The following is a 57,671-nucleotide window of genomic DNA, read 5'->3' as shown; positions in this document are numbered from 1 at the left end:
ATGGCGCTGCCAAACTGCACTTTAAACGGTGGAGTCGTGGATTGCTGTACCTGCTGTTGCTGAGAGGATGCAGGTTTATTAGCCTGCTGGCTACCCACGCCATTAATACCGTTCTGAAGGAGGCTCCTGGAAACGTTAATCGTACCGGGTTTGCAGGATACGGTGCTGGTTTCCTGCCCGAGTGAATTCATGGCCGTGTAATAAGCATCGCCTGTACCATCATATTCCGAATAATTGACAGCAACAGCGCCTTCGATATCGGCACTTTCTCCGCGCAGCGTGAAAGAAGCGGTTCCCGCCTCTGATTTAGCGATGACAGTTTGCTTCGCCTCACCGGAAGGAATGTCCAGTTTAATAACTGAACCTCCCTCTTCGGAATCACCACCGGGCTTTTCAAAACTGATATAAACAGTATGACTGGCATGACTGAGCGTCATTTGCTCGCCGTTTTCAAGCATGCATTGCAAGTCGTAGCCTCCGCCTGCATAAGCCGACTGGGCAGCAAATAACGATATAAACAATGCAGGAATAATCAGTGGTTTCATTAAATACTTCCTTATCCAAAAAAATGGTCCCAGGCGTTACCCACCCACGCAAGAACCTTATCTTTCCCCTTACGGGCAAGTTCTTTTACGGGACCAGGTAACGGGACAGAATTAATCACGTCGTCAAGTAGTTCGGAGATCACGCTGGCGAAGCCGCCTTTCGCTTCCGTCTTTACGTCATCGGTTTTGAATTCGTCCTTTAGCTGTGAAGTTGCGCCGCTTTTAGCCCGATCAGGTAAAGCACGGATCATCGTTTCTACCAGACGAAGAATGTTGTAGCCCTCATCGGCGGAGATAGGGATTACCGGATATCGCGTAAAGCCAAAACGTTCAGTAATGTAAGATTCTTTCTTTTCGATGTTGATGCGCTGTGCTGGGGACGGCTGATGCAGGTATGTATCCCACTCACGAAAGGGCTCGATTTTATCCACCTGGTTGAGGACGAACAAAACGCGCTCTCCCCCACCTGCAGGGAGCAGGACATTATTGTAGAAATGCTCATCGGCAGAAAAAGCTCGATCATCGCCTTTTATCACCCAAAGGATGAGATCCAGTGAGGGAAGCAAAGTACGGTAAAGATCTTCGTACTCTTTATCCCGTAAAGCATTCTCACCGACGCCGGGGATATCAATGATCTTCAGCGAACGTTTACCAAATCGTATGCGCAGTTCCTGGGCCTCACGCGTACAGGCTTCAACGTCACTGACCTCACACACTTCGCCCTGGAATAGCGCATTACACACACTTGATTTACCTGCGCCGGTCTTTCCCATAACACCAATAACAGGTTCATAGTCGATAGCTTCACTGATTTTGTTCACCAGGTTTTCCCGCAGCGACTGAGGGAAAACATCGAGAATATCCCTGATGTCAGGGATAAGCGACGGGCTGTCGGTTTTTATCCCATTGCTATCATTAAACATATTGCCCCATATTCCTGAAATCCCCCCTTCTCTTCTGGTGATGCCATTGGCATCAGTAATCATCCGGCCTTCGCCCTTTACCGGGTCATCCATAAAGGTCTCCTTGCTTATGTTGAAATGAAAGTTGCCAGCTACTCTCTGAAGGTCTGAATAACGTCACTGATGAAACGAAAGTGTGGAAGAGCCGAAATAAACTCCTCACTGGCGGTGAGTGCATCAAGTTCAGGCTTTCTGCGAAAAGAGGTGTCAAGAACAGTCACAGCGTTAACGTCTTCCATCCGAAACACCTGTAGCTTTCTCGCTCGAGTAGCCACAAGAAACCAGTTTCTGGACTGGAAGATTAGGCGACGAGGAGCCACTGCGTCGTAGCTCTTACCATTGATTAATAGCGTGACGACCCGATAGTCACGGATAGCTTCGGCCAGCTCCAGAAAGCAGGTAGTCTGGGTGATTGGCGATGGCAGCCCTCCATGCCCGATAAGACATGGAGAGCCGCCAGAACTGCTGGTAATCAGCCGGATTAGTCTGCGGTTCTGGGCCGGAATGATCCCCGAAATGCCAGAGTTAAGAATAAACGCAAAGGTATTAGGTAAGTGCTCTCGACCCGTTCGCCGCATAAGTCGATAGCAGCCACTGGAATGTTCAAGATCCAAATGGATTAAACGCTGCTGAAAATCCCGCTGTAGAGTACGCTCTGAAACACCAAACTCATTTGCCAGCGCTTTCAACTCCAAGGATTGACCAGCCAATAATCGGCTGATAATGACCGATAACCTGACGGACAGGCGGTCATAATGATCATGTTGTGTTTTCATGGTGAGAACAGTCCTGAACTCCCAAAATAACCAGATATTGATATGGGAGATTATGGCGTACTGGTTCGACACGTTATGTCGTACCAAAAGAAGGTGGATTGAAAAAATGGCGGGGGTAAAAGAAGCCATCTAATGCATTGAAATATATGATAATTAATTACCCCCAAGGAGGATGAGCTTCAAAAAAACGACACAACCTGTCGCATTCCGCATTGTCAGAAAGAGAATATCTGCTGCTCACGAAAATGATTTAGTGCTTAAAAAAGCTATAAACCAATATGAGTCCGTGCATTGATTACGTTACTGTAGGTGGGATATGGTGAGGTTTCTTTTGATTGGCTAAACGCATGAGAAAGTGCAGTGATTTTAGGCAGGAATAAAAAAGTTCAAGACCGAAGTAATCTGACAGCTACCCGTATGAATAACCGATAATTGTCAGATCTGGTCTGAGCTAAGACAATCAATTAATACTCCCACGCCTCAAACGCCAGTGGCATCTTATTGAGCAAATTTCGCCGCTCGCGCCAGTTAGGGATCAAGCGGTCCATATGTAGACGGAAACGCTCGTTGTGATGACGCTCCAGTAGATGAACCAGTTCATGCACCAGAATATACTCCAGACACTCAGGTGGTTTCTTAACCAGTTCCAGATTGAGCCAGACTCGCTTTGTGGTGGTATTACAGGTGCCCCAAAAGGTTTTCATCTTTTTTATGCCCCAGAACGTCGGGGAAACGCCGGTTCTGTCCTGCCATTCGGGCAGTAATTTAGCGACCTGCCGTTTCAGCTCATGCCGATAAAAATCGTTTAATACCAGCAGCTTATTTTCATTGCTGGTTCCCGGCTGAACATAAAGCTGGAGTTTATTATTTCCCGCAATTTTCACCTCATGACGTCCCTGACGCTCGATCACAAACAAGCGATATTTACGACCCCAAAGATAGTGGCATTCTCCGCTGACCATCTCCCGCTCGGACTGGCGTGGCTGTCTGGCGAAATCCTGCTGTTGTTTTCGGATCCAGCGAAAGCGGGAAGCGACCGCCATTTGTATCGCCGTTTCTGTCATGTGTTCCGGGGCTGAAACGCGGACTTTGCCGTCAGGCGGCAGGACGCTGATATGCAAGTTCTTAATCGCTTTACGATTGATCTGTAAGCGCAGCGTACCTATCTGCATGATCGGCATCAGTGGTATTCCTTTTGCTTGCGGGCAAGCTCAAGAACGTCATCAATATTGACGTTATAACTGGCGGTTTCTTCGCGCAGTGCACGGGCAAGCTCTCGTTCCTTAAAACGATCGCCAATCCACTCCGCTTTTTTGGTATAGCGGATTGTCGTATCAATACGGGTTGCCAGCACCTCATCATGACCGAAGTTATCATAAAACGCGCGCTTTGCCTGCGTATCCATTGTTTCAGGATAGGATGCTCCGTTGGTTTGTTCTGGGCGTATGACCTGCTTGCTCAAATCCCGGATACGCTCCAGATACTGCTGATAATCAAGCGCATTCTGGCGGCGAAGGGTAATCAGTTCATCCAGCAAAAGCGACATGCGCCCGTAGTATTTTGGGTTCACCGGGTTTTCATCCACGATGGTTTTACGCACGTTGTTTTCGATGGTTTCCGCCATCGCATCCTGATTGTTGCGGATCTCGTCCGGCAGAGCAGCGGTTGCTGCTGCTCCTTTTTCAACAATCAGCTCAATCAGGCTTAACTCTTCGAAATCCATAAGCACTTCGCTACCGTCGGCGCGAACGTACATATCTAGCAGGTGGCGCATGGCGGGCTCAAAGCGTTTCATGTCCAGCAGATCGCCGCTGGTCAGTTTAATGTCGTAGCGCAGTCTCTCGAATTTAGCCACTTCGGCGCGAATGCTTTCCACTTCCTCATCGGTATAGCCCGCTTCCTGCATTTCATTCGCCAGGCTGGCGTAAGCGCGCAGCAGGCGGGCGACATTCTGATAGAACGAAAGGCGCAGCGCCTCTTTTTCGCCTAATATCGTCTGGTTTTCCCCCGACTGACCACAGAAATAGTGCTGATAATCCTGCAATTCGCGCGGAGCCTTGACAGGTTCACATAGGCTGCGAACTACCTCTAGCGCGCTGTCGAGATCCAGCTTTGCCTGCTCCAGACGATTTTTTAACAGTCCATCAACATCATCGCGATCGTAATCGTCAAACGCGCCCGTGGTGTAATCGGTTATAGCTTTATCCAGAGAGCGGAACAGATCTTTATAATCGATAATATAGCCGTATTCTTTATCTTCCCCATCCAGCCGGTTTACCCGACAAATCGCCTGAAACAGCGTATGGTCTGTCATGGTTTTATCAATATAAAGATAGGTCGCAGACGGTGCATCAAAGCCGGTTAGCAGCTTATCCACCACGATAAGCAGACGCATTTGCCCCGGTTCATTTATAAAGCGTTGCTTAACGTCTCGCTCGAATTCGGCGATACGACCAGCAATCTTCTCTTCGCTTTGTTCAAAATAGTCAGCCAGCATTTTGCGATAGGTCGAGAATTTGTAAAGTTTCTCGGTCAGGCCCGCGCCGGTTTCTTCACCTTTGATACTGGCAGCATCGGGACGGAAGCTGGTTACAATAGCCACTTTTCCAGCCAGATCTGTCTGGCTAAACATCTCGTAAACCTTACAAGCCTGATACACACTACTGCATACCAGCATGGCGTTGCCGCGCCCGTCCATCAGCCGCGGGCGGGTATCCATATCCAACAGAATATCATTAACGATCTGCTCCAGCCGTGACTTGCTGGAAAGCAGTTTCTGCATTGAGCCCCACTTCTGTTTAAGCTGGGTTTTGGCTAAGTTCGACAGGCCACGCGTTTTGGCTTCAAACCAGTCATCGACCTTTTTCTCAGACGTCAGATACTGGTCAATATCGCGGGCCTCATAGCGCAGATCCAGCACCACCCCATCGGCCACAGCCTCATCAAACTTGTAGGTGTGGATATAAGGGCCGAACACCTCCACTGATTTCTTTTTATCTTTCTTCATCAGTGGCGTACCGGTAAAACCGATGAACAAAGCTTCCGGAAGAATGGCGGTCATCGCGTTATGCAACTTGCCGGACTGCGTGCGGTGGCACTCATCCACGAAGACAAACAAATCGCCTTTGGCCCGGAACGTTTTCGTCAGAGATTGTTGCAACTCGGTGATGAAGTCGTCAGTTGCGGCAGCGTCTTCCGCCTCGCTACGACGACCAAACTTATGCACCAGAGAGCAGATGAGCCACGGGTTCGGATGGTTAAGCGTCGCAATAAGGTCGTTGCCACTAGAGGTGCGATAAATCTCTTCATCCACACCCATAAACACGCTTTCGATCTGTTCATCCAGCTCGGTGCGGTCGGTCACAATCAGCACGCGTGAATTCGGCACATTTTCGCGGATCCACTTCGCCAGCCAGACCATCGTCAGGCTTTTACCCGATCCCTGCGTGTGCCAGATAATCCCGCCTTCACGACGAACAATATGCTGTTTAGCCGCCTCGACGCCGAAGAACTGATTATGGCGACAGAGTTTTTTCACTCCAACGTCAAAGGCTATGTAGTTATGGACGATATCTAGCAGCCTTGACTTGTTGCAAAGACGGCTTAAATGAAAGTCGAGTTTATGCGTATATGCATCGGTATGCTCTTCTTTCCATTCCAGATAATATTTTTCCGGCGTTTCGATGGTGCCGTAACGCAGCCCCTGCGTATCGTTACCCGCCATCACCAGTTGCATGGTGGTAAAGAAATTGCGGATAAAGGTTTTCTTCTGATTATCGAGATTCTGTCGGATGCCTTCGCTGACGTGAACTGACGAGCGTTTAAGTTCAATCACGCCCAGCGCGATGCCGTTAACATACAGTACCAGATCCGGGCGCTTGCTGTATTCGCCTTTGACCGTCACCTCGTCGGCGATGGCGAAATCATTGGCTTCAGGATGTGCCCAGTCAATCAGCCACACGGTCTGATTCTGCTCGCCCGCGCCTTCCTTTTCCTTCACGCCGTAACGCAGCAGGCGATAGACCTCTTTATTGGCGTAATACAGTTTTTTGCCTTCGCCCAGCGAGGCGGCGGAATCCAGTTGCCGAAGCACGCGGGTAATCAGCGTATCGCTGACCCCGCGCCGCTTCAACCATGCGCTCAGTATGTCCGTGTCGATATTGCTGTCCCCGGCATATCCTGCGCTGCGGCCCAGATAGCGGTATCCTAAATCCTTAACAAAAAACTGGATCAAACGCTGCTGTGTGGCGCGTTCGCGCTGGCCGATAGTGCTCAAAGGGTGCTCTCCCTAAATGTTCAGCAATGGAACTCCATCACGCGGTTTATGGCGAATTGCAGGTTCTTATCATCAAATAGCTTCGTCTTACGGCTGGCCCAGCGTTCACCCGCAGGCCACTGGTGCAGCCCCTCTTTCACGGAATCCAGCGTGGGCTGGCACTCTCCCCGGGCCAGCAGCCAGTCAACGGTCGCCAGCAGTTCCAGACCAAACGGCGATTCAAAGCCGTCAATCAACTGACTGACCTGCTCAAGCGCCGGTAGCCACTCTTTGGCCTCGTTATTCAGCCAGAGGTTGACGTGTTCTTTTTCCCGATCGTTAAACCAGATCACGTCCAGCGGCTGGCTGTCCGGGATGCGTTTCTCGGCTTTCAGGTAAGTACCGTCCAGCGCGTTAAGCAGATGGTTCAGATTGGGGGCATAGGGGCCGTAATAGTGCGCCTCAAAACGCAGTTTTAGCACATCTTCCTGCTGGTGCTGTTCAATGGCGCGTTGTAACAGCCATGCCAGCTTCTGGATTTCCAGCAGGCTGCACTCCATCCCCAATACCCAGTAGCGGCGCACCAGTTCAGCAATCATCGCTCTGGCGGGCGTGAGCTTTTTTACGCCGGTGCTCTTGGCGACGTTCTGGTATTTTTCGGTGGGCTCATAAATCAGGATTTCCGTGTCCTGAAGGTCGCCCAGCGCAGATTCAATCCGCGCCCGGACGTCCGGCCAGTTCAGTCCGCCGTTGCCCGCGCCCAGCGGGGGAATGGCGATGGACTGCACTTTCTCTTCGATCAAAAAGCGGCGCAGGTCCTGCAAGCCATTTTCAATCCACTCCATGCGGGAGTCGGCGCGCCAGTGCTGCTTGGTAGGGAAGTTGACGATCCAGCGCGGCCCCATCAGCTCGCCGGTTTCGGTAATAAACATCTTGCCGGTCATGACCTGCTTTTGTTTGCAGGCGAGGGCATAGGCTTTCATGTTGTCGGGGAAGCGCTCTTTGAACATCAGCGCTATGCCTTTACCCATGACACCTACGGTATTAACCGTATTCACTAGTGCTTCTACGGGCGCATCCAGTAAATTGCCTTGTGTAAATGTAATCATGAGAAGTACCACCCAGCCCGCGCGTGAACGGGCATTGACAGATTGCGTTGAGACAACCACTGCTCTAATTGTAACCTGACGCCATCGTTGTAACAAATCATCCCGGCCAGCAGTGATATTGGGCAGTGCTTCCAGATTAACGCCTCAGCCTGATAGCGTTCAAACTTGCCAAGATCGTCCTGATCGCGACGGAAATCCCGTGCTTGTAAGATTGGCCAGTCGATCCGGTGCAGATTGTTTAGATCGGTATAGTAATTCGCCAGATTATAGTAGGCATGGCTGTCGGTAAACACGAAGGGGGCGTTCTGCGCCGCCACGTGTCGCAGGCTACTGACCAGAATGACGATTTCCTCATTGTGGCGCGGCTTAATGCCGCCACGCCCGCTGCGAATATTCATCAGCATCGGCGAGAAAGGAGTAAAGTAAAACGGCACATAGTCATGCAGCGTCCCTCCTGTTCCGGTAGGCACCAGATGTCCGGCACGTTTGTCGATAAGCTCCGGGTTGCCGATATTAATCCAGTTTTCCGCCTGCACCGGACTGTTGCCACAGTGCAGACCGTTGTCCAGTATCCACGGGATATTGTCCCGATGGACAATGCGCCAGATCAGGGCTTTTTCCGGGTTGAGGCTAGTGCTGTAGTCATAGGCCACGGTCAGGCTCCGGGGAACATATGTGGGCTGTTATTGACGTACATATTTAGCCCAAAAGTTCTTTTTAGATTGTTAACGGTTTCTTCTGTTTCTGCATCAGGAACAAAAATACTATTAAAATCGCTTGCAGAAACTGTTGTTGGTGAGAGACATTCCGCCATACAGATACACTTACAATTGTCATCTCTATAATCACGGCGGTTCATTGTTTCCCAGTCAATGGCAGCCATACCCGCTTCATAATTAAGCAACGTAATTGCCGCACCAGATAATGGATGTCTGGGAATGACTGGCCAGCTATTCGTCTGTGCATGACTTCGACGAACGGTAATAAGAACGAACGTCTTATCTGGATTATTACGGTGGACCCTGCCATCAAAGGGGTTTCGGGCAAAAAAATGGAAAGGAACATATTCTTCTAAACGCAAGGCACAGCGTGAGGCTATGATCTCAGGATCGGCCACATCTGAAAAACCACGCAAGAGGCTTCGAGATTTTAGCCCTCCAGAGAAAATGTCTTCCAGATTGTTAAGATCCGTTAAGTGATAAAGAAACTGCTGTGTGCGAATATCTGGCATAGGTCTAGTTCCTTTCTATAAGTCGAATTTTTCCTGTTAACAGTTCCTGCATCATCCCTTGTTTAAGCTGGCGGGTTTTGTCCAGACGTTGTTGCAGGATCTGAATTTCATTATCCATATCAGAGAGGATGGCAGCGATGGCGATTTGTTCTTCTTTTGGTGGAAGTACAATATGTACTTTTCTGATGATAGTAAGATTCAACCCACCACGTCCCCCATCGCCAGTAGATAAACTTCTCAGTTCCTCATAACGATTGTCGAGGTTGTAGAACAAAAATTCTGTGGAATGATGTTCGCTGGGAAAAATCGCGGCAATAGACTGATTAGTACATAATTCAATGCGATTAATTGCTACAGTCCCGCGAGTCTTTCCTTGTCCTGCCAATCCGACTAAAACTGATTTTTTAGGTACATACTTTGTACTGGAGTTAGCAAGCCCTTCATCTGTTATATAGTCAGCTACTGTATAGACTTGTTTTAAGTGCAATTCACCTGAACTCATCCAAGGGTGAGTGCCCCCCCAATACGCTGAAATTTTAGTACTTGGAGTCCCGCCAGCACAGCAGTTAGTAAATTGACCAATGTTTGTGAGTACCCAGTCCTCAGGAATATCCCCAAACTCACTCTTTTTATATCCCTTAACAGCCCCATCGTCGCGTAACGCAAACTGCTGCAAACGGGTTTTACCCGTAAGTAGTTGCTGCATGGTGGCTGTTTTGATGGCCTGTTTTTTAGCGATAAGCTTTTCGGAGGCTATAATAAAGTCATCAATATCTAATAATGTATCAGCTATAGCGCTTTGTTCTTGCTTGTTTTTTGGGCATGGAATTAAAAATGCTTTTATAGCAACTAGTGGTACGCGACGGTGTCCTGCACTTCCCACCATTTCTGATTCCAGCGAGGCCCTAAACTTTTTATCAGTTGTCCAAAAATAGATGAAGCGAGAATCGGAGTCCTCATTTTCTCTTAATACATGAAATTCTGTACTGCCAAAACCTGCGTCAGTAGGTAACTCAGCGGTATGGCATCCCTTTCCATTTTCAAAACATGGGGTTATTTTAGCTAATAAAACATCCCCTTTTTCAAAGTAAGTGAAACCTCTTTTAACTTCTTTAAAAGGAAGCTGAATACTATTTTTTAATTGTGCATCCTCACTAACGTCCTGCATCCCAATAAATGAAACCAGCTCATGATCGCTGAAGTTTTTTTTCTTTGTGCTCGTTTTAAACAAGTTGCCAAATGGTACGCACTCCCAATCCTCAGGGATAACCCCCACCTCGGTCAACTTAAACCCAGCGGGTACGCCTTTCCCCGCCGTCCCCGTCTGCAGCTCATTCACCATTAAATCCACCATCACACCACACCAGCCCCATCGCCCGTAAATGCCCGGCCACCTTGTCACTCAACGCTTCAGCAGACGCTTCAAGCGCGGGTAACGGTTCGGCATAACGCTCTTCCAGCTCCTTCACGCGTTCCGCCAGTTGCTGGGTAATGCGCTCAATCTCCGCCTTGATCCTGGTCTGTAACGTTGCCAGCCATTTATCCTGCACCACCAGCACTTTGATCGCCGCTTCATCCAGCATGGGATAATGTTTAAACACCGCGCGATCCAGCGTTTCCTGTGCGGCTTTCAGCACTTTTTTCGCATTTGCCTCTGCTTTAATCAGCGCCAGGCAGCGGGTTAGCGCCGCCAGCTCATCCGTGTCGGCGGTGGTTTTCTTCAATTTTGTCAGACGGGCATTGACCAGCTCTTTCGTCACCTTATCTTTGTCGTTCTTCGCCTCGGCCAGCAGATCGTCTTCCCCGGCCTGCTCTTCGACAAACTCGGCTAACTGACGGCTGGCTTCTTCACTACGTTCCTGTGCGCGGTTCAGCGCATCCAGCAGTTCCGGGAAACAGTGAATTTCCACCAGTGAACGGGGCAGCACATCGGCCTTGTAGCGCCGCTTGTCAAACTCAAAATCATGCGCTTCTTTCCAGACATTTTTTCCTTTCTTGTCTTTCACTGGCTGGAGTTCACGAATTTGCGCGGCGGCTTGCCAGCCGTCCTGCATAATCACGTAGACATCGTCCTGCATCGTGTCGGCCCAGTAGTCCATCAGGATCTGGTACACGCTGTATTTATTCAGCAGCTCGCTGTTAGCATATTGCACCAGCAGCATCTCGCCGATATCGTGGATCAGTTCCTTCGGTTTATCGCCTTTGCCAATATCTGCCAGCGCCGCCTCTTTCACCCACGCCTTAAATGGCAGCAGGCTGCGGGTGGCAAAATCCTTAAATTCCTGATGCGCCAGAATGGTTGGCTTAACCTGCTGCGCTTCAACCTGCGCCCGACAGTAGCCGGGGCGATCGTCGACAAACAGCACGTCGCGCAGGGCAGGGAATACCCGCCAGTAGTCCTCCAAAGCATCCACATCGCGAGCCGGAATACCACCCTGTAAGTGCGCGGTCAGATCGTGCAGATCCTCCGGCTCACAACTGTCGATATAGCGGGGGATATTCAGATTGTAATTATTTTGTTCACTGGCAATTTCACTTAACGGTACCATCCGACTATAGCCGGGCACCGTGCGCTGGTAGTTAAACACATCCACGATGCGGTGAATATCCCGGCTGCGCAGGCGGTTTTTGTTGCCGTCCTTGATAAAGCCCCGGCTGGCGTCGATCATAAAAATGCCTTTACGGCTGTGGGCATGCTCTTTGTCAATCACGATAATGCACGCTGGGATGCCGGTGCCGTAAAACAGATTGGCCGGTAAGCCGATAATGCCTTTGATATAGCCCTGTTTAATAAGGTTTTCGCGGATATTCGCCTCGGCGTTGCCGCGGAATAACACGCCGTGCGGTAGGATCACCGCTCCTTTGCCAGTGCTTTTCAGGCTTTTGATAATGTGCAGCAGGAAGGCGTAATCGCCATTCTTCTCCGGTGGGATGCCCCAGACGAAACGTTCAAACGGATCTTTTTTCGGATCCAGTCCGCTGGTCCAGTTTTTATTGGAAAATGGCGGGTTCGCTACGGCGAAATCGAAGGTTTTTAGCCTGCCGTTGGCCTCTTTCCACTGCGGATCGCTCAGCGTATTGCCCTGCCAGATAGTGGTTGCGGCAGTAGCATTGTTGTGCAGGATCATATTCATCCGTGCTAGCGCGCAGGTGGCGTTGTCCATTTCCTGCCCATAGATCGACAGCCCGCGTCGAGCTTCATCGCTAACTTTGAGCAGCAGCGAACCGGAACCGCAGGTGGGGTCGTACACCGTGGCGTCCTGCGGCGTTTCGGGGGTAATGCCGATCACCTTCGCCAGAATACGCGACACCTCCGCAGGCGTGTAAAACTGGCCCTTGCTTTTACCGGATTCGGTGGCGAAATGACGCATTAGATACTCATAGGCATCACCCAGCAGATCGTCTCCTTCGGCCCGATTGCCCGACAGATCCAGCCCCTCGAAGATGCCGACCAGTTTTGTCAGGCGGTCAACCATCTCCTTGCCTTTACCTAGCTTGTCTTCATCGTTGAAATCTGCGTCGATGACGCCTTTCAAACCGTTCTCTTCAGCCAGCGCTTGGATGATTTTATTAATTTTATCGCCGATTTCTTTATCGTTCTTCAGCGCGACCATATCGTCAAAGCTGGCCCCTTTTGGGATAAGGATAATGCCATCGGGGTCGCCTTTATATTTATCGGACACGTACTTCATAAACAACAGGGTCAGCACATAGTCTTTGTACTGGCTAGCGTCCATCCCACCACGTAGTTCGTCGCAGCTTGCCCACAAAGAGGAATAGAGTTCGGTTTTTTTGATAGCCATGAAATATCTCGTTTCGCGCGATGAGGTGCCGTAAGCGGGTTACAGCAGATCGGTGTTTAGACCGGCGGCTTTCAGCCGACGGGTTAAGTTACGCATTTTGCTGAATTCAGTACCGAGGCTCTGGCCCAGACCTGTGCCTTCGCAAAAGGCTTTTGCTGTAATGTGTTCCAACTCGTCGGCATACTTGATCATTTGCAGATGCAACTCGACGGTGTACTGGTTACGTGGTGCTCCGGATAGCGCTTGCTGGATACGATGGTATATTTCGTTTTCATTCATAAAGGCTAGTATCCATGGACATGCTAGATAATTTAGCTAAATTAGCTAAAATTGACGTTGGGTTCAATGAGTAAGACGTTCAGCGGCTCTGAGTGCACGGTTTCCGAACAAAGAAAATATCTTTGCGCAAATCAACCATCTAGATTTTCTCATTAGTGTCTACGAAATTAGATTTCTGGGTCAGTTTCCTAGAGATATCGCTTATTTGTGACTATTATACATTTACATTTTTTATGCTTGGCCCAGCTATCATGGCTGGATAGCTGGGTCAGGCATCGCAAGACGTGACTGTGGCCTTAAAGCCGATTAAATCAACTCGATCCTACTATTGCTATCAGCTTTCTTGCACAGTTATTTATTGTGGCTTAATGGGTTATTGATTTTTGCATAATCAAAAGGAGAAAAGATTTTTTCTCGATTTGCATCCAGATAATCAGCCCACCACTGCAGCATCAACCTACGCTCTCCCAGATGTTCCGCCTTATGAATGTAAGCCGCACGCACAGAGCTACGCTCCTGATGGCTCATCTGCCGCTCCACCGCATCCCTCGACCACAATCCCGACTCAATCAAAGAACTACACGCCATCGTCCTGAAACCATGTCCACAAACTTCCGTTTTCGTGTCATAGCCCATCACTCGCAGAGCCTTATTCACCGTGTTCTCACTCATTGGCTTACGTGGATCGTGATCGCCCACAAAAATCAGCTCACGATTTCCACTCATGCTTTTGATCTTTTCCAAAATGGCGAGAGCTTGACGCGATAAAGGAACAAGATGTGGAGTCTTCATCTTGGATCCACGCTGAGAGTGTTTAACGCCTTCTAGCGGTTCACGCTCACCCGGAATCGTCCACATGGCCGTTTCAAAGTCTACTTCTGACCAACGGGCAAAACGCAGCTCGCTTGAACGGATAAAAACCAACAACGTGAGTTCAACCGCCAGTCGAGTTAACGGCCTGCCAGAATAGTGATCGATGCGGTGAAGCAATTCAGGAATGCGATTAAGTTCCAGGGCAGCACGATGCTGTCTTTTCGCCGTAGCAACCGCACCGGCAATTTCTTGTGCAGGATTATAGTCGATTAAACCGCTCTGCACAGCAAAGCGCATAATCGCGGTAGTACGCTGCTGTAAACGGGCGGCAACTTCGAGCCGCCCGGATGACTCGACGGCTTTGATGGGTACAAGCAGATCCCGTGTCTTCAATTCAGCAATATTCCGATTACCGATGGCAGCAAAGAGATTATCTTCAAGGCTTTTCAAAACACGGGCACTGTGCGATGTAGACCACTTCTGATTGCTGGCGTGCCACTCTCTGGCGACCACTTCAAACGTTATTGCCTCTTGCTCCTGCTCTACCTTAACGGCTTTCTTGTTCTCATTGGGATCGACGCCATTCGCTAATAGCTTACGGGCTTCATCCCGGCGTGCCCGGGCATCCGCCAACGACACTTCAGGGTATTTCCCCAGCGCCAGCATCTTCTCTTTACCACCGAAGCGATAACGTAGCCGCCAGTATTTGGAACCGTTAGGGTGAACCAGCAAAACCATGCCTTCACCGTCAGTTAGTTTATAGGCTTTTGCTTCAGGCTTAGCCGAACGAACCTTCACATCACTCAGAGCCATGATGAGTATCCTTTAAAGGGTTCTGTGTGGGTACAAACATTATCGAACCGGGATATACCCGCAGTTGTACCCGCATCAGTAAGTTGATGTAGATTGAATCAGGTTGACTTAGGTTGAGTGAAAAAGCGAGGAAAGCCTTGCGGATACTGGATTTCAGGCACAAAAAAAGACGTCCGTTGACGTCTATTGATGTTCCGATGGTGCGAAGGCCGGACTCAAAGCATGACTTAAGCATATATTAATAAAGGATTTAATACTCTAATCAACCAGTTATGCCCCCTTTTGTGCCCCCTCATTTTTTTCTGCAGTTTTTGCAATGTATCTTTATTTTGATAGGTTCGAGACACGATGAAAATTTAATCCCTCCCCTGGTTAGGTTCCGTGTAACGGATCCTAACCGGAACGCATTAGCTGCCAAATTAACTTTTTCTTGTGATAACCATGCACACTGTTCACACATCAACTTTAGAATTTAACATCATGATGTTAGAGGTGAATCATTGAGTGAAGAGTGAACAGTTAACTCTACATTGATGACATTCATTTATAAAAAAGCCCGGCGTTAGCCGGGCTGGGTGTTAGTAGATTCACGGTGTATCAATCACATTTAGGCAACCAGTCTGCATTACTTTCCTCTCTGAGCGTGAGGTTAGTCTGCATTCCCTGATTGGTACGCCGTTTCTCATACTGCAGCCCATACTCTTTCAGCATTAACGGTAACCCCTTGCCAAACATGGTCAGACTGAGCGTATTTTTATAGCCATTGGCCTCCATGTAGACCAGATATGCATGATAAAGGTACGTACGAGGCTGACGTGGAATAATATTAGCGTTTCCCATAAACATGCCCGTGGTGTCAGGCAAGACTTCAAGGTAGCCGCAAAAATCAAACGCAGAATCGGCATCACGTTTGATGGTGAGCGCTTCATCGGAATTTTGCTGCGACTGAAGTAATGCTCTTGCACTCATTGGATCGCTGAAACGTTGCATAAGCTGGCGAACAATTACCGCCAGCTCGCTGGCAATTTTCTCTTTGAGCTGGGTATCACGTTCCTCCGGGGCTATCTGGTCGGGGAAATGCAGGATCACCCTTCGGCGTGAAACTCCACCACTACGATCAGTAAAACGCATCGGATTATTGTTCACAGCCAGGATGACCGCCGGAATGTGGGTCGAATAGGCGTTCTGATATTTGGGATCAACGGATACCGCATCGCCGCCAGTGATGGCTTTTAGTCCGGCCCCGTCACCGCTCCACTTCTCCTGATCCGGAAGGCGAATCAGTGAAAAACCTATTAATGCGGCTCGTTCTCTCGGTGATTCAAGCATTTCTATGGTTGCCGAAGTGGCATTATCCTCACCTGCCAACATGGTTGCGATTTCAGCCAGGATACTCTTGCCGCTTCCACCGGGGCCTGTGACCTCCAGAAACAACTGCCAGTCGTAGCGGTTAGCCAGAACCATAAACAATGCTGCCAGAATAATGTCTCGCTTTTCAGGTTTGAAACCTGCGGCACGATCCAGCCAGCGCCAGAATGCCGGGGCATGGGTTTCCAGTGCTTCACCATCAACGGGCTGTGTGTAATCCACCTCGCACAGCGTACGTAACCAGTGCTTCTTATCGTGCAGGCTAAACAATCCCGTTCGGGTATCGAGCACACCGTTGCGAAACCCGATCAGCTGCCGCGCCGGATTCTGCTGTTGCGGAACGATCAGTTTGAGGGTTTCCACGAGAGAGGCAATTTTCCCGGATGAAAAAGGTGCGCCCAGGCGCTGAAACAGCGCAGCCACATCGCGGGCAAAATCGGCGTAAGAGATAACTTTCCAGGCACCTGCTTCATAGCGCGAAAGGAGTTGTCCGTTAGGGTCTACTGCCAGCGAATTTTTGTAGTGATCCACTACCCTCTGCGCTTTTTCGCTGACGCTCAACGCGGTGAATTCGGCTTCGCTCATTGTGTCGAAGGGGCTGGCAGTAGCTGGTTTTATTACTTCATAAATTGCCTGCCGGGTGGCTTCTTCGCCATTCTGCGTGAATGCATCGTTCCAGTCACCAAACACAGGTGGAAGTACCATTGCGCAATTACTTGCCTTCGAAGCAGCTACGCCTCTTGTTTGACCTGCACCGTTGAGATCACGGTCAGCAGCAATAATTATCTGATTCGTTGGGTACTGGCTGCAGGCAACGCTCGCCAGAGAAAGGAAATTGACGGACGAAAAGGCCACCATGACAGCATCGCCAGTCAGATGGTTGATAGTAATTGCAGTGGCATAGCCTTCCGCTATCCAGAGTCGTTTGGCTGCTTTGGCAGTACCTTCAACCAGGTAAAAGGCATTCTTAACCTGACCGCCTTTAAGGAAGCATTTGCCCCCATCAGCATTGATTAACTGCAGATTTACCAGCTCTCCCTCTGCATACAATGGAACGATAAGATCTCCCGCACGGAACGTCGTACCACCGACTTTATGCATGGCGGTTAATTCCCGGCAAGGCAGTGCAGAAAACCCTTTACCCGTCAGATAAGCATTGCCTGTGGTCTGACGGGATTTCTCCAACAAACGGGCAGCCAGCGCGGCTGCAGCTTTTTTCCCGTCATCTTTTTCAGGAGAACCAGATTCAAGCATTCCCTGAGATACTGGCGGCAGATTCCCGGTAATGACGTTTATTCTGTCTGCTGCTTCACTGATGCCTACATCCAGTACTTTACTTACAAGCGCCAGGCCATCACCTGCCCCGCACTGGTTACAGAACCATGTTCCCCGCCCTTCCTGGTCATCAAATCGAAAGCGGTCTTTCCCGGCACAGACCGGACAGGGCTGGTGTCGATTTTTCAATACGTTTACACCCAGCGCGGGTAAAATTCTTGACCAGTGACCACGAGCTGCTTTCTCAGCCTGGCTAACTTTCATTCCTGACATTGTGCGGCCCTCCTTAGTGCAGCGCTGGTTTATTGAGGTGACGGGAGCAAAGTTCATCCATTACCGTCATTCCGAGTAATGAGAGAACCGGACAAGCCTTAAGCGGGCCCGACTCCATCAGATCCGAAAGCAACGCGCAGGCAATTTCCATCCCTCTTTGCTGCCCATGCTGGCGCAGATAAAAACCTTCCAGTTCACGCGCTATTGCATCTTCCAGCTCATCCAGCGTCAGGCGGGGATAGCGTTCCTGCTGGCTACAGAGCGTCAGCCATGCACATGCAACTGCGCGGCGATACAGTGCTGCACGAAGCGCCAGAGTAGGAGTGTATGGTTTCATCACATCACCTCCGCATTCATCAGATCATCATGGCAGCGCTGCACCACGCCATCCAGCTGTTCTGTCATCAGGTAAATCAGGGAGGTAAGCTGCTCGCATTGAATGCCTGTCGGTTTTTCATAGCAGTCCTGCAGGGCAGCCATGCCAGTGACAAATTCACCCACATTTCGCAAATGTTTTAGGCGTACAACATCGTCATAGGAAATTTCGAGCTGGCTCATAGCATCACCTCCACGACAGGCAACCGCGCGGAAAGTGAAAGAACATAATCACGGACTAAGGACAGCCGTGCGGAGCGCTCATCGCAGGCGACGGTGCGGAGCATAAAAATTCGGGGCTTGCGGTCTGCGCGACGGATTGCGGCGAACACAAAGATAAACTGCGGGTATGATTGGATGAGGGTCGTAGCCATAAAGGCAACCTCCTTGAAGTAGCGGTTATCGCCACCACCGGAGCTGCAAATCTCATAGGTGGTAGCCCGAACGGGGTTTGCAGTACCGGCCTTCAAGGAAACCGGCCAGCCCGAAGGCTGCCCCGCCCGGACCACCATTATCTGACAGGAACCATAGTGTAAGCACCACAGCCCGAATAATAGATGTGTCTGAGCAACGACATAAAAAAACACGCTCGGCGCGTGTTGTGTCGCCTTGAAGTTACACGGGCTGCAAATCCCGACTGCCGATTTTGCGGCAGTGGCAAAACTATACCTGGAAACAGCAACAGGAAGCAAGCCAGAAAAATGGTGGTTGTGTTGAGCTGGCATGATCATGCATCGCATCCCTGACCACGAGCGCTGATGCGGTCAGCCATCCATGCCTGGACTTCTGACTGTACCCAGGCAACATTTTTACCGCCCAGAGACACCTGCTGCGGAAAAGCATCACGGCTGATGAGGTCGTAAATGGTTGACCTCGACAACCCGCACAAATGCATTACCTCTGGCAATCGTAAAAAACGTTCATGGTGAGCCGGAACAGGGAACAATGGCGCAGCAGGGGCTGACGCGGAAATAGAAACATTCTGCATTTGGCTTCCTCATTTTAATATTCACAGCAGTCCGGGTAAATTCATCCGGCTTCAGGTGGTTTCTGATTATGTATATATCTACCGATAATTCATTATTTATTTATTCAGCATCACACATTGACTTTGCAATTACTAAAATCAATTAAAACCTGATAAAACGGGAACATATCTTTTATATCAAAAGGAAATGTGTGCAGGATTTTTAAAATAAAAACAGTCTTCCTGAATAGCGCAAAAGCCATACATCAGGACAGATGAATTTTGCATAAAACCCTTACACAGCGAAGACAAGAAGGATGCATGTCGATGTTTCCATTGAATTAATCATAGTGGAAAGCTCCCTGGGGTTATGCAGAGACACCAGCAATAGATAAACAAAACACTTTCATAATTATTTATACAGATAATGTATTCCGTCTGCATCCGAATAAAACCTGTAAGAACCGGGTAAAACTATTGTCATCAATATTCAGTCGCAATGCAATAGAGTGGTCTGAGCTGGAATTGGGTTAAAACAATAAATACCCGCTGCATATGTGCCAGGCTGTTTAATAGTATTGAATAAGGGTGAATAGTGGTGAGAAGATAAAATCAAATAAATAGTTCGAATAATAGCGGGCGATTTTTATGAAAAAAAATTATAAAAAAACTTTTTATCTCATGAACAGTAATGAACAGTAATGAACAGTATATGCATACTCTTTATCTAACCATTCACACCTTAACAGCATGTATTAATTATATTTTTTGTTAAAGTGAATAGTAGTGAATAGTTAATATAAATCAGTAAGAGGCTAAAGGACTCAATTCTTTTCTCTGGCTTGCCTGTTTGGGTTGGTTGTCTGGGAGACCGTACAATCGTGCTCGTTAGCGGTTTTGTATACGGGACAGCACAATTGACACCACGACAAACTGAAAGGTGCCCACATGACAATCCCACAACAAAACATTAGCCACGCCTCCAGCGTTTCTGTCTCTTCTGCCACACAACTGATGCTTGAGAAAGCGAATTCAGCTAAATCAGTCTGGCTGGAATCTCGCCGTAAGCAGACTGAGGCCACAGAAATGATTGCCACTATTCGCAAGCGTCGCGCTGAAACGGAAAGCGAAACTAAGGCACAGAATGAGGAATGGCGTCAGATGTTCCATGACAACCAGGGACAGGTTACGGCAGCAATGAAGACGCTGCGTGCAGACATCGCCCTGGGTCGTGAAACGCTTGATGAATTCGATCAGCTGCTTGCGACTCATGCCGAAGATAATGAATTTCTCCCGTGGAAAACCGCAGAGCTGGCGCAGAATTACATTCGGGCACATGACACTCTGGTAGAAACTCATTTGTCCCAGCTCTGGGACAGCTTCATGAAGCAGCATGGTCAACAACTGATTCAGCTGCTAAGCCTTATCAAAGTGACTAAGGGGCGAAGTGCCAGCTCTGTTATTGGCGTTGTTCATTCCGTAAATGATCCAGAAACTGTTTTGAGAGATTTCATTGCTGCCAAAATCACTGCACCGGCAATGGCACAAGAAGCATCCCTCCAGGAAGATCCATTCCTTCGCGAGAATGGCGTATTTGCTGATAATGCTGCCTACCATGATGCTCAAAAGGCTCCCAGCCCTGCGGCACAAATGCGCATAAAAAATCAGCGTGCAAAAGCGAAAAAAGGGCAACTCTGATGGATACATTGCTTACTCCTCAAGAGGCGCTACAACATTATCGCGATGCCTCTCAAAACTGGCTTTCCCTGCGTAACGAACACAGTACCGCTCAGTTACGCCTCCAGGCATTGTTACAATCAACAGACAAGCCAACTCACTACTCAAGACAGCTAGAAATCCTTCGGGAAAAGCTTGAGATCCTGGAATGGCAGATTAACTGTGCCGCCAGTGACAGTCTTTATGCGCAACGGGGTGTTGTGGATGCGTGTGTGGAAAATGCTTTAAAAGACTTTATGGCTCAATCTGGCCAGGCATTAATTGCAGCCCTTGCCCCCTATCTGAACGGTCCCTTTGGGCTGGATGTAGCTGTTCGCGCTATGCGCTCAGCTGTGGCACGACAGGCCGAACTCAGAACACCGGAACTGCTTGATTCCTGCCGTGAGGTACTAAATGAATCTGGCTTATCTCCTGATGCATCCATGCGTATGGATGCAACTAAAACTTATACCCCGGCAAAGCACAAGACTTTTCAAAGCAGACTCAATCGTCTGAAAATCGAGGAGGAAAACCATGGCTTTACAATGTCCTGAGTGTCAAGGAATCGCACATAGCCGTTCCAGCTTCTATCCGGCCCCGTCTGTTAAGCGCACATACTATCAATGTAAAAATCTGGAGTGCTCCTGCACATTTACTGCACTCGAAAGCGTCGATACGATTATTACCCGGCCCACTAAAGTTGAAGTGAAGGATGAAACGCCTGTCGAGGTACCCGAGAAACCAGCTCAAACACTAGGAAAGTATGGCGCAGCATACAAGCTCTCCAACCGCCAGCAAATTCCAGTCTGATAAGTTCTAAACATCCCTCAACCGGCCCGCAGGCCGGTTTTTTTGTGTCATTATTTACCGCTAGTCTAGTCACCTGAGAGTGCATGTCTATGCTGCATGAAAACGCATGAGTGTAATGCAGTCTTTTTACTCCACAACCTGCTGTAGCAGAGACTTTTGGCTACTCTGAGAGTGCATGAAAAGTGATGCAATAAGTGAAGAGCGGGCAGGCGGGCGGGAGTGCGCACGCTGATGAATATTTTAAAAAGCACACTCAATCATAAGTCAAAGACAAAAAAGGAAGGTTAAACGTAAAGCCCATCTCTTCCGATAACTTAGGAGAGAAAGGCTTTTAAATAATTATATATTCAATATAACAACTTAAGATGCAGTATTGATAATTTTTCCATAGGAATTATTTCTCACATCATTGATCCACGTAACCCATTTTTTTATTGAACTGCCATTTCGTAGCATGGAAGACTGGGTCCAATTCATGTTATATTTGTCAGCTATATAAGAACCCAGCTCAACCCCCGTAATATCTGGATTTCTCGCTACTATCTTCAATGCCTCTAACATTGTTGCTTCAGTAGAAGCTGCGATCCAGATTGCGTCCTCAAAGTTAGAGTATTTTTCAAGCTTTTCGGAATTAAGTATGTAATTATCTTCAACAATAGATATCAACTCGAATCTATTCAAAATAGTTAAAGCGTTCCTATATCCTTTTGGCTTATCCTCTGACTTCAATAAACTGCCTTTTTTCACAAGCCAATCCAAAGTTTGCAGCACAATATCTGGGGATGTTGGCGCGGTAAAAACACTACTTTTTAGTCGTCTTCTTTTGGTATCTGACGCATCAAACACCACATCACCTATATCACGATAAAGCCAACCATTTCCTGACTGCACAATAAAACCACATAACTCCAACCAACGGCACAGTCTTACCGTATAAGTTCGCCAGGTTTTATCAGCATAATTATTATTAGGGTATATATGCTTCAACATATCAATAAGTGATGTTATCGTCATCACAGCAGCCTTTTCTTTCAAGGCTAAAGTTAGCGAATGCCTATTGAACTTATCTCGAATTAATCTCAGGACGTTCATTTCATCGCATTTAATGACATCCGTACTGAGAGAGTAATAACCAGCCTCTCGGACGGCAACTCCAAAGTTAATTAAATCAGTGCCAATATTTTGAACTGTTCCCTCAGATAATTTTGTTTTATCAACTAAATCTTGAACCAAATACTTATCAGAGTGACTTAGATGTTTAGCAACTTTATATATGGAAGAAAACTCTGTCGAAGGCAAATATCGCAAAGCAATAACAGGAACTGTAGAAGTAAGAATGTATTCTCTAAATATATCCCAATAAATATTTAACCTATCACCACTTCGAATTACAAATCTTTTATTTATTAGCGACTCAAGCGTTGTTGGGCCAGAAATATCCACTACTTCAAACCAATCAGCAGGAGCCCTTTGGGCAATTAATTTCAAGCATGTAGTCTCTGCCGGACTTAACTCATCCATATCTTCTTTAAACAATGAAGACACATCTAATTTATTTTCTAAAAGATCCTTTTGTGCAACGCCGCTTTCTATTTTCTCATATAGATGAATGCATAATTTTTTTAATAACCAAGGATAACCTTGACTACTTACAATCAAATTATGTTTTAAATCCATATGCAGTTTCTGATTAATTTCTTTTTCGAATATACCAATTGCCACACCTGATTCAACATCGGTGAATGGACTAAGTTTCCTTGTGATTCTATAATCTGATAATTGATGCCAAAAGAAATAAGCTGGATGTTCACTATGCGTGGTACTATCAGTTTTCCAAGCAAAACCTAGACAAAAATTGAGTTGCAAAGCAGCAGCATTTAAGAGTAGTTCCCTTGCCCTCTCAAATACTTCATAGAGCTCTTTCTTTGAATACAACTCTTCAAACTGATCAAAAATGACACATATTATCTGTTTTTTCTTACTTAGAGATTCAAGATAATATTTGATACTGTCAGAACTTAGTGGGCTGCTAACATTTGTTACTATCAAATTTATATGTGGGTCACCAAAGCCATTTTTTTGAGCTAATTTCAGAGCTGTTAACACCGATGAGTAAATATATTCAGGACCTATAGCCGCTCGAACATCCACGGGGAATACGTAGTATTTGTTTTTGTTATGCAAGTTATTAGCTTTTTCTCGCAACTTAGCAATAAGAGAACTTTTACCCATCCCGGAATTACCAGTTATTGCAAATATCCTAGTATTAGTAACACCTTCTTTTATATTTTTAAAGAAATCAAAAACGTTATTTATATCTTTAACTCGACCAACAAAATCTTCAGGCCTTGCTGGGCGGTAGTCACTCCAACTTTGCCCTGTTTGAACCTCTACAACATCAGTAAATGGAGTTGTTGTCACGTCAACTTTATAATGTTTGAATTTAGCCGGCACATCAAAAGAAAGATTATTAAAACTGCTATCTGTATCAGCAATTTTTGAGAGAAGTGCTACATCCTCAACCAATTCATTATTAGCTGCATAATAACAGATAACTCCACTAGGGATCCCTCCTGATAATACTGAAGCGGCCCAGAAATTACCAAACTTAGTTACAAGCAAAATCCATTGACCTAGTAAGTTGACGCTTCCTAAAAAATCAACAGCTTTATCTTCTGGAGCTCTTTTAATTATTCCCGAAGATATAAGTGCTTCTATAAGCTGATCAGGACCAAAAAAGCTTAATTTACTAGCTAATTCGATTGGCTTCTTTTTCCATTCTTCAATAAATCCTTTCGCTTCTTTCCCAAAATCCCCTGTGCTAATTAACCAAGCCTCAGAGTAATTCTTTAAGAAAAGCGTTCCCAATAAATTCTTAAGAATATTTGCATCTATATTCCCTCGGTAAGCCTTGCATTCAACATATATTTCCTTACCATTTATCTGATTCTTACAGAGCAAATCAAGCTCAACTGCGGTCAGTCTTATTTCGTTAATAACTGAATAAGATTGAGCAGAAAGGAGCTTAGAAGAAAGACTTTCAAGAAGGTCGCCTTTCTCTTTCGTTGTTGCAGTAGCATCAACAGCAACTTCGATTTTCATGCAATATCCTTTTCACAAAATATTAGACTTAGACTTGTTAATGTCGTGTAGAGTGCTAATGAGCAAAATATGAGTTTTGAGAAGTTGATCTCAAAACTTATCAAAGCACCTATACAATACATAGCAACTCTTCGAGAACATAACCCTTCAAGCATTTTATTACTTAATATATATAAAATCCCAAATGATTCAATGGCATCTTTATTCAATTAAAAGTCCATAAGCTATCAATCATAGAAATTAACGATACAACAACTTCGAAATTAACTTTAAACAATTGATTTATAGCGATTATTTTGAGTGCTCTTGGCAAAATCAAAGGGGGATACAACATCAATAGTGTTAGCTTGAAGATAATCAGCCCACCACTGCACCATTAACCTACGTTCATCCAAATGCTCAGAAGTATGAATATAAGCTGCACGTACATTATTACGCTCTGTATGGCTCAACTGACGTTCAATCGCATCATCGCTCCACAGCCCCGACTCACCCAACGCCCCACGCGCCATCGTCCTAAAGCCATGCCCGCAGACCTCAGTTTTCGTGTCATATCCCATCGTACGCAATGCGCTATTTACCGTGTTTTCACTCATAACCTTGGTTGCATCATGATCCCCCGGGAACAGCAGTTGCTTATCTCCACTAATCTGCTTTAACTGGTTTAGCAAAACCATCGCTTGCCGGCTCAGGGGTACAATATGCTCCTCTTTCATTTTCATGCCACGGTACGAGTAACGCACGCCTTTAATTTCTTCCCGTTTTGCAGGTACGCGCCAAAGAGATCTATCGAAGTCGAACTCATCCCAGCGCGCGAAACGTAACTCACTTGAACGAACGAAAGTTAGTAAGGAAAGCTCGACCGCGATCCGAGTCATTACACGGCCACGATATGCAGCAAGACGAGCAAGAAACTCAGGGAAGCGGCTAGAGGGTAAAGCTGGATAGTGTCGTGCTTTCGTTGTCGATAACGCACCGGCCATGTCACTGGCTGGATTGGAGTCGATGTAATCGTTCTGTACGGCATAACGCATAATGGCCGTAACGCGTTGTTGCAAGCGCTGAGCGACGTCGTGTTTACCACTGGCATCAACTTTTTTAATCGGGGCTAACAGGTGGCTGGTTTTGAGCTGGCGAATGTCGGACGAACCGATATGAGGGAAAATATAAAGCTCAAGATAGCGAAGAACGCGCGATCGATGGTCTTCGCTCCAGCGCTTGTTACTGTCATGCCATTCACGAGCGATAGTTTCGAAAGTATATGCCCCCGAATTCTCGGCCTGTGCTTCTTTCTGTTCGACTTTTGGATCAATGCCCTGCACTAACAGCTTTTTGGCTTCATCGCGCTTTGCTCTTGCCTGAGCAAGCGTCACAGTAGGCCAAACACCAAAAGCGAGGCGATCCTCTTTTTTGTCAGAGGGGCGTCTGTATTTCATGCGCCAGTATTTGGATCCCTTGGCCGAAATCTCAAGGTACAAACCGCCGCCATCGGCCATTTTGTAGGTTTTGTCTTTTGGCTTTGCGGTCTCGACCTGTCTGGCGTTGAGCTTCATTTGGGGGCACATTTCTAATCGAAGTTAAGATGCCCCCAATTATGCCCCCAATGACATCCGGATTTCAACGGACTATCTCGGACAACTCAGGACGTAAAAATCGCCGTAAGCATTGATTTTAAAGGGATAATTGGACTTTCTCGGATGGTCTTGGAAGTACTAATGGTGCCGAAGGCCGGACTCGAACCGGCACGTATTTCTACGGTTGATTTTGAATCAACTGCGTCTACCGATTTCGCCACTTCGGCACTGAAGGGGATGATGCGGAAACGTTGTGGATTATACCTGTCACGCGCTGCCTTGCAAGCGGCAGCGCGCTAATCCGGTGCTAAGTGTCGAAAAAACCAGCGTAACGCCTATTCCAGTTCCGAAACCGCGAGCCGAATCACGCCTGCGGCGTGGTTTTCAGGCAGTGTCAGCACCTTCGCCCACATATCCTGCACCATATCGCACGACACCTTCTCTTTACCCGTCGCTTGATCAGGGGTCTGCAACAGCTGAATATCCTCGCCGTATTTCGCGGCTAGCGCTTTCATGATTGGTCGCACATCGGCAACGGCCGTTTCGCGTTCCTGCGGCGTCACGGTATGTTTGTTCTTACCATACGCGGCGCGCATCATGTCGGCGTCGGCCTGCATACGACGCTCCATCATCGGTTTATCCAGCACCCGCAGCGGATTGATACCGCCTTTGACACCGGGATACAGAAAGCGGAAACAGGCGTCGTCACTCACTTTCTGAATGGCAGCGGTCTGCTCCATGTTCGCACGCATGTAATCCACCACGTTGGCGTCTGGCGCATTCTGTAGCCGCGACATCTGCAGGCGCAGGATTTGCGGCTGGATCACGTCGATGATGTGCTGCTCGGAATCGCCCTCTTTCTGCATCGCCAGGATCTGAGCGCGAATACGTTCCTGGAACGCAGGATCCTGCTCCTTGAGCACTTGCCACGCGGGCATACTGTTGAGCGTGGTATCAAGGCGATATTCAGGGGTGTGCTGCAGACGCTGTTTGTCGTAATAGACCCAGAAGGCCACTGCGGCGGCCAGTACGGCAACGGCGACAATAGGTTTCCACGTTCTTCTCATCTCGCATCCTTTTTGCAGTGACGGGTTACACCGGCACGCCGCTATGAAAGCGAAACTCCTCGTCCGGTGTCGAGATAAGTGTGGCTTCTATTTCGCCAAAAATCTGTATCCGTGAAGAGATATCGTTGTCGCTCACCTGTTGGGCAAGTGTCAGATAGTCCTGGTAATGACGCGCTTCCGAGCGCAGTAGCGACAAATAGAACTTTTGCAGGTCGTCATCCAGGTACGGCGCCAGCGCGGCGAAGCGTTCGCAAGAGCGCGCTTCTATATACGCCCCGCAGATCAGTTTATCGATAAGCGTCAGCGGTTCGTGAGTACGTACTTCTTTCAGCATCCCTTTGGCGTAGCGGCTGGCGGTGATTTTGACGTACGGAATGTTGCGCGTCAGCATCGCCTCGCGCACCTGCCAGAAGTGGTGCAACTCTTCTTTTATCAGCAGAACCATACTGTCGATAAGCGCCTGCCCCCACGGGTCGTCGGTTTTCGGCATCACGCTTTTGCCAATCTGCTTATGCAGAGCAACAAAATCAGGTTCCGGCCCGTCGCGGAAGGTAAATGCTTCGTACGGCTTTAGCCAGTCGAGTAACGCATCCGCACCGCGTTTATCAGCGACGTATTTACGCACCAGCAGGAGCGCAGTCTGCGCGGCCTTAAGCTCGCACACCATGTGATCAGTGAGCAGCAGCGGTAAATTCGCGGGATCGCGGGCTTTATCAATCCACGCTTGTGGAGTCGGACACTGGAGGAAGTTCAGAACAGGGGAGAGAATCTGCGGGTAATCCATGGTAGTTCCTGATGCGGCAGCCGAAGCTGCCGCGAATAACACTTAGTGACGTACGCCGTCGTCGTCTTCGTCGATGCTGTCTTCATCATCTTCGTCGTCGCCGTCTTCACCATTCGGATCTTCGTAGTAAGTTCCCCAGCCGTCGTATTCCACTTCGAATTTATCGGCCAGATCCATCAGCTGTTCTACCTGCGCGTCGATAAGTTCCGCTTTCAGCGCGCCTTCGCTCAGGATATCGCAGCAGATGACGGTTTCGCCCTCTTCCACTTCCAGCTCTTCTGGCTCGGTCACTTCGTAACCCATTTTGAACGCTTCTACCGCCAGCTTCTCCAGCGATTCAAAGTCATCTGCAGAGAAATGGTGCTCGATGGTGTACAGCGCATCCGGATCGCTTCCGTCTTCCAGCAGCTCTTCAATGATCAGGCGCGTCTCTTCGCGTTGCTCTTCCAGCAGTTCTGGGTTTGCCATGGCTCGTTCCTCTTTAAAGTTCGGCAGATACTTCTATTTTCACACACGGATGTGTTTGCCTCCACCTAATGTAAGAAAGATTTGTGAAACAGGGTTGCAAATGAATATTCATACATATAAAGTGAATTTTAATTCAATAAGTGGCGTTTGCCATGTGAGGATAAAATGTCTGAACTGTATAAAAAACACTTCCTGAAACTGCTCGACTTTACCCCTGCACAAGTCAATTCCCTGCTGTCGCTTGCCGCTCAACTCAAAGCTGATAAGAAAAATGGCAAGGAAGTACAGAAACTTACTGGCAAAAATATCGCGCTCATCTTCGAAAAAGACTCAACTCGCACACGATGCTCTTTCGAAGTTGCCGCATTTGACCAGGGCGCTCGCGTCACTTATCTCGGCCCGAGCGGCAGCCAGATTGGGCATAAAGAATCAATTAAAGATACCGCGCGCGTGCTTGGCCGTATGTATGACGGCATTCAGTATCGCGGTCACGGTCAGGACGTTGTCGAAACGCTGGCACAGTTCGCTGGTGTGCCGGTGTGGAATGGCCTGACCAACGAGTTCCATCCCACGCAGCTGCTGGCGGATCTGCTGACCATGCAGGAACACCTGCCGGGCAAATCTTTTAACGAGATGGCGCTGGTGTATGCGGGAGATGCGCGCAACAACATGGGCAACTCGATGCTGGAGGCGGCGGCGCTGGTTGGGTTGGATCTGCGTCTGGTTGCGCCAAAAGCCTGCTGGCCGGAAGAGAGTCTGGTCGCAGAGTGCAGCGCGCTGGCGTTGCAGAACGGCGGGAAAATCACGCTGACAGAAGATGTCGCGGCGGGCGTGAAAGGCGCAGATTTCATCTATACCGACGTGTGGGTGTCGATGGGCGAGCCAAAAGAGAAATGGGCGGAGCGCATCGCGCTGCTACGTGGTTATCAGGTGAATAGCGAAATGATGGCGCTCACGGGCAATCCGAACGTGAAATTCCTGCACTGCCTGCCCGCGTTCCACGACGATCACACTGCGCTCGGCAAACAGATGGCAAAAGAGTTCGATCTGCATGGCGGAATGGAAGTGACGGACGAGGTGTTCGAATCTGCAGCCAGCATTGTTTTCGATCAGGCAGAAAACCGTATGCATACCATCAAAGCCGTCATGGTTGCGACGCTTGGCAAATAAGTTTTCGGCAGTCTGATCTCCTCATCCTGGCCCTTTCCGATGCGGAGAGGGTCAGCAGTCGATTGATTTTTCAGCGTAAAAAAGGTACGTTTTCGCCTTAACTTCAGCGTGGACAAATCGCCATTATGCCTATCATTCAGTCTGTTGAACGTGCATTGCAGATCCTGGACCTGTTTAACGAGCAGGCGACGGAGCTTAAGATCACCGACATCAGCAAACTGATGGGGCTGAGCAAAAGTACCCTCCATTCGCTCCTCAAAACGCTGCAACTTCATGGCTATATCGATCAAAATCCCGAAAACGGCAAATATCGCCTCGGCATGAAGCTGGTCGAGCGCGGCCATTTTGTCGTGGGCTCGATGGATATCCGTCAGAAGGCCAAATGCTGGCTGACCGCACTGTCCCGTGATACGGGGCAAACAACCCATCTGGGTATTCTTGATGGTCGGGAAGGCGTTTACATCGAGAAGATCGAAGGGAAGCTCGCCGCGATTGCCTATTCGCGCATTGGCCGCCGCCTGCCGGTGCATGCCACCGCCATCGGAAAAGTGCTGATCGCCTGGCTGGATGAGGCAGAATTAAATCCGCTGCTGGAGGGATATCAGTACACGACATTTACTCCCGCGACCATTACCTCACGCGAGGATCTGCTGACCGCGCTGGCGCAAACGCGCGCGCAAGGTTACGCCCTCGACAGCGAAGAGAACGAGCAAGGGGTGCGCTGCGTGTCGGTTCCGGTGTGGAATCATGAATCGCGCGTGATTGCTGCGCTGAGCCTGTCAACGCTCACCTCCCGTGTGGACGATAACGAACTGACGCGTTTTCGGCTTCAACTGGAAGAGGCCGGACTACAGCTCTCACGCGCGCTGGGTTACCCGGCCTAAGGGATGACTACTCCGCTACCGGTGCGTAGCTGAAGTAATCGAAATCGGCGTAACAGCCATCGCCGCTGATATCCTCGCAGTGCAGGCCCACAAACGCCCCGGTAAAGAACCCGCGTCCGCCAATATAATCATCCGACAATTTCCACGCCTCATACGCGATCGGCACAGTCTGCCACGCCTCACCGTCAAACGAATAGCTATAGCGATACACCAGCCGATCGACGTCCACGCGAAGCCACACGCTCTGCGCATTCTCCGGAACCAGAATCGGCTGCTCATGGAGTGGCCACGACGGCACGTTATGGTCAAGCTGGATCACCTTCAGCGTTCGCCCCAACCCTTCCTCATAATCAACAAAGCAGTAGCTCCAGTTTTTGGTGTTGTAATAGCAAGTTATTCCCGCGCTCTGCTGGAAGTGCTGCGGAGCAAACTCCATACGCGTTTCCGCGCGGAAGGCAAAGTGTTGCCAGCGGCGCGCCACGGTAGACTGCGTAAACGTCGAGTTGAGTGAATCATTACCGTGCAGGCGCAAAAAACCGGGCCGTGCGCTCAGGGAACCGAGGGTGCTGTCAAAAGGAATGCGCAACGTCTGAAGTTCAGGGTCGAGCGTGTCGGCGTCAAAATCGTCACGCCAGGTGGGCTGCGCGATGGCATGACTCTCGGTCATTTGCGGCCCTGGAACGGTCAATTGCGCATGCTTTCCGCCTTCAACATACGGCCATCCGTCGCGCCACGTGATACGCGCAATCCCCGTTTCACGCCCTAACACGCAGTAGCCGCGCCCGCCGGAGGCGAGCAGGGGAATGCCCGGCAAACGCTGTGGACGACTGGTGAGATACGCCATGTACCACTCGCCGGTGTGCGTCTCCAGCAATGACCCGTGACCACTTTTTTGCAGCGGGTTTTCAGGCAGATGCCAGCTGGTCATCATCGTCACATCCGGATGCAGTTCATACGGGCCTTCCAGCGTTTTCGCCCGCAGGACGACCACGGCGTGCTCATAGCTCGTTCCGCCCTCCGCCACCAGCAAATAGTACCAGCCGTCTTTGCGATAAATATGCGCCCCTTCGGTGTAGCTCAGCGGCGTACCGGTAAAGAGCGTTTTACGTTCCGGCGAGAGTCGCTGCGTCTGCGGGAAGTACTCCTGCATGACAATGGTATTGTGCGGATTGCTGTGGTGGCGCGGTCCCAAGGGACGATAAATATAGAATTTACGGCCATCGTCTTCGTGGTAAAGCGATGGATCGAACCCGCCATTGCCCATCGGGATCGGCTCGCTCCACGGCCCTTCGATGGACGGCGCAGTCACTAAAAAGTTGCGGCCATTTTTCCACGGCGAATCGACAATTTTCACGTCGGTATAAAGCAGCCAGAACTGCCCGTCGGCATAGCTCAGACAGGATGCCCAAATTCCGCCGGAGTCCGGGTTGCCTTTCATATCGAGCATCGACACGCGATCCAGCGGCGTACTGACCAGCGACCAGTTTTTCAAATCGCGGGAGTGATAAATGCGCACGCCAGGAAACCACTCAAACGTGGATGTGGCGATGTAGTAATCCTCTCCCTGGCGGCAGATCGAGGGGTCCGGGTTAAAGCCGGTCAGAATCGGGTTATTCAGAGTGTACATTTTGCCTCCTTCTTAATGAGATGCCGCCGTCGCCGCCGCAGGAATATCCTCACCCCGCGCCGCACGATGCTTCAGCAACTGCTGGCTGATCGCTTCCACGCGCGCATCGGACAGCTTATAGAGTGAAAGCATGATGAACATGCCGACGTAGAGCACCACCGGCACCACGCAGAACAGAATTTTGATGGTGCTTAAGACTTCAACCGGCTGCACGCTGCTGCTGGCAGAGTAGTTCACCCAGGCCAGGATCCAGCCCACCACCGCCCCGCCAATCGCCAGGCCAATTTTCAGGCTGAAGAGATAAGTTGAGAACACAAGCCCGTCCAGGCGGCGTCCGCTGCGACTCTCTTCGTAATCGACCACGTCCGAAGCCATCAGCCATTGCAGCGGCGTAGTGGTGTTAAAGACGAACAGGAACACAATGTTGAGGGCAAAAATCAGCGCCATATTCTCGGCTGGAATGAAGAAAATCAGCAGGCTAATCAGGGAATACACCACGATAATCCACTTGAACGCTTTTACGCGGTCAAAGCGGCCCAACAGTCGGGAAGAACAGAGCGATCCAAACATAGTTGCGATGCTGCCGTAGAGCAGGAATTGCGTCGCCATTTCAGGATGATCCATCACGTATTTGACGAAATAGAGCGTAGCCCCGCCGCGCACCACGTTGGAACAGGTGGCCATCATTTTGAACGCGCACATAATGCGCCATTGGGTGTTTCCGAACAGCAGTTTGAGGTCTTTCGAGACCGATGAACCCGGCTGCACCTCAAAGGTATAGCGCTCTTTGGTGGTAAAGAAGCAGACATACAACAGCACTACGCCGCTCAGCCCCAGCACGCACATCGCGCCAAAATAGCCCAGCTGTTCATTGCCTTTACCGATGATCCCCACCAGCGGGAGAGCGACGCCGCTGATAGCCAGCGATCCCGCCGCCGCCAGGAAGAAGCGCCAGGACTGGAGGGCGTGGCGCTCTTTCGGATCGGCAGTGATCACCCCTGGCATCGCGCAGTACGGCACGTTAACGAAGGTGTAGACCAGCGTCAGCAGGATGTAGGTCACGCAGGCGTAGATGATTTTGCCGTTGGCCGAGAAATCCGGCGTGTAAAACGTCAGCATGCAGACGATGCCAAACGGGATTGCGCCCCACAGCAGGAACGGGCGGAACTGCCCGTGTCGCGTCCGGGTACGGTCGACCAACAGCCCCATCAGTGGATCGGTCACGGCATCCAGCACGCGCGACACTAAAAACAGCGTGCCCATGATGCCTGCGGATAAGCCAAAAGACATCGGTATAGAAATAGGCGAGCAGGAACATCGTCGCCTGCCAGACGAAGCCGCAGGCGGTATCACCCAACCCGTAGCCAATCTTGTCTTTCATGGTTAATTGCATATTGACCCCCAACGCAGAGAGTGGAACGGTGCAGACGTCAGGGACCTGTTCCAGGCAAATTCATCGCCTGGTGCATCGTCAGGAATACACCCTTTTTTCGTGTGCTGATTTCACAGTTTCGTGTTAATAAAGTGTAATGAGATGATCGTTTTACCCGCAATGTTCATTTCTTATTTATGAATTATGATATTTTGCTTTTGTGATTAGCGTCGTTATTATCTTGAAATTAAAAAATAACTTTACGCTTTTATTTTAATAGCTTATAAAAAATTAAATTCCAGAAAATTGATATATTAAAGGCGCAGGAAAAACGTCCACGAAATACATTTCGCAGACGAGTTAATATTTAATAATTACAATCCGAGCGCTTTTTTACCGGCGTTAATAACCTCGATAATTTTATCCGTATCATAAATACACCCTTTCCAGGTGCCTCCACTGACGGACTGTAATGCCGCCCACAGACGGGTATCGTCGGGCAGAAAATCATGCGCATGCAGTTCGGGATGTGGCTGACGACGCGCCAGTTCCGCCGCCCCCTCGTCAGGCGGTAGCGGCGCGTGCGGCGTGCCGATAAAGTTCACGCTGCCCGTCAGGGAAAGACGATCAACAACGATCTCGATGATGTCATCATCGCGGAGCTTACCAATCGGCCCGCCGGCCAGCGCTTCGGGCGCCACGTGGCCAAAACACGCGCCGGTGGAGACGCCGGAGAAACGGGCATCGGTGATAAGCGATACCGATTTTCCCCACGACACATGCTTTAAGGCCGACGTCAGCTGATAAGTCTCTTCCATGCCGGTCCCGGACGGTCCGCCACCGATGACCACCATAATGTCGCCCTGTTCGATTTCACCGTTTTTGATGGCTTTAATCGCCCGTGCTTCCGAGACAAACACCCGAGCCCGCCCAGTATGGCGATAAACACCATCCTCACCGACCACCGACGGATCGATAGCCGTGGCTTTTATGACCGAGCCTTCTGGGGCGATATTGCCCACCGGGAACGCCACCGTAGAGGTTAACCCTCTGGCTTTGGCGCGCTCCGGCGGCAGGATCACATCATCCGGATCGACACCGTCCTGGTCGCGCAGGCACTGGCGGAATCGCGCACGCCGCTCCGATGCCTGCCACCAGTCAAGATTTTCCCCCACCGTCTGGCCGGTGACGGTCATGGCATCTTCATGCAACAGGCCAAGCGCGCGCAGATGGAGCATCACCTCTGGCACACCGCCCGCCAGGAAGGCGCGCACCGTCGGGTGATAATCCGGTCCGTTTGGCAACACGCTCACCAACCGTGGCACCTTGCGATTGATACGTGTCCAGTGCTCTACGTCCGGCAACGTGCAGCCCGCCGCATGGGCGATCGCCGGGATGTGCAGCAGTAAATTGGTGGAACCGCCAAACGCGGCGTGGATAACCATCGCGTTTTCAATGGCTTTGTCGGTCAGGATATCGCGCGTGGTAATGCCGCGATTATCCAGTTCAATCACCGCCCGGGCAGATTGTCGTGAGATTTCCAGCCACACATCCTGCCCTGATGGCGCCAGCGCGGAATGCGGAAGCGCCAGACCGAGTGCTTCTGCCACCACCTGCGACGTCCCCGCCGTCCCCAAAAACTGACAGCCGCCTCCCGGCGAGGCGCAGGCACGACAGCCCAACTCGGCGGCCTCCTGCAAAGAAAGCTCATCATTGGCGTAGCGCGCCCCGATGGTTTGCACTTTTCCGGCATCTTCGCCAAACGTCGGCGGCAGCGTGGCACCACCCGGCACCAGGATGGTCGGCAGATGATGCATTGAGGCCAGGGCGATCATGGTCGCAGGCAGGCCTTTATCGCAGGTGGCAACGCCAATCACGGCGCGGCGTGTTGGCAGGGAACGAATAAGACGCCGGAACACGATGGCCGCATCGTTACGATAGGGCAGGGAATCAAACATCCCGTGCGTCCCCTGGGAACGCCCATCACAGGGATCGCTGACAAACGCGGCAAATGGGATCCCGCCGTGGCGAGTAATCTCTTTCGCTGCTGCCTGCATTTGCAGGCCGATTTCCCAGTGACCCGTGTGGTAACCCAACGCGACCGGACGCCCATCCCCTGCGCGGATCCCCCCCTGCGTGCCAATAATCAGTACCTCTTTTCCGGTGAGTTTATTCGCATCCCAACCCATACCCGCGTTTTGCGTCATGCCAAACAGATTGCCGCTTGGCGATTCCATGAGCATCTGCGGCGTCAAGGGCAGCGCACCTTGCGGGCCAGCCGCGTGCGTGGTGACGGAATAAAAGGCGTCACTCTGCGGCGTAAAAATCGTTTCTATCGACATCGTATTTTTGCGCCTCAGCAGAGCTTAAGCTGTTGTAACAGCGATTTGAGCTGCGTTTTGCGAGCGTCATCCAGCGGTTGGGCTGGCGGTAATACGTGCGTGGAAACCGGACGTCCGCACAGCACAATCGCTTCTTTAATGACGTTCACAAACGGTGTGTCCAGCTGATAAATCTGCGGAATTTGCAGCAGCGTCTGGTGGTAATGTGCGGCCTGAGCCAGATCGCCATCGCGGAACGCCTGACGCAATTTCACCGAGAGCTGCGGGGCAAAATTGCCGCTGGCCGATATCGCGCCATCGCCGCCCAACAGCAGGGTGTTAAACAGATGATCGTCGTAACCGCACAGCACGGAGAAGTGCGGGTGAGCCGGTTTCACCGTCAGGATCATACTGCGCAGATGGGCAACGGAATCAATGGTGTCTTTGATACCCACGATATTGCGGCGAGAATCCGCCAGCGTTTTCACCAGCGTCGGCGACAGGTCCTGGCCGGTGAGCGCCGGGAAGTTATACAGGATCACTGGCAGCGTCACGCTATCCGCCACCTGCTGGAAATAGTGAATCAGATTTTGTTCGGATACCTTCCAGTAGTACGGATTAATGACAACGATTCCGTCTGCCCCCGCTTGCTGAGCATGCTGGCTAAGTTCAATGGTTTCCCGGGCGTTGGTGCCACCAGTGCCGATCAGAACGGGCACACGGCGATTGACGTGATCAATAGTAAAACGGGCGATCGCTTTACGCTCTTCGGCGTTTAGCTGCGAGAACTCTCCCCCGCTGCCTAAAAAGAACAGGCCATCAACACCTGCGCTAATCATGTCATCGATGAGCGCGGCGGTGCCGTGTTTATCAAACTGCCCATCGGCGGAGAAGATGGTGGAGACAGGCGGAATAATCCCCGAAAACTGCACGGTCTGCTGCATGAGATCTCCTTGCTGAAGCATTTTGTTCTACATTATAGAACAGCGTTCATTAATTTATCTCTCATACTATGACGCGATAAAGGAAGAGGTAAACCGGGAAAGCGCAGAAAGAGGTGAAATTTTAGACTGGATCACGAAATGATGTAACAACGCGGTGATGTTCCAGGCCCGGCTGCCAGGAAGCGCCGGGCCAAAAAAGTTAGCCCACCAGCATCTTCACGACGACTTTGCGGACCTGAGCAGCGCTCCCCACGGCGCACAGCGGCTTGTGAACTTCGCCCGGATAGAACACCACAAAATCGCCTTCATTTAATACGACGGTTTTTTCCTGCTCGCCTTCTGGCAGGAACGCAATGTCCTTGTCTGCCAGCCAGTCGGTATCCGGCGTGCCGTGTGGCAAGGTGCTGAAGGTCATCCCTTCCTGGCCTTTCAACACGATCTGGATATCCAGATAGCGCGCGTGATACTCCGCACGACGCTCTGCAAACGGCTGGGTCATATCTTCAGAGACCAGATAAAACAGGTTATTACCGTCGATATCGTGCTTACCGAGCGTCGTAGCGTCGGTGACATGCGCTTTGACGTGTTCGATAGCCTGACGCAACTCTTCCGGCAGCCAGGACTGTAAGTGGTGAATATTGCCAACGATCATGTTTAAACCCTCAATATAAAACAATGTTTCATTTTTACCTTTTATACGAGAATTCCCACTGCCATACCACTCATTTTTGCGTCATCCTTGCGACAGCGCATGTTTATCGGAAAATGTGTTAACCCACTGTTAATGCACTTCCCACATTTATGCAGGGATTATGCATAACATGAGCGTAGCGTCATTTCAGCATGCGACTAATCCATTGATTAGAAATATGTAATCTAAAAAACCACTTCCAGTTCACACTTCACTACTTTGAAAATTTGCTCTAAAAATAAATAATTATTTACTGATTCTCTTTAAGCCCGTAATAGTTAATGAGGCTTTTTGCATAGCTATTCCACAACCGTAAATTAATTTAATTAAATCAATAAGATAGAAAATATCAAATATCGCCAATAACCAACAAAATAATAACAACCACACATAACGAGTGTTAATAACGCGTAGTCATTCATATTAAGACAATGACTAACTAATCATTATCTGATGCGAATCATGCAATAGAAAACAAACCTCTTATTACCGAATCCGACGTGAGCAATATCACATTCTGTAATTTCAAGCCGCCTACTATAATCCGTGAAAACAATTGAGCTTAAAGGGCTATGAAATAAACCCAGATTCATAGCACAGCCCTTTTTATTCTGAAAAAAAGTTAAAGGAATAATTATGGAAAAGCATTACGTCGGTTCTGAAATTGGTCAATTGCGTAGCGTTATGCTGCACCGCCCAAATTTAAGTCTGAAACGCTTAACCCCGTCGAATTGTCAGGAGCTCTTATTCGATGACGTATTATCCGTTGAGCGGGCGGGTGAAGAGCATGATATTTTCGCAAATACGCTGCGCGATCAGGGTGTGGAAGTCCTGCTGTTAACCGATCTTCTCACCCAAACGCTTGATATTGCAGACGCCAAAGCCTGGCTGCTGGATACTCAAATCTCTGACTACCGCCTCGGCCCGACCTTTGCTAATGACGTTCGCGGCTGGCTGGCAGATATGCCGCATCGCGAACTGGCGCGTCGTTTAAGCGGTGGCTTAACCTATGGCGAAATTCCGGCCTTTATTAAAAATATGGTTGTCGATACCCATACGGCAAATGATTTTATTATGAAGCCGCTGCCTAATCATTTATTTACCCGCGATACATCGTGCTGGATTTATAACGGCGTTTCTATTAACCCCATGGCAAAACCGGCACGTCAGCGTGAAACCAATAATCTTCGCGCAATATATCGCTGGCATCCTAATTTTGCCGATGGCGATTTTATTAAGTATTTCGGCGATGAAAATATTAATTACGATCACGCCACCCTGGAAGGCGGCGACGTATTAGTGATTGGTCGCGGCGCGGTATTAATTGGCCTGTCGGAACGTACTACGCCGCAGGGCGTTGAATTCCTGGCGCAAAGCCTGTTTACGCATCGCCAGGCAGAACGCGTTATCGCCGTTGAGCTGCCAAAACACCGCTCATGTATGCATCTCGACACCGTCATGACCCACATCGACGTCGACACCTTCTCCGTTTATCCGGAAGTGGTGCGCAAAGACGCCCAGTGCTGGACGCTCACGCCTGACGGACGCGGCGGCCTGCTGCGTACGCAGGAAACCGATCTGCTGCACGCCATCGAAAAAGCACTGGGTATCAATCAGGTACGCCTGATCACTACCGGCGGCGACGCGTTTGAAGCCGAACGTGAACAGTGGAACGACGCCAACAACGTGCTGACCATCCGCCCCGGCGTGGTGATTGGCTACGAGCGCAACATCTGGACCAACGAAAAATACGACAAAGCAGGCATTACCGTGCTGCCAATTCCCGGCGACGAACTGGGACGCGGTCGCGGCGGCGCACGCTGCATGAGCTGTCCACTGGAACGAGACGGAATTTAAAGGAGCCATCATGGAACGAAAACCCACTCTGGTCGTGGCGCTCGGCGGCAACGCGCTGTTGAAACGCGGTGAGCCGCTGGAAGCCGATATCCAGCGCCAAAATATTGAGCTGGCCGCCCGCACCATTGCCGGGCTGACGGCGCAGTGGCGCGTGGTGCTGGTCCACGGCAACGGGCCGCAGGTCGGGCTGCTGGCGTTACAAAACAGCGCTTACACCAACGTCACACCCTATCCGCTCGACATTCTCGGGGCCGAAAGCCAGGGAATGATCGGCTACATGCTCCAGCAAGCGCTCAAAAATAATCTGCCGCAGCGTGAAGTGAGCGTCCTGCTTACCCAGGTGGAAGTGGACCCCGCGGATCCTGCGTTCCGCAATCCGACGAAATACATCGGCCCGGTGTATAGCGAGGAACAGGCCAGCGCGCTAGGAGCAGAAAAAGGCTGGGAATTTAAGGCCGATGGACTGTACTTCCGCCGCGTGGTGCCTTCTCCACAGCCCAAACGGATCGTCGAAAAGGACGCCATTACGGCGCTGATTGAGCGCGATCACCTGGTGATTTGTAACGGCGGTGGCGGCGTGCCGGTGGTGGAAAACGCCAACGGCTACCACGGTATTGAGGCGGTGATCGACAAAGATCTCTCCGCCGCGCTGCTCGCTCGCCAGATTGAGGCCGACGCGCTGCTGATCCTGACGGACGCCGATGCGGTGTATCTCGACTGGGGCAAACCGACTCAGCGTCCGCTGGCACAGGTGACGCCGGAGGTGCTCCGAAATATGCATTTCGACGCCGGTTCGATGGGGCCAAAAGTCGCCGCCTGCCGTGAGTTTGTCGAGACGTGCAGAGGCATCGCCGGGATTGGCGCGCTGGCCGACGGCGCGGCGATTCTGGCCGGGGACAAAGGCACGTTGATTTGCCACTGAGGCACATTTTCCCCTCACCCTACCCCTCTCCCAAAGGGAGAGGGGACTAAACCCCTAACCCTGCGTGACAGGTCGGTTTTCTCCCTTGGTGAATAAGGAAGTCTTCTCCACAAGAGGGTGAGGAAGTCTTCTCCTCAAGAGAGTGAGGAAGTCTTCTCCTCAAGAGAGTGAGGAAGTCTTCTCCTCAAGAGGGTGAGGACGTTTTCCCCCCTCACCCTACCCCTCTTCCAAAGGGAGAGGGAATTAAACCCCTAATCCTGCGTGACAGGTCGGTTTTCTCCCTCGCCCCAAAATGAGAGGCGATATTTTCTCCCTCTCCCTGTGGGAGAGGGCCGGGGTGAGGGCATCAGACAGCACACTTTTAAAAAGGATCCACCCATGACCATTAACCTGAAAAACCGTAATTTCCTCAAGTTGCTGGACTACACCCCGGCAGAAATTCAGTACCTGATCGATCTCGCCATCGAACTGAAAGCCGCCAAAAAAGCGGGCCGCGAAAAGCAAACGCTCGTCGGTAAAAACATCGCGCTGATTTTCGAAAAAACCTCCACCCGCACCCGCTGCGCGTTTGAAGTCGGTGCCTTCGACCAGGGCGCGCAGGTGACCTATCTCGGCCCAACGGGCTCGCAGATTGGGCATAAAGAGTCGATGAAAGACACCGCCCGTGTGCTGGGGCGGATGTATGACGGCATCGAATATCGCGGCTACGGCCAGCAGATCGTCGAAGAACTGGGTGAATTCGCGGGCGTGCCGGTCTGGAACGGATTAACCGACGAGTTCCACCCGACGCAAATCCTCGCCGACCTGATGACCATGCTGGAGCACGCCCCGGGTAAAACGCTGCCGGAGCTGAGCTTCGCCTACCTCGGTGATGCCCGCAACAACATGGGCAACTCGCTGATGGTAGGCGCGGCAAAAATGGGCATGGATATCCGCCTGGTCGCGCCGAAATCGTTCTGGCCAGAAGCCGGACTGGTTGAACAGTGCCGCGCGATCGCCAAACAAACCGGTGCGCGCATCACCTTAACCGACGACGTCAACGAAGGCGTGCACGGCGCAGATTTCCTCTACACCGACGTGTGGGTGTCGATGGGCGAGCCGAAAGAGGCCTGGGCCGAGCGCGTCAGCCTGATGAAGCCGTATCAGATCAATTCGCAGGTAATGAAAGCCACCGGCAATCCGAACGTGAAGTTCATGCACTGCCTGCCGGCGTTCCATAACGAGCACACCAAAATGGGTCGCGAGATCGAAATCGCCTACGGCCTGAAAGGGTTGGAAGTGACGGAAGAGGTCTTCGAATCCGCCAACTCTATCGTCTTCGACGAGGCTGAAAACCGTATGCACACCATTAAAGCGGTCATGGTGGCGACACTCGGCGACTAATCACCGCCCGGCGCGGCCTGAGGCTGCGCCGGGGCAAGGAGAACATCATGGGCAAGTTCAAATTTCCTTCCGCTTACACCATTCTCTTTTTCCTCATTGCCGTCGTGGCCGCGCTGAGCTGGGTTATTCCGGCCGGTCAGTACCAGATGGCGATGAACGCCGCGCTCGGTAAAGAAGTCCCTGTTGCCGGAACGTATGCGCACGTTGCAGCGCATCCACAGGGGATCGTTTCAGTGCTAATGGCCCCGATCGCCGGGCTGTACGATCCGGTTAGCGGCCAAGCGGGCGCGATCGACGTGGCGCTGTTTATCCTGATCATCGGCGGGTTCCTGGGGATCGTCACTAAAACCGGGGCGATTGACGCGGGGATCGAGCGCGTCACCACGCGTTTGCGCGGGCACGAAGAGTGGATGATCCCGATCCTGATGGCGCTGTTTGCCGCAGGCGGCACGATCTACGGCATGGCCGAAGAGTCGCTGCCGTTCTACACGCTGTTAGTGCCGGTGATGCTGGCCGCCCGTTTCGATCCGGTTGTCGCCGCCTCCACCATTTTGCTCGGCGCAGGCATCGGCACGCTCGGATCGACCATCAACCCCTTCGCCACGGTGATCGCCGCCAACGCGGCGGGTATTCCTTTCACCAACGGGATCGTTTTGCGCGTCGCGCTGCTGGTGATCGGCTGGCTCATCTGCGTGGCGTGGGTGATGCGCTACGCTCGTAGAGTGCGCCAGGATCCGTCCCTGTCGATCGTCGCCGACAAACTGGAAGAGAACCGCAGCCATTTCCTGGGCAACAAAGGCGAGCAATCGCTGGAATTCACCCCGGTGCGCAAAGTGATTCTGGTGATTTTCGCCCTTGCCTTCGCGGTGATGATTTACGGCGTGGCCGTTCTGGGGTGGTGGATGGCGGAGATTTCCGCCGTGTTCCTCGCCAGTGCGATTATCGTTGGCCTGATTGCCCGCATGAGTGAGGAAGAGCTGACCTCAACATTTATCAACGGGGCGCGGGATTTGCTGGGCGTCGCGCTGATTATCGGCATCGCACGCGGTATCGTAGTCATCATGGATAAGGGCATGATTACGCACACGATTTTGCACAGTGCTGAAGGGCTGGTTACCGGATTGTCATCGGTGGCGTTCATCAACGTGATGTACTGGCTGGAAGTTGTGCTGTCGTTTCTTGTGCCTTCTTCCTCCGGCCTGGCCGTTCTGACGATGCCGATCATGGCGCCGCTCGCCGATTTCGCTAACGTCAACCGCGACCTGGTCGTGACCGCGTACCAGTCCGCATCCGGCATCGTCAATCTGGTCACGCCGACGTCTGCCGTCGTGATGGGTGGCCTTGCCATCGCCCGCGTACCTTACGTGCGCTACCTGAAATGGGTTGCGCCGCTGCTCGGCATTCTGACGGTAGTGATCATGGCGGCGTTAAGCCTGGGTGCGTTGTTGTAATTTGCCGGATGGCGCTGTGCTTATCCGGACCCCGGTTCGGTGCGGCGCCACCGGACATTTTTGGCCATCAAATGGGATTAGATATGACGGAATACGGAGATTACTCCCCAAAAGAACAGCTTCAGCTCAGGGTTTGCCAGAGCCTGATCAGCGAAAAAAGTTACCTTTCCCAGGAAGAAATACGCCGCGATTTGCAAGAGCGCGGGTTTGACAGTATCAGCCAGTCGAGCGTTTCCCGGCTGCTGAAGTTGCTTGGCGTCATAAAAATTCGCAATGCGAAAGGCCAAAAGATTTATTCCATGAATCCGCAGCTGCGCCCTTCCCCCGATGCGGCGCGTTCGATCTCTGAAATGGTGGTCAGCGTGGAGCACAATAGCGAGTTTATCCTTATCCACACGGTGGCGGGATATGGCCGCGCGGTGGCGCGAATTCTGGATTATCACCAGTTACCGGAAATTTTAGGCGTGGTGGCCGGGAGCAGTATTGTCTGGGTTGCGCCCCGCGTGGTGAAGCGCACGCCGCTGGTGCACAAGCAAATTAATTATTTACTCAGAACGCATTAATATTCAGATAGAACCGTTTGCGATGAGTAAAGTGTGCATTAATCGCTTGATCAGAAAATCGAGCTGAGTATAATCGCCGACAATTTGCCGGGAGGAAGCCATGCTCAAGCGTGTTCGACATCATGTCTTACCGCGTCTGAAAACAGACGCTGGCCTGCCGTTTTTCTTCCCGTTGCTTACCCTATTCCCAGAGCCCCTCATTTGAGGGGCTTTTTTTTGCCCGGCGTCAGGAGATAAACATGAACCCGCTTTATCAAAAACACATCATTTCCATCAATGACCTCAGCCGCGAAGAGCTGGAATTGGTTCTCGATACCGCGGCAAAACTGAAGGCCAACCCACAGCCCGAGCTGCTGAAGCATAAAGTGATTGCCAGCTGTTTCTTCGAAGCGTCGACGCGCACCCGCCTGTCGTTCGAAACCTCCATGCACCGTCTGGGCGCCAGCGTCGTGGGCTTCTCTGACAGCAGCAACACGTCGCTGGGCAAAAAAGGCGAAACGCTGGCGGACACCATTTCAGTGATCAGCACTTACGTGGACGCGATTGTGATGCGCCACCCGCAGGAAGGCGCGGCGCGTCTGGCGACAGAGTTTTCCGGCGGCATTCCGATTCTGAATGCGGGTGACGGCGCGAATCAGCACCCGACGCAAACCCTGCTGGATTTGTTCACCATTCAGGAAACGCAGGGACAGCTTGAGAACCTGAATATCGCGATGGTCGGTGACCTGAAATATGGCCGCACCGTCCACTCGCTGGCGCAGGCGCTGGCGAAATTTAAGGGCAACCGTTTCTACTTTATCGCCCCGACCGCGCTGGCGATGCCGCAGTACATTCTCGATATGCTGGATGAAAAAGGCATTACCTGGAGCCAGCACGCCAGCATCGAAGAGGTGATGGGCGACGTGGACATTCTGTATATGACGCGCGTGCAGAAAGAGCGTCTGGACCCGTCCGAATACGCTAACGTGAAGGCGCAATTTGTCCTGCGCGCCAGCGACCTCGAAGGCGCACGCACCAACATGAAAGTACTGCATCCGCTGCCGCGCATCGACGAGATCGCCACCGACGTGGACAAGACGCCGCACGCCTGGTATTTCCAGCAGGCTGGCAACGGCATTTTTGCTCGCCAGGCGCTGCTGGCACTGGTTTTGAATCGCGAATTAGCACTGTAAGGGAACATGAACATGACACACGATAACAAACTCCAGGTAGAAGCCATCAAGCGTGGCACGGTGATTGACCATATCCCTGCGCAAATCGGCTTTAAGCTGCTGACGCTGTTCAAGCTGACCGAAACCGATCAGCGCATCACTATCGGTTTGAATCTGCCATCCGGCGAAATGGGCCGCAAAGATTTGATCAAAATCGAGAACACGTTCCTGACCGACGAGCAGGTGAACCAGTTGTCCCTGTATGCGCCTGATGCGACCGTTAACCGCATCGACGATTACGAAGTGGTGGGGAAATCTCGCCCGAACTTACCAGAACGTATCGACACCGTTCTGGTCTGCCCGAACAGCAACTGCATCAGCCACGCTGAGCCGGTTTCATCCAGCTTTGCAGTCAAAAAGCGCGAGAAAGACATCGCACTCAAATGCAAATACTGCGAAAAAGAGTTTTCTCATTATGTGGTGCTGGCTAACTAATTGAGGCGTTCTGTTACACGAACTCATTCTCGCTGCATTAAGGCGGCAAGTCTGAATATCCCCGCGAGCAGAAAAAACTCTGTGACCGGGGTAGGAGGACGCGGCCAACGATGAGGCAGCGTGAAGGATGAAGTGTATAATGCCTATGAATTTTTTAACGCTGTTATCCTGGAGAAATCATGACAAAAGTACTTGCGACGGAAAATGCACCTGCGGCTATCGGCCCATACGTTCAGGGCGTTGATCTGGGCAGCATGATCATCACTTCCGGTCAGATCCCGGTGAACCCAAAAACCGGTGAAGTACCGGATGACGTTTCTGCTCAGGCGCGTCAGTCGCTGGAAAACGTGAAAGCCATCGTGGAATCCGCGGGCCTGAAAGTGGGCGATATCGTGAAAACTACGGTGTTTGTGAAAGATCTGAACGATTTTGCGACCGTTAACGCCACTTACGAAGCGTTCTTCACCGAGCATAATGCGACTTTCCCGGCGCGTTCTTGCGTTGAAGTGGCGCGTCTGCCGAAAGATGTGAAGATTGAGATTGAGGCGATTGCAGTTCGTCGCTGATCGTTTTGCCCTATTACTGTTTGGGGCGATCGGTTAAGTATCTGAGGTTATTCCGTTCACCTTATGTTCAGCAGAACATAATGGCTTTTAAAACCTGTGAACGTGACAAGGGGGCTACGCGGCCCCCTTTTCGATCCGGCCTCCGGTTCGCCGATTTCAGCGGAGACTCAACACCGGTGACCTGTGCAAATGACGAAGTTCTTGTTGTAACGTTTCATTCCAACTTAATTTCCGCTGAAGCGCCCTCGCATTTCCCGTATTTGCCCTGATTTGTGAGCACTGTTTTTTTATCCAGAGGAGTATTATTGGTTTTACGCGATGAGGGGTTTATTCAGAGCGGGAATTGAGAGGTATTAAAAGCGAGTATTAATTAGCGCGATGCAAAGGTGTCCAACCACCCTTACACCGCTAACCACAAACAACTGACTACGGAGTTGAAAATGGCTGCAAACGAGTTTATGCCAGATCCCACTATTGCCCAAACAGATCCTGAGAGATCGGAGGGTAATGATCGTTTTCCCGAGGTGACTCGCAAAAAAGATGCGCATCGTCTTCACGGCAAAGACACGGTCGAGGCAGCGGTACACGCCCGAGCCGACACGCCAGTATCCAGCGCCGCCTGCTGCGAGCTGTATTCCAGAATCCGCAATCGCTTTATTCCGCTTTCCGGCGAGTGGCTGCCAAAAGCCGGTTTTCTCGACGGTATGCCGGTAAAAATCGCGTGATGCCAGACTGCATCATCATTACGCCGCAAAACACTCGCGAACTGTGGGGCTGCCTCGAAGGCATGAGCGTGGTGAATATCAATAAAAAACGCGTGCAGGAATGGCTGAAAACTTTTCCTGGCGCGCTGAATGATACGGAGAATATTCCAGTGGTGAGGCGGAGAGTGTAAGATCAGAGAGTAATTCTCGGCCTATGGCCGGGGTTTTGGACAGATCTTGAATTGTGGAAAAGTGACTACGAGTAAGACTTATACGTTAGCACGGGGGAAATTTCAGCATTGAATGTTTCGTAATTGCATTGATTATGTAATTCATGTTGAACATGAGCTGTAAACTACATATGACATGCTTTACATTACGACACTTAACCATCAAAATATTAGTTTAATGGCCAACAAACCGCGAAGCTCAGGAATTATATGATTATTGAAAGTGTGTTTTTATCAAAAGATCGGGAAAAACTTAATCCTGCGCCAACTGATCCAATATTTTTTAAAAAAGCAGAACGTTACATAACAGATAGCTTTAATAAGTTATTAGACGAAGATGAATTTATTTCAAAAACATTTAATGACCTTTATTTAGATGGATTTGAAGGGGTCATTTTTGGCGGTTGGGTGAGAGATCGAATAATAGAATTATTAACAAAAAAAAACATTAAATCAAAAGATATTGATTTTGTTTGCAAAGGTAAAAATGAACTTTCCAAACATTTCATCAAAAAAAAACAAGTAAACGAAAATATGTTTGGCGGATATTTTATAGAATACCCCACGATGCACATTGATATATGGGAGCTCGATAAAACTTATCTTATATCAAAAAACTCGTTAAAAAAAGAATTTTCCTCTTTGATATTAACTGCTGATTACACAATCAATTCCGTTATATATTATCCGAGACAGAACAATTCAGACCCCTATCTATTAGACTTTGGGTGCATCGAATCAATAAAGAATCAAGAGATAGATTTTCTTGCTGATGAAGTTGCATTTCCCATTATTCAAACAGCAAGAGCTGTTATATTCTCGGCAAAATTCAATTTATTACCATCTAATACAATCAAAAAATTCATAAAAGACACTTGTAATAATAGTTCAAATATCAAAAAAGTGCTTACTGGGATTGATAATTATTGTCCTCCTGAGCATAAAAAAAACGCCAAAAAAATAATTAAATCAATTTTAGAACAAAAATAATTCTTTGGATTTTAAATAAGGATACACACATGAAAACAAATTTTTTTTCACATTGCTGGGGAGTTTTTGATGGAGGTGGGGTTAGAGGCGCAGCTCACGCAGGAGCCTTTAAGGCAGCTAAAGAATCTGGAATGAGTTTTGAACGTTTAGCAGGCACATCCGCTGGTTCAATTGTGGCTGCATTAATAGCAGCTGGTGGCCCTCCTGAATATATTTCAAAATTATTAATGGAGACAGATCTTTCTATATTTTTAAGCCCTCCGGTTAAAACTGACTCAATATATAAAAATAACATCAGCTTTGTTAATGCTATAAAATACATTCCACTAGGAAAATACACTCCAATTAAAGATATCCTGTTTAATTCAGGAATGCATTCATCTTGTAAAATTGAAGAATGGCTTGAAAGCATATTACAAGAGTTACTCCTTTCGTACAGAGAACGAGGGGCAAAAGGAAGTATTCGCTTTAATGAATTGAAAATCCCATTGCATATAGTTGCTACTAATCTTTCAACTGGATTGCCCCAAGTTTGGTCTACTGAAACTACTCCTGAAGCAAGTGTTTCTTACGCAGTTCGTTGTTCATGCAGCATTCCATTTTTCTTTCAAGCAATTTCAGACAATGATTCGATCTTTGTAGATGGTGGTGTTGTTAGTAACCTTCCATCATTTATATTTTCCAAATTATTGGATGATATGGCTTTCTATACTAAAAAACCAAACATAATTAATTTTAGACTTATACAGAAAGTAACTATCTCAAAGAAACCAAATAATATAATTGAATATTTCGAAAAGTTATCAAATGCAGTTGTTGCTGGTGGTTCGGAAGTGCAGAAGATGCTTCAAACATCAACTTATAATATAATGATTGATACAGGAGATGTAGGCTCCACTGACTTTAAATCAGTTGATAAAGAATGTAAAGAAGGATTGCATCAAGCAGGAATGCTAGCTGTTAAGGACTTTATTGCTAATGAAAGAGTTCTGTTCAGACAAGGAAATATCAATGCCGTATCACAAGGCTTTGATGAGAAAATGCTTATGCTAGTTCAACAAATTAGAGACTGTAGTAATGAAATTTTGGTTTCAGAAACATCATGTAAATGGTTGGATTTTATTTTCCCGACCATTTTAATCGCACTTAAAAGAGGCGTGAAGCTAACTTGCTTACTCAAAAGCAAAAATGCTGACAAAGTTCCTGAAAAAAGATTCCACTATCTCTTAGAAAATATCGGTGCAAATATTCATTATGTAAATACCTTACCATTCAATGGATTCTTATTTTCTCCTTTCGATCAATATAGCACTGCAATTCTAACTACCAGCGAAAACGAAGACGATTCTTACAAAAATGAAAAAGTCAAAATGTATAATTATTTTAATGATGCTCCAATTATTAATCTTTTGAGAGAAAAAATAAAAAAAGAATGGTTCGAAAAATCAATCGATAATTGTAATTTAGAATACATCCCATGCTCTGACCTCGAAATATCATCCAAACTGAGGAATGTCCATCAATACAGGAATGCTGTTTTCTCTCTAGAAAGGATTGAAGTGAATGACAGTATTTTCAGTATGTCAGAGTCAGTCAAAGAGTATAAAGTTGAACAAGTAAAAAGCTTCATGGCTGATATTATCAAACACGCTGATACATTCGGAGTTTACAAAGTAAAGTTACTTAATGGAACTTCAACTATAATTACACCACCTGTACTTGAAAAAATAAATGAGAAATACTATGTAATTGAAGGAAATGCCCGACTCTTCCATTGCTTGAATAATGGCATAAAATTTATCAAAGCAGTTGTCGTTGAAAAGGTTACTGACAGTTTGCCTTCGCAACGTTCAAACCCACTAAGTAAAATTCGTTTAACTTCACTAACGCAAACAATGGCTCAGAATTATACTGGGATCGACCCAAGAAAATTTCGACATATAGAATCAGCAATGCATCCTTATCCTCCAGAAAGTTGAAAGGAATAATTTTTTTGTAGTAGGCATCTGTATAAAGCCAGATGCCTACTATTATTTTAAAGTTGCATTATATAAGGTATCACTGCGTAACACTTAGTCATCAGATTGTTAAAAATAACCGGATTACTTTGTGATTTTGTTCATTACGTCACTAATAGCTTTTGAGTAAAATCGCTCAGAAGGGTCAGCTTTGCCACCCCCTACTGATTACGCGTCGCCCTTAACAACGTCTCAACCGGATAAACCGCCGCGATCACCACCTCGTCCTGAATCTCCGCGGCCTTATCCAGCTCTTTTTGAATAGAAGCGATCTCCTTATCATCCAGCGTGCCCTGTCGCGCCACCAGGTCGGCCAACCGTAGGCCAATTGATGTCAGCTTATCCACCTCCTGAATAACGGGCTTGATGGCTTTGAGCTGATAATTATTGTCACTCAGCGCCAGCGCATCGCTGGTATTGCTTTGCCAACGGGTAAACACGTGGCGCAGCGCCTCGGCGCTTTCGGTGTCTTCCGCATCGCTGACCAGGCGTTCGGCCCATTTGTTCATCTGGCGCACGGTGTTGCTCTCCGCGCTCAGCGCATCGGCGTAACGGTTTAGCGGCTCAAACTGATGATAATTTCCGGCCTGGAATTTGAGATGCTGACGGGTGTAATACTGCGCCGGTTCCAGCGCCTGCGCGAGAATCTGCAGCGGCAGCGTCTCGGTCGTATTCGCCAGACGTATGAAATACGCCTGCTGCTGGCTGTGCTGCTGAAGGCCGACCGATACCGTCGTCCAGGTGTCCATCGCCTGCAAACGGGTGTACATGTTGTCGACATCCTTCACGTCCTGCGCGGACCACAGACGCTCCGCCACCGCAAACGCGCGCGGCCACAGCTTGATATCCAGCACCGGCGCGACCACGTTTTCCGCCCACAGCGCCGCTTCGCCGCCCATCAGATTAGCCTGCTGATCGGCATCCGGCACCACCGGTTGCGTGCCTTTTGGTACGTCATCCAGACGCGCGCCGGAAATCAAATAGCGCGCGTTACCTACCAGGAAATAGCCCGTCAGCTTGTCGTCCGCGACGTTCACCACCGGGCGCGTTTCGCCCATCCAGGTATCAACGGTGAACGTCACCTGATTGTCATCACGCCACTCAATATTATTCACCGCACGCCGGGATTTACCGTTGAAATCAATAAATCCGCGCCAGCCAGAAACCGCTTTCACCAGCGTAAAGCTGCCTTCAACCGGCTTGCCTTTCAGGCGTGGCATGGTAAACGTCCAGCTTTGTGCGCTGTCGTTATCGCCAATGATATCCACGCTGTTTAAGCCTTGCGGCACGATTTCATTGCGATAGTGATAGGCCGTGCTTTGCGGCTGATCGAGATAAAAACCGGTGGAGAGAATGCCTTTGTAGCCCTGCTTCGCCACTTCGCCGAGCGCGTCCTGCCCCTGCCAGGACTGAATCAGAATGCTTTTGGGCAGATCCGGATGGTAAATCTCATCCCAGCCGACCATCTGGCGGTGATGTTTTTCAAGGATCGTTTCCAGCTTGCGGTTGAAATACGCCTGCAATGCGTGGCTGTCAGCAAGTTTGTTGTCGCGCATAAATTGCTGAATAGCTTTGTTTTCTTTCCACTGCGTGTCGTCAACTTCATCGCCGCCGATGTGCAGATACGGATCGGGGAAGATCGCCGCCAGCTCGCTGACCATCGCCTCAGCAAAGGCATATGTCGCTTCTTTTGTCGGATCGAGAACCGGTTTCAACACCCCCCAATGGCGTTCCATTTCATACGGTCCTGGCGCGCTCATGAGCTCCGGATAGGCCACGGCGATCGCCGACGCGTGGCCCGGCAGGTCGATTTCGGGCACTACGCGCACGCCGCGCGCGGTGGCGTATCGCACGATGTCACGCATCTGCTCAGGGGTGTAAAACAGTCCATCGCTCGCCAGTTGCGTCAGTTTTGGATAGTGTTTCGAGGCAAATCGCCAGCCCTGATCGTCGGTTAAATGCCAGTGCAACACGTTCAGTTTGGCGGCCGCCATGCCGTCGATCTGCCGTTTGATATCTTCAAGCGGGATGAAATGACGCGCGGAGTCGAGCAGCAGACCGCGCCATGGGAAGCGCGGGGCATCTTCAATTTTCACCCACGGCAGCGAGGTGTTTTCCGCGCCGTTTTGAATGAGCTGGAGCAGCGTTTCCATCGCGCGCAGCGCACCAAATCGGGTGTTGGCGGCGATATTGACGCCGTTGGCGTCGACGGTGAGCGTGTATCGTTCATCGCTGTCGGGCAGAGGTTGCGGGGTAACTTTTTTAGCGATAGCGATGCGAATGGTGGGTTTATCCGGATTCACAGCCTGCGGCTGAAGCGTCCAGCCGGTTTGCAGCGCGATGCGCTGACGCAGACGGTCCACGGCATCACCGAGATCGTCACCGCTCACGCTGACAGAAAGTTTATCGTTCAGAACCAGCGCGCCTTGCGGCGTTGGGCGCTCAACGTGGGCAGGCCACGGCATGAGGGGCAAATCGCCCGCCGGTGCCGCAAGAGCAGAAGAGCCGAGCAAAAGCCCGGCGGTCAGGAGGCTGTAACGCAACATAATGTTCCTTATCAAATTTGACGGGCCAAATAAGAGCAAAACATTTTGTTAACATGTGGGTAAATTGTCGTCAAGGAGGTAGGGCGACGGGGATCACAGGTTGTTGAATTTGGGAGCAACCGTATCCCCTCAACCCAGCCCTCTCCCAAAGGGAGAGGGAGAAAACCGAGCCGTCTGCTCCCCTCACCCCTGCACTCCCCCAAAGGGAGAGGGAGAAAACCGAGCCGTCTGCTCCCCTCACCCCTGCACTCCCCCAAAGGGAGAGGGAGAAAACCGAGATGCCTGTTCCCCTCATCCCGGCCCTCTTCCAAAAGGTGAAGGAGAAAAGCGAGACGCCTGTTCCCCTCACCCCAGCCCTCTCCCAAGGGGAGAGGGAGCTGATCCCTCACCCCAGTCTTCTTATAATGCGAGAGGGCGCGAAATCACTGCCAACCGTAGCGACGGGCATAGAACCCTTTTACCATCTGCGTCAGCACCATATACCCCGCCAGAATCGCCACCAGCCATGGGAAGTAGCTCAGCGGCAGCGCTTGCAGGCTCAGGTAACTCGCCAGCGGTGAGAACGGCAGCGCGATGCCCATCGCCATCACCAGCAGGGTCATGATGATCAGCGGCCAGGCAGCGCGGCTCTGGATGAACGGGATACGGCGCGTGCGGATCATATGCACAATCAGCGTTTGCGACAGCAACCCGACCACGAACCAGCCGGACTGGAACAGCGTCTGGTGTTCCGGCGTGTTGGCGTGGAACACAAACCACATCAGGCAGAAGGTCAAAATATCAAAGATCGAGCTGATCGGGCCAAAGAACAGCATGAAACGGCCCAGATCGGACGGATTCCAGCGCTGCGGTTTTTGGATCTGCTCTTCGTCCACGTTATCAAACGGGATCGCCACCTGGGAGACGTCATACATCAGATTCTGGATCAGCAGATGCAGCGGGAGCATCGGCAGGAACGGCAGAAATGCGCTCGCCACCAGCACGCTAAAGACGTTACCGAAGTTAGAGCTGGCGGTCATTTTGATGTATTTCAGCATATTGGCGAAGGTACGACGCCCTTCAATCACACCCTGCTCCAGCACCATCAGGCTCTTTTCTAGCAGGATGATATCGGCCGCTTCCCGCGCGATATCCACCGCGCCGTCCACGGAAATCCCGATATCGGCCGCCCGCAGCGCAGGCGCATCGTTGATGCCGTCGCCCATAAAGCCCACCACGTGCCCTTCGCGACGCAGCAGCGTGACAATGCGCTCTTTGTGCATCGGCGTCAGGCGCGCAAACAGCGTGGTGTGTTTTGCCAGTGCCGCCAGCTCGTCATCGGAAAGCGTTTCGATATCGCTGCCCGTCACCACGTCACCGGCATCCAGCCCGACTTCACGGCACACTTTTGCCGCCACCAGTTCGCTGTCACCGGTCAGGATTTTGACGGTAATGCCGGAGGCTTTCAGCGCTTTCAGCGCCGGTGCTGTGGTCTCTTTCGGCGGATCGAGGAATGCGATGTAACCTTCGAGAATCAAATCGGATTCGTCGATACGCTGATAGTCGCCAACGCGTGCAGGCAGGATTTTACTGGCAACCGCCACCACGCGCAGTCCCTGACGATTGAGATTGTCCGTCACGCGTTTGATGCGGCGCAGCATGGTGTCGTCCAGCGGCACAATTTCACCGTTATGACGCACCTGAGCCGACACATTCAGGATCTCCTGCAGTGCCCCTTTGCAAATCAGCTGATGCACATCCGGCTGTTCGCTCACCACCACCGACATGCGGCGGCGCTCAAAGTCGAACGGGATCTCATCCACTTTTTGCCAGCGCGTCGACAGCGTGCGGGCCGAATCTTCGTCCACCCCTTCCAGCACCGCGACATCCAGCAGATTTTTGAGGCCGGTTTGATAATGGCTGTTCAGCCAGGCCGTGTGCAGCACACGCTCGCTTACCTTCCCGGCGATATCCGTGTGGTTCTCGAGCACGATTTTATCCTGCGTCAGCGTCCCGGTTTTGTCGGTACACAGGATGTCCATCGCGCCAAAGTTCTGGATAGCGTCGAGATGTTTCACGATGACTTTTTGCTTCGACAGTTTGACCGCCCCGCGCGCCAGCGTGGAGGTGACGATCATCGGCAGCATTTCCGGCGTTAAGCCAACCGCGACGGAGAGCGCAAACAGCGCAGCTTCCCACCAGTCGCCTTTGGTGTAGCCGTTGATCAGCAGCACAATCGGCGTCATCACCATCATAAAGCGGATCAGCAACATGCTGACGCGACCAATGCCTTTCTGGAACGCGTTTGGCTCGCTCTCCTGCTGGCTGACGCGTCCCGCCAGTTGGCCAAACCAAGTGTTGCCGCCGGTGGCGATCACAATGGCCTGCGCCGTGCCGCTCACCACGGTGGTCCCCATAAAGCACAGGGTATCGCTTTCGAGCGGATTGGTTTGCTGCGGGTCACGGCTGCGCGCCACTTTCTCGACCGGCAGCGATTCGCCGGTGAGCGAAGCCTGCGCGACAAACAGATCGCGTGCCTTGATGATGCGAAGATCGGCCGGGATCATGTCACCCGCGGCGAGTTTAATGACGTCGCCCACCACCAGCTGATCGATAGACAACTCAAGCCAGGCGTTTTCGCCTTTCTCGTTGATAACACGCTGCACGGTAGCGGTGTTGCTGACCATCGCTTTCAGGGCGTCAGCCGCACGGGTCGACCGCGCTTCCTGAATGAAATTCAGCAGTGTAGAGATGGCGACCATCAGCGCAATCACGCCAGCGGCGAACAGATCTTCCGTGGCATAGGAAACGATACCCAGCGCGGTCAGCAGCAGGTTGAACGGGTTGCGGTAGCACAGCCACAGGTGGACGAACCACGGTGACGGCTTTTGCGCCGGGATCTGGTTGTCGCCATGTTCGGCGCGTGTTTTTTCGACTTCCGCAGCGTTCAGCCCTTCCGGGTGACCGCCAAACGCCCGCCAGACTTCATTCTCATCCATCGCGGCGGCTTTCAGGCAGTGTTCCGTCAGCGTTGGTGGAATAACGGTTCCGGCCACGTTTTTGGCATCAGGCAGAAGATCGCGCTGAATGAGACGGCGCGGCAGGTGGCGGCCAAACAGTGCGTGTAGCTGCCGGGTGATATTTTTCAGCATAACAATTCCCCCGCATCCGCAGAGGCGGACGCAGTTTTTCCCTCAGGCGTGGCAGTGCTGTACCTGAAGGGCATTCACATTTTTACAGCAGGAACGTTTATGACGTTGCTGCCTCACATCACCGGTGAGACAGCGAGGGCTGGCTTACCGGAAAGAGATTCTCCATCGCGGGAGAGGGGTGGGATCAGGGTCCATACAGCCTCCGGTAAGTAAAAAGAGTAAGTCGACGCGCAGTATCGTGTTTTATCCATACCGTTTGTGACGATTCGAGCGGTATGATAAGCCTGCGTAACTAAACCGAACGTATACACGGCACTATTCACGCGGCATTAAGCGTGGGCCCTGGATAGATGAACCGTCGAAACCAGATTTTGCCCATTGCGAAATCGTGGTGTCGCAGTAGGCTCAAATGACGATTTATCGCTGTTACAGGGAATAAAGGATGCAGAACCGCCTGACCATCAAAGACATTGCGCGCTTAAGCGGCGTGGGCAAATCCACCGTGTCGCGCGTGCTGAACAACGAAAGTGGTGTCAGCGAGCGCACGCGTGAGCGCGTCGAGGCGGTCATGAATCAGCACGGTTTTTCCCCCTCCCGTTCCGCGCGCGCCATGCGCGGGCAGAGCGACAAAGTGGTCGCGATTATCGTTTCTCGTCTTGATTCCCTGTCGGAAAACCTGGCGGTACAAACCATGCTCCCGGCGTTTTACGAGCAGGGTTACGACCCGATCATGATGGAAAGCCAGTTTTCGACGCAGATGGTGGAAGAGCATCTCGGTATGCTGAAGCGCCGCAATATCGACGGCGTGGTGCTGTTTGGCTTTTCCGGCATTAAAGACGACATGCTGAAACCGTGGCAAGCATCGCTGGTGCTGCTGGCGCGCGATGCCAGCGGATTTGCTTCCGTGTGTTACGACGATGAAGGGGCGATCCGCACCCTGATGCAAAAACTGTACGATCAGGGGCATCGCCATATCAGCTATCTCGGCGTGCCGCACAGCGACGTCACCACCGGCAAGCGCCGTCACGAAGCCTATCTGGCGTTTTGCAAAAAACACAATCTGCCCGCCGTGGCTTCTCTGCCAGGCCTGGCGATGAAGCAGGGTTACGATCAGGTGGCAAGCGTATTAACACCGCACACCACCGCGCTTATCTGCGCCACGGATACCCTCGCGCTGGGCGCAAGCAAGTATTTGCAGGAGCAGCGTATCGATACACTCCAGCTGGCGAGCGTGGGCAGCACGCCGCTGATGAAGTTCCTGCATCCGGAAATTATCACCGTCGATCCAGGCTACGCAGAAGCCGGTCGCCAGGCGGCATCACAGCTTATCGAGCAAATAAATGGCCGCAGCGAACCGCGGCAGATCGTTATCCCCGCCCACCTCTCTTAAATACACGTCATCCTTCAAGCAGCCTGTGCATTGGCTGCGTTCGTTCACCCCAGTCACAGCGTTATCTATGACCCTGGGATTCACTCACTTGCGGCCTTCATGCCGCTTGAATGATTGTGTGGATTAAAGGAATTATTGTGATCTTCACCTGATTTAGGGAACGTTCCCATTTTCGATATTTCGCATAAAGCGTAGGCTTGCGTCCAGGTCATTACCCTCCACATCTGTCATGAGGCTTCATGATGAGCAAAGTAAAACAAACCGATATCGACCAGTTGATCGTGCTGGTTGGGGGACGCGAGAACATCGCCACCGTCAGTCACTGCATCACCCGCCTGCGCTTTGTGTTGAACGACCCGGCCAAAGCCGATCCGAAAGCCATCGAAAATCTGTCGATGGTCAAAGGTTGCTTCACCAATGCCGGGCAGTTCCAGGTGGTGATTGGCACCGAAGTGGGCGATTACTACCAGGCGCTACTGGCAACAACAGGCCACTCTTCGGCTGATAAAGAGCAAGCCAAAAAAGCGGCGCGTCAGAACATGAAATGGCACGAGCAGTTGATTTCCCATTTCGCGGAAATCTTCTTCCCGCTGCTACCTGCGCTGATCAGCGGAGGCTTAATTTTGGGCTTCCGCAACGTGATCGGCGACGTGCCGATGAGCGACGGCAAAACGCTGGCGCAGATGTATCCCGCGCTGCAAAGTATTTACGATTTCCTGTGGCTGATTGGCGAGGCTATCTTCTTCTATCTGCCGGTTGGGATTTGTTGGTCGGCGGTGCGCAAAATGGGCGGAACGCCGATTCTGGGTATCGTTCTGGGCATTACGCTGGTCTCTCCGCAGTTAATGAACGCTTACTTACTGGGACAGCAGGTGCCGGACGTCTGGAACTTCGGGATGT

49 protein-coding genes, 1 tRNA gene and 2 pseudogenes (2 of these 52 running past the window's edge) are annotated in these 57,671 nt (G+C 50.5%); 20 read left to right on the top strand and 32 right to left on the bottom strand.

Annotated elements, in window-relative coordinates; translation table 11 throughout:
- The 17 genes from AC07RN_RS11645 to AC07RN_RS11565 all read right to left on the bottom strand — a co-directional run.
- On the bottom strand, window positions 1-545 hold the 5' portion of the coding sequence (locus tag AC07RN_RS11645) for a hypothetical protein (protein WP_478336419.1). Its footprint begins 241 nt before the window's first position; 545 of the gene's 786 nt are visible here — the first part of the coding sequence; its start codon is at window positions 543-545; its stop codon lies beyond the left edge, outside the window.
- 11 nt (window positions 546-556) lie between these two features.
- Window positions 557-1,561: a GTPase family protein gene (locus AC07RN_RS11640; RefSeq protein ID WP_478336418.1), complete on the bottom strand. Its 1,005-nt coding sequence runs from the start codon at window positions 1,559-1,561 to the stop codon at window positions 557-559.
- Window positions 1,562-1,599: 38 nt separating this feature from the next.
- Entirely contained in the window at window positions 1,600-2,283 is a 684-nt protein-coding gene (locus AC07RN_RS11635) for a WYL domain-containing transcriptional factor (RefSeq protein ID WP_478336417.1), read from the bottom strand.
- Between the two features lie 464 nt (window positions 2,284-2,747).
- On the bottom strand, window positions 2,748-3,464 hold the full coding sequence (locus AC07RN_RS11630) for a M48 family metallopeptidase (RefSeq protein ID WP_478336416.1): 717 nt from the start codon (window positions 3,462-3,464) through the stop codon (window positions 2,748-2,750).
- Window positions 3,464-6,559, bottom strand: coding sequence for a type I restriction endonuclease subunit R (locus tag AC07RN_RS11625; protein ID WP_478336415.1), 3,096 nt, complete (start codon window positions 6,557-6,559; stop codon window positions 3,464-3,466). Before AC07RN_RS11625 ends, AC07RN_RS11630 begins: the two co-directional genes overlap by 1 nt.
- 20 nt (window positions 6,560-6,579) lie before the next feature.
- Window positions 6,580-7,647 (bottom strand): type II toxin-antitoxin system antitoxin DNA ADP-ribosyl glycohydrolase DarG, encoded by a 1,068-nt coding sequence (gene darG / locus AC07RN_RS11620; RefSeq protein WP_478336414.1) that lies wholly within the window; start codon window positions 7,645-7,647, stop codon window positions 6,580-6,582.
- Window positions 7,644-8,300 carry a type II toxin-antitoxin system toxin DNA ADP-ribosyl transferase DarT gene (darT, locus tag AC07RN_RS11615; protein ID WP_478336413.1) on the bottom strand — a complete coding sequence of 219 codons (657 nt, stop codon included), beginning with the start codon at window positions 8,298-8,300 and terminating at the stop codon, window positions 7,644-7,646. The genes darG and darT overlap by 4 nt, the downstream gene beginning before the upstream one ends.
- A gap of 2 nt (window positions 8,301-8,302) precedes the next feature.
- Window positions 8,303-8,878: a DarT ssDNA thymidine ADP-ribosyltransferase family protein gene (locus tag AC07RN_RS11610; protein WP_314522915.1), complete on the bottom strand. Its 576-nt coding sequence runs from the start codon at window positions 8,876-8,878 to the stop codon at window positions 8,303-8,305.
- 4 nt (window positions 8,879-8,882) lie between these two features.
- On the bottom strand, window positions 8,883-10,232 hold the full coding sequence (locus AC07RN_RS11605) for a restriction endonuclease subunit S (RefSeq protein ID WP_478336412.1): 1,350 nt from the start codon (window positions 10,230-10,232) through the stop codon (window positions 8,883-8,885).
- Window positions 10,210-12,681: a type I restriction-modification system subunit M gene (locus tag AC07RN_RS11600; protein ID WP_478336411.1), complete on the bottom strand. Its 2,472-nt coding sequence runs from the start codon at window positions 12,679-12,681 to the stop codon at window positions 10,210-10,212. Before AC07RN_RS11600 ends, AC07RN_RS11605 begins: the two co-directional genes overlap by 23 nt.
- 39 nt (window positions 12,682-12,720) lie before the next feature.
- Window positions 12,721-12,960, bottom strand: a complete 240-nt coding sequence (locus tag AC07RN_RS11595; RefSeq protein ID WP_478336410.1) for an HTH-like domain-containing protein — start codon at window positions 12,958-12,960, stop codon at window positions 12,721-12,723.
- A 351-nt stretch (window positions 12,961-13,311) separates the two neighbouring features.
- Window positions 13,312-14,586 (bottom strand): tyrosine-type recombinase/integrase, encoded by a 1,275-nt coding sequence (locus AC07RN_RS11590; protein ID WP_478336409.1) that lies wholly within the window; start codon window positions 14,584-14,586, stop codon window positions 13,312-13,314.
- Window positions 14,587-15,183: 597 nt separating this feature from the next.
- On the bottom strand, window positions 15,184-17,502 hold the full coding sequence (locus tag AC07RN_RS11585; RefSeq protein WP_478336408.1) for a primase-helicase zinc-binding domain-containing protein: 2,319 nt from the start codon (window positions 17,500-17,502) through the stop codon (window positions 15,184-15,186).
- A 13-nt stretch (window positions 17,503-17,515) separates the two neighbouring features.
- Window positions 17,516-17,839, bottom strand: coding sequence for a DUF5375 family protein (locus tag AC07RN_RS11580; RefSeq protein ID WP_478336407.1), 324 nt, complete (start codon window positions 17,837-17,839; stop codon window positions 17,516-17,518).
- Window positions 17,839-18,060 (bottom strand): hypothetical protein, encoded by a 222-nt coding sequence (locus AC07RN_RS11575; RefSeq protein ID WP_231354173.1) that lies wholly within the window; start codon window positions 18,058-18,060, stop codon window positions 17,839-17,841. The genes AC07RN_RS11580 and AC07RN_RS11575 overlap by 1 nt, the downstream gene beginning before the upstream one ends.
- The gene (locus tag AC07RN_RS11570) at window positions 18,057-18,608 is read right to left on the bottom strand and encodes a host cell division inhibitor Icd-like protein (protein WP_478336406.1); all 552 of its coding nucleotides are present in this window, start codon (window positions 18,606-18,608) and stop codon (window positions 18,057-18,059) included. Before AC07RN_RS11570 ends, AC07RN_RS11575 begins: the two co-directional genes overlap by 4 nt.
- Window positions 18,605-18,865, bottom strand: coding sequence for a helix-turn-helix transcriptional regulator (locus tag AC07RN_RS11565; RefSeq protein WP_478336405.1), 261 nt, complete (start codon window positions 18,863-18,865; stop codon window positions 18,605-18,607). Before AC07RN_RS11565 ends, AC07RN_RS11570 begins: the two co-directional genes overlap by 4 nt.
- Before the next feature lie 927 nt (window positions 18,866-19,792).
- Between AC07RN_RS11565 and AC07RN_RS11560 the strand changes: the two genes are divergently transcribed.
- Genes AC07RN_RS11560 through AC07RN_RS11550 form a run of 3 tightly spaced genes read left to right on the top strand, consistent with a single transcriptional unit; the run spans window position 19,793 to window position 21,370 of the window.
- Window positions 19,793-20,542, top strand: a complete 750-nt coding sequence (locus AC07RN_RS11560; protein ID WP_478336404.1) for a phage polarity suppression protein — start codon at window positions 19,793-19,795, stop codon at window positions 20,540-20,542.
- Window positions 20,542-21,114: a phage polarity suppression protein gene (locus AC07RN_RS11555; protein WP_478336403.1), complete on the top strand. Its 573-nt coding sequence runs from the start codon at window positions 20,542-20,544 to the stop codon at window positions 21,112-21,114. Before AC07RN_RS11560 ends, AC07RN_RS11555 begins: the two co-directional genes overlap by 1 nt.
- Window positions 21,095-21,370 carry an ogr/Delta-like zinc finger family protein gene (locus tag AC07RN_RS11550; protein ID WP_478336402.1) on the top strand — a complete coding sequence of 92 codons (276 nt, stop codon included), beginning with the start codon at window positions 21,095-21,097 and terminating at the stop codon, window positions 21,368-21,370. The genes AC07RN_RS11555 and AC07RN_RS11550 overlap by 20 nt, the downstream gene beginning before the upstream one ends.
- Before the next feature lie 360 nt (window positions 21,371-21,730).
- Here AC07RN_RS11550 and AC07RN_RS11545 read toward each other — a convergent pair whose 3' ends face one another.
- The 6 genes from AC07RN_RS11545 to rraB form a co-directional block, all read right to left on the bottom strand.
- A complete protein-coding gene (locus tag AC07RN_RS11545) occupies window positions 21,731-24,472 on the bottom strand; it encodes a restriction endonuclease (RefSeq protein ID WP_478336401.1) in 2,742 nt (913 codons plus the stop codon).
- Window positions 24,473-24,741: 269 nt separating this feature from the next.
- A complete protein-coding gene (locus tag AC07RN_RS11540) occupies window positions 24,742-26,025 on the bottom strand; it encodes a tyrosine-type recombinase/integrase (protein ID WP_478336400.1) in 1,284 nt (427 codons plus the stop codon).
- A 163-nt stretch (window positions 26,026-26,188) separates the two neighbouring features.
- A tRNA-Leu gene (locus AC07RN_RS11535) sits at window positions 26,189-26,273 on the bottom strand.
- 108 nt (window positions 26,274-26,381) lie between these two features.
- The gene (locus AC07RN_RS11530; RefSeq protein WP_478336399.1) at window positions 26,382-27,113 is read right to left on the bottom strand and encodes a topoisomerase II; all 732 of its coding nucleotides are present in this window, start codon (window positions 27,111-27,113) and stop codon (window positions 26,382-26,384) included.
- A 25-nt stretch (window positions 27,114-27,138) separates the two neighbouring features.
- A complete protein-coding gene (miaE, locus tag AC07RN_RS11525) occupies window positions 27,139-27,897 on the bottom strand; it encodes a tRNA isopentenyl-2-thiomethyl-A-37 hydroxylase MiaE (protein ID WP_478336398.1) in 759 nt (252 codons plus the stop codon).
- 42 nt (window positions 27,898-27,939) lie between these two features.
- The gene (rraB, locus tag AC07RN_RS11520) at window positions 27,940-28,365 is read right to left on the bottom strand and encodes a ribonuclease E inhibitor RraB (protein WP_012015873.1); all 426 of its coding nucleotides are present in this window, start codon (window positions 28,363-28,365) and stop codon (window positions 27,940-27,942) included.
- Between rraB and argL the strand changes: the two genes are divergently transcribed.
- The 3 genes from argL (at window position 28,265) to AC07RN_RS11505 (ending at window position 30,419) form a co-directional block, all read left to right on the top strand.
- Window positions 28,265-28,561, top strand: a complete 297-nt coding sequence (argL, locus tag AC07RN_RS11515; RefSeq protein ID WP_407438509.1) for a putative translational regulatory protein ArgL — start codon at window positions 28,265-28,267, stop codon at window positions 28,559-28,561. The two genes, rraB and argL, sit on opposite strands and share 101 nt — an antisense overlap.
- Window positions 28,531-29,535, top strand: a complete 1,005-nt coding sequence (gene argF, locus AC07RN_RS11510) for an ornithine carbamoyltransferase (RefSeq protein ID WP_478336397.1) — start codon at window positions 28,531-28,533, stop codon at window positions 29,533-29,535. The genes argL and argF (AC07RN_RS11510) overlap by 31 nt, the downstream gene beginning before the upstream one ends.
- A gap of 125 nt (window positions 29,536-29,660) precedes the next feature.
- On the top strand, window positions 29,661-30,419 hold the full coding sequence (locus AC07RN_RS11505; RefSeq protein WP_235134648.1) for an IclR family transcriptional regulator: 759 nt from the start codon (window positions 29,661-29,663) through the stop codon (window positions 30,417-30,419).
- A gap of 7 nt (window positions 30,420-30,426) precedes the next feature.
- Here the strand turns inward: AC07RN_RS11505 and AC07RN_RS11500 are convergent, their stop codons facing one another.
- The 5 genes and pseudogenes from AC07RN_RS11500 to AC07RN_RS11480 all read right to left on the bottom strand — a co-directional run bounded on the left by AC07RN_RS11500 (window position 30,427) and on the right by AC07RN_RS11480 (window position 37,335).
- Window positions 30,427-32,046: a glycoside hydrolase family 43 protein gene (locus tag AC07RN_RS11500; protein WP_478336396.1), complete on the bottom strand. Its 1,620-nt coding sequence runs from the start codon at window positions 32,044-32,046 to the stop codon at window positions 30,427-30,429.
- A gap of 12 nt (window positions 32,047-32,058) precedes the next feature.
- A pseudogene (locus AC07RN_RS11495) lies at window positions 32,059-33,439 on the bottom strand (MFS transporter).
- Window positions 33,440-33,792: 353 nt separating this feature from the next.
- The gene (locus AC07RN_RS11490) at window positions 33,793-35,760 is read right to left on the bottom strand and encodes a YjhG/YagF family D-xylonate dehydratase (protein WP_478336395.1); all 1,968 of its coding nucleotides are present in this window, start codon (window positions 35,758-35,760) and stop codon (window positions 33,793-33,795) included.
- A 14-nt stretch (window positions 35,761-35,774) separates the two neighbouring features.
- Window positions 35,775-36,683, bottom strand: a complete 909-nt coding sequence (locus tag AC07RN_RS11485) for a dihydrodipicolinate synthase family protein (protein WP_478336394.1) — start codon at window positions 36,681-36,683, stop codon at window positions 35,775-35,777.
- Window positions 36,684-36,882: 199 nt separating this feature from the next.
- Window positions 36,883-37,335, bottom strand: a complete 453-nt coding sequence (locus AC07RN_RS11480) for a YhcH/YjgK/YiaL family protein (RefSeq protein ID WP_407438500.1) — start codon at window positions 37,333-37,335, stop codon at window positions 36,883-36,885.
- Between the two features lie 675 nt (window positions 37,336-38,010).
- On the opposite strand from AC07RN_RS11480, the gene arcA reads away from it, so the two are divergent.
- From arcA to AC07RN_RS11455, 5 genes are all read left to right on the top strand, one after another.
- A complete protein-coding gene (gene arcA / locus AC07RN_RS11475) occupies window positions 38,011-39,231 on the top strand; it encodes an arginine deiminase (protein WP_012015865.1) in 1,221 nt (406 codons plus the stop codon).
- 10 nt (window positions 39,232-39,241) lie between these two features.
- On the top strand, window positions 39,242-40,153 hold the full coding sequence (gene arcC / locus AC07RN_RS11470) for a carbamate kinase (protein WP_478336393.1): 912 nt from the start codon (window positions 39,242-39,244) through the stop codon (window positions 40,151-40,153).
- A 378-nt stretch (window positions 40,154-40,531) separates the two neighbouring features.
- Window positions 40,532-41,536 (top strand): ornithine carbamoyltransferase, encoded by a 1,005-nt coding sequence (gene argF, locus AC07RN_RS11465; RefSeq protein WP_235134643.1) that lies wholly within the window; start codon window positions 40,532-40,534, stop codon window positions 41,534-41,536.
- A gap of 47 nt (window positions 41,537-41,583) precedes the next feature.
- Window positions 41,584-42,987: a YfcC family protein gene (locus tag AC07RN_RS11460; protein WP_012015862.1), complete on the top strand. Its 1,404-nt coding sequence runs from the start codon at window positions 41,584-41,586 to the stop codon at window positions 42,985-42,987.
- A gap of 83 nt (window positions 42,988-43,070) precedes the next feature.
- Window positions 43,071-43,550: an arginine repressor gene (locus tag AC07RN_RS11455; RefSeq protein ID WP_012015861.1), complete on the top strand. Its 480-nt coding sequence runs from the start codon at window positions 43,071-43,073 to the stop codon at window positions 43,548-43,550.
- 3 nt (window positions 43,551-43,553) lie between these two features.
- Here AC07RN_RS11455 and AC07RN_RS11450 read toward each other — a convergent pair whose 3' ends face one another.
- Entirely contained in the window at window positions 43,554-43,652 is a 99-nt protein-coding gene (locus AC07RN_RS11450) for a hypothetical protein (RefSeq protein ID WP_235134641.1), read from the bottom strand.
- Here AC07RN_RS11450 and AC07RN_RS11445 point away from each other — a divergent pair.
- The 7 genes and pseudogenes from AC07RN_RS11445 to AC07RN_RS11415 all read left to right on the top strand — a co-directional run bounded on the left by AC07RN_RS11445 (window position 43,651) and on the right by AC07RN_RS11415 (window position 49,665).
- Complete coding sequence (locus tag AC07RN_RS11445; protein WP_133631840.1) at window positions 43,651-43,755, top strand: pyrBI operon leader peptide; 105 nt, start codon at window positions 43,651-43,653, stop codon at window positions 43,753-43,755. The genes AC07RN_RS11450 and AC07RN_RS11445 overlap by 2 nt on opposite strands.
- Window positions 43,756-43,789: 34 nt before the next feature.
- Window positions 43,790-44,722: an aspartate carbamoyltransferase gene (gene pyrB / locus AC07RN_RS11440; protein WP_478336392.1), complete on the top strand. Its 933-nt coding sequence runs from the start codon at window positions 43,790-43,792 to the stop codon at window positions 44,720-44,722.
- A gap of 12 nt (window positions 44,723-44,734) precedes the next feature.
- Window positions 44,735-45,196, top strand: a complete 462-nt coding sequence (gene pyrI / locus AC07RN_RS11435) for an aspartate carbamoyltransferase regulatory subunit (RefSeq protein ID WP_012015859.1) — start codon at window positions 44,735-44,737, stop codon at window positions 45,194-45,196.
- A 179-nt stretch (window positions 45,197-45,375) separates the two neighbouring features.
- Entirely contained in the window at window positions 45,376-45,762 is a 387-nt protein-coding gene (gene ridA / locus AC07RN_RS11430) for a 2-iminobutanoate/2-iminopropanoate deaminase (protein WP_059179999.1), read from the top strand.
- A 440-nt stretch (window positions 45,763-46,202) separates the two neighbouring features.
- A pseudogene (locus AC07RN_RS11425) lies at window positions 46,203-46,657 on the top strand (SymE family type I addiction module toxin).
- 249 nt (window positions 46,658-46,906) lie between these two features.
- Window positions 46,907-47,686: a hypothetical protein gene (locus AC07RN_RS11420; RefSeq protein ID WP_478336391.1), complete on the top strand. Its 780-nt coding sequence runs from the start codon at window positions 46,907-46,909 to the stop codon at window positions 47,684-47,686.
- A gap of 29 nt (window positions 47,687-47,715) precedes the next feature.
- A complete protein-coding gene (locus AC07RN_RS11415; RefSeq protein ID WP_478336390.1) occupies window positions 47,716-49,665 on the top strand; it encodes a patatin-like phospholipase family protein in 1,950 nt (649 codons plus the stop codon).
- 200 nt (window positions 49,666-49,865) lie between these two features.
- Here the strand turns inward: AC07RN_RS11415 and AC07RN_RS11410 are convergent, their stop codons facing one another.
- The 3 genes from AC07RN_RS11410 to mgtL all read right to left on the bottom strand — a co-directional run bounded on the left by AC07RN_RS11410 (window position 49,866) and on the right by mgtL (window position 55,576).
- Window positions 49,866-52,250 (bottom strand): beta-N-acetylhexosaminidase, encoded by a 2,385-nt coding sequence (locus tag AC07RN_RS11410; protein ID WP_478336389.1) that lies wholly within the window; start codon window positions 52,248-52,250, stop codon window positions 49,866-49,868.
- Window positions 52,251-52,672: 422 nt separating this feature from the next.
- The gene (gene mgtA / locus AC07RN_RS11405; protein WP_133631847.1) at window positions 52,673-55,381 is read right to left on the bottom strand and encodes a magnesium-translocating P-type ATPase; all 2,709 of its coding nucleotides are present in this window, start codon (window positions 55,379-55,381) and stop codon (window positions 52,673-52,675) included.
- A gap of 144 nt (window positions 55,382-55,525) precedes the next feature.
- Window positions 55,526-55,576 (bottom strand): mgtA regulatory leader peptide MgtL, encoded by a 51-nt coding sequence (gene mgtL / locus AC07RN_RS11400; protein WP_150099603.1) that lies wholly within the window; start codon window positions 55,574-55,576, stop codon window positions 55,526-55,528.
- A gap of 247 nt (window positions 55,577-55,823) precedes the next feature.
- On the opposite strand from mgtL, the gene treR reads away from it, so the two are divergent.
- On the top strand, window positions 55,824-56,771 hold the full coding sequence (treR, locus tag AC07RN_RS11395; RefSeq protein ID WP_478336388.1) for a trehalose operon repressor TreR: 948 nt from the start codon (window positions 55,824-55,826) through the stop codon (window positions 56,769-56,771).
- Between the two features lie 242 nt (window positions 56,772-57,013).
- A protein-coding gene (gene treB / locus AC07RN_RS11390; protein ID WP_208111363.1) for a PTS trehalose transporter subunit IIBC crosses the window boundary here: on the top strand, window positions 57,014-57,671 show its beginning. 761 nt of this gene lie beyond the right edge of the window; only the first 658 of its 1,419 coding nucleotides appear in the window; the start codon lies at window positions 57,014-57,016; its stop codon lies off the right edge, out of view.

Source organism: Lelliottia sp. GFLA7 (assembly GCF_056490165.1).
Note: the sequence above shows the minus strand (reverse complement) of the source record. Positions and strands in the feature narration are given on the sequence as shown.

Bases quoted from the DNA above. Each gene is read 5' to 3' on its own strand.
- darG (WP_478336414.1), bottom strand. From the start codon at position 7,647: ATGATTACATTTACACAAGGCAATTTACTGGATGCGCCCGTAGAAGCA.
- miaE (WP_478336398.1), bottom strand. From the start codon at position 27,897: ATGGATTACCCGCAGATTCTCTCCCCTGTTCTGAACTTCCTCCAGTGT.
- treR (WP_478336388.1), top strand. From the start codon at position 55,824: ATGCAGAACCGCCTGACCATCAAAGACATTGCGCGCTTAAGCGGCGTG.
- AC07RN_RS11450 (WP_235134641.1), bottom strand. From the start codon at position 43,652: ATGGCTTCCTCCCGGCAAATTGTCGGCGATTATACTCAGCTCGATTTT.
- AC07RN_RS11490 (WP_478336395.1), bottom strand. From the start codon at position 35,760: ATGTCGATAGAAACGATTTTTACGCCGCAGAGTGACGCCTTTTATTCC.
- AC07RN_RS11540 (WP_478336400.1), bottom strand. From the start codon at position 26,025: ATGAAGCTCAACGCCAGACAGGTCGAGACCGCAAAGCCAAAAGACAAA.
- AC07RN_RS11635 (WP_478336417.1), bottom strand. From the start codon at position 2,283: ATGAAAACACAACATGATCATTATGACCGCCTGTCCGTCAGGTTATCG.
- arcC (WP_478336393.1), top strand. From the start codon at position 39,242: ATGGAACGAAAACCCACTCTGGTCGTGGCGCTCGGCGGCAACGCGCTG.
- AC07RN_RS11630 (WP_478336416.1), bottom strand. From the start codon at position 3,464: ATGCCGATCATGCAGATAGGTACGCTGCGCTTACAGATCAATCGTAAA.
- AC07RN_RS11590 (WP_478336409.1), bottom strand. From the start codon at position 14,586: ATGGCTCTGAGTGATGTGAAGGTTCGTTCGGCTAAGCCTGAAGCAAAA.
- AC07RN_RS11595 (WP_478336410.1), bottom strand. From the start codon at position 12,960: ATGAATGAAAACGAAATATACCATCGTATCCAGCAAGCGCTATCCGGA.
- AC07RN_RS11580 (WP_478336407.1), bottom strand. From the start codon at position 17,839: ATGAAACCATACACTCCTACTCTGGCGCTTCGTGCAGCACTGTATCGC.
- AC07RN_RS11610 (WP_314522915.1), bottom strand. From the start codon at position 8,878: ATGCCAGATATTCGCACACAGCAGTTTCTTTATCACTTAACGGATCTT.
- AC07RN_RS11555 (WP_478336403.1), top strand. From the start codon at position 20,542: ATGGATACATTGCTTACTCCTCAAGAGGCGCTACAACATTATCGCGAT.
- AC07RN_RS11550 (WP_478336402.1), top strand. From the start codon at position 21,095: ATGGCTTTACAATGTCCTGAGTGTCAAGGAATCGCACATAGCCGTTCC.
- pyrB (WP_478336392.1), top strand. From the start codon at position 43,790: ATGAACCCGCTTTATCAAAAACACATCATTTCCATCAATGACCTCAGC.
- argF (WP_478336397.1), top strand. From the start codon at position 28,531: ATGTCTGAACTGTATAAAAAACACTTCCTGAAACTGCTCGACTTTACC.
- AC07RN_RS11545 (WP_478336401.1), bottom strand. From the start codon at position 24,472: ATGAAAATCGAAGTTGCTGTTGATGCTACTGCAACAACGAAAGAGAAA.
- AC07RN_RS11505 (WP_235134648.1), top strand. From the start codon at position 29,661: ATGCCTATCATTCAGTCTGTTGAACGTGCATTGCAGATCCTGGACCTG.
- AC07RN_RS11445 (WP_133631840.1), top strand. From the start codon at position 43,651: ATGCTCAAGCGTGTTCGACATCATGTCTTACCGCGTCTGAAAACAGAC.
- AC07RN_RS11570 (WP_478336406.1), bottom strand. From the start codon at position 18,608: ATGATCATGCCAGCTCAACACAACCACCATTTTTCTGGCTTGCTTCCT.
- arcA (WP_012015865.1), top strand. From the start codon at position 38,011: ATGGAAAAGCATTACGTCGGTTCTGAAATTGGTCAATTGCGTAGCGTT.
- AC07RN_RS11415 (WP_478336390.1), top strand. From the start codon at position 47,716: ATGAAAACAAATTTTTTTTCACATTGCTGGGGAGTTTTTGATGGAGGT.
- mgtA (WP_133631847.1), bottom strand. From the start codon at position 55,381: ATGCTGAAAAATATCACCCGGCAGCTACACGCACTGTTTGGCCGCCAC.
- rraB (WP_012015873.1), bottom strand. From the start codon at position 28,365: ATGGCAAACCCAGAACTGCTGGAAGAGCAACGCGAAGAGACGCGCCTG.
- AC07RN_RS11500 (WP_478336396.1), bottom strand. From the start codon at position 32,046: ATGTACACTCTGAATAACCCGATTCTGACCGGCTTTAACCCGGACCCC.
- argL (WP_407438509.1), top strand. From the start codon at position 28,265: ATGGTGTACAGCGCATCCGGATCGCTTCCGTCTTCCAGCAGCTCTTCA.
- AC07RN_RS11565 (WP_478336405.1), bottom strand. From the start codon at position 18,865: ATGCAGAATGTTTCTATTTCCGCGTCAGCCCCTGCTGCGCCATTGTTC.
- AC07RN_RS11605 (WP_478336412.1), bottom strand. From the start codon at position 10,232: ATGGTGGATTTAATGGTGAATGAGCTGCAGACGGGGACGGCGGGGAAA.
- AC07RN_RS11410 (WP_478336389.1), bottom strand. From the start codon at position 52,250: ATGTTGCGTTACAGCCTCCTGACCGCCGGGCTTTTGCTCGGCTCTTCT.
- pyrI (WP_012015859.1), top strand. From the start codon at position 44,735: ATGACACACGATAACAAACTCCAGGTAGAAGCCATCAAGCGTGGCACG.
- AC07RN_RS11530 (WP_478336399.1), bottom strand. From the start codon at position 27,113: ATGAGAAGAACGTGGAAACCTATTGTCGCCGTTGCCGTACTGGCCGCC.
- AC07RN_RS11585 (WP_478336408.1), bottom strand. From the start codon at position 17,502: ATGTCAGGAATGAAAGTTAGCCAGGCTGAGAAAGCAGCTCGTGGTCAC.
- AC07RN_RS11455 (WP_012015861.1), top strand. From the start codon at position 43,071: ATGACGGAATACGGAGATTACTCCCCAAAAGAACAGCTTCAGCTCAGG.
- ridA (WP_059179999.1), top strand. From the start codon at position 45,376: ATGACAAAAGTACTTGCGACGGAAAATGCACCTGCGGCTATCGGCCCA.
- AC07RN_RS11460 (WP_012015862.1), top strand. From the start codon at position 41,584: ATGGGCAAGTTCAAATTTCCTTCCGCTTACACCATTCTCTTTTTCCTC.
- AC07RN_RS11480 (WP_407438500.1), bottom strand. From the start codon at position 37,335: ATGATCGTTGGCAATATTCACCACTTACAGTCCTGGCTGCCGGAAGAG.
- AC07RN_RS11560 (WP_478336404.1), top strand. From the start codon at position 19,793: ATGACAATCCCACAACAAAACATTAGCCACGCCTCCAGCGTTTCTGTC.
- AC07RN_RS11575 (WP_231354173.1), bottom strand. From the start codon at position 18,060: ATGAGCCAGCTCGAAATTTCCTATGACGATGTTGTACGCCTAAAACAT.
- argF (WP_235134643.1), top strand. From the start codon at position 40,532: ATGACCATTAACCTGAAAAACCGTAATTTCCTCAAGTTGCTGGACTAC.
- AC07RN_RS11485 (WP_478336394.1), bottom strand. From the start codon at position 36,683: ATGCAGCAGACCGTGCAGTTTTCGGGGATTATTCCGCCTGTCTCCACC.
- AC07RN_RS11420 (WP_478336391.1), top strand. From the start codon at position 46,907: ATGATTATTGAAAGTGTGTTTTTATCAAAAGATCGGGAAAAACTTAAT.
- AC07RN_RS11600 (WP_478336411.1), bottom strand. From the start codon at position 12,681: ATGGCTATCAAAAAAACCGAACTCTATTCCTCTTTGTGGGCAAGCTGC.
- AC07RN_RS11640 (WP_478336418.1), bottom strand. From the start codon at position 1,561: ATGGATGACCCGGTAAAGGGCGAAGGCCGGATGATTACTGATGCCAAT.